The organism is Pelomonas aquatica (genome assembly GCF_026712205.1).
GTDB classification, from domain to species: domain Bacteria; phylum Pseudomonadota; class Gammaproteobacteria; order Burkholderiales; family Burkholderiaceae_C; genus Pelomonas; species Pelomonas aquatica.
In genome coordinates, this window is record NZ_JAPPUW010000010.1 from 1 (window position 1) to 56,658 (window position 56,658).

The 56,658-nt window shown below is 65.8% G+C and carries 53 protein-coding genes and 1 pseudogene (1 of these 54 only partly in view); 21 read left to right on the plus strand and 33 right to left on the minus strand.

Going from position 1 to position 56,658, the window contains the following annotated elements; genetic code table 11:
* Positions 1–2,485: hypothetical protein (locus tag NYP07_RS12140; protein ID WP_268150766.1), on the minus strand; the 2,485-nt coding region annotated here is incomplete at its 3' end.
* Between the two features lie 138 nt (positions 2,486–2,623).
* Here NYP07_RS12140 and NYP07_RS12145 point away from each other — a divergent pair.
* The 4 genes from NYP07_RS12145 (at position 2,624) to NYP07_RS12160 (ending at position 5,486) form a co-directional block, all read left to right on the plus strand.
* Positions 2,624–2,944, plus strand: a complete 321-nt coding sequence (locus tag NYP07_RS12145; RefSeq protein WP_268150768.1) for a DUF6471 domain-containing protein — start codon at positions 2,624–2,626, stop codon at positions 2,942–2,944.
* Positions 2,945–3,044: 100 nt separating this feature from the next.
* The gene (locus NYP07_RS12150) at positions 3,045–3,707 is read left to right on the plus strand and encodes a hypothetical protein (protein ID WP_268150770.1); all 663 of its coding nucleotides are present in this window, start codon (positions 3,045–3,047) and stop codon (positions 3,705–3,707) included.
* Between the two features lie 238 nt (positions 3,708–3,945).
* A complete protein-coding gene (locus NYP07_RS12155) occupies positions 3,946–4,956 on the plus strand; it encodes a TniQ family protein (protein ID WP_268150772.1) in 1,011 nt (336 codons plus the stop codon).
* 176 nt (positions 4,957–5,132) lie between these two features.
* Positions 5,133–5,486: a hypothetical protein gene (locus tag NYP07_RS12160; protein ID WP_268150774.1), complete on the plus strand. Its 354-nt coding sequence runs from the start codon at positions 5,133–5,135 to the stop codon at positions 5,484–5,486.
* Positions 5,487–5,749: 263 nt separating this feature from the next.
* Here NYP07_RS12160 and NYP07_RS12165 read toward each other — a convergent pair whose 3' ends face one another.
* The 8 genes from NYP07_RS12165 to NYP07_RS12200 all read right to left on the minus strand — a co-directional run bounded on the left by NYP07_RS12165 (position 5,750) and on the right by NYP07_RS12200 (position 14,221).
* Positions 5,750–6,082 carry a DMT family transporter gene (locus tag NYP07_RS12165; RefSeq protein ID WP_268150776.1) on the minus strand — a complete coding sequence of 111 codons (333 nt, stop codon included), beginning with the start codon at positions 6,080–6,082 and terminating at the stop codon, positions 5,750–5,752.
* A 209-nt stretch (positions 6,083–6,291) separates the two neighbouring features.
* A complete protein-coding gene (locus tag NYP07_RS12170) occupies positions 6,292–7,311 on the minus strand; it encodes a cyclase family protein (RefSeq protein WP_268150778.1) in 1,020 nt (339 codons plus the stop codon).
* Between the two features lie 113 nt (positions 7,312–7,424).
* Positions 7,425–7,832, minus strand: coding sequence for a TfoX/Sxy family protein (locus NYP07_RS12175; protein WP_268150779.1), 408 nt, complete (start codon positions 7,830–7,832; stop codon positions 7,425–7,427).
* Positions 7,825–9,576 carry a cytochrome c biogenesis protein DipZ gene (locus NYP07_RS12180; protein WP_268150781.1) on the minus strand — a complete coding sequence of 584 codons (1,752 nt, stop codon included), beginning with the start codon at positions 9,574–9,576 and terminating at the stop codon, positions 7,825–7,827. Before NYP07_RS12180 ends, NYP07_RS12175 begins: the two co-directional genes overlap by 8 nt.
* A 52-nt stretch (positions 9,577–9,628) precedes the next feature.
* Positions 9,629–10,423, minus strand: coding sequence for a MipA/OmpV family protein (locus tag NYP07_RS12185; RefSeq protein WP_268150783.1), 795 nt, complete (start codon positions 10,421–10,423; stop codon positions 9,629–9,631).
* Positions 10,424–10,545: 122 nt separating this feature from the next.
* Entirely contained in the window at positions 10,546–12,402 is a 1,857-nt protein-coding gene (locus NYP07_RS12190) for an AMP-binding protein (RefSeq protein WP_268150785.1), read from the minus strand.
* Complete coding sequence (locus tag NYP07_RS12195) at positions 12,399–13,718, minus strand: serine hydrolase domain-containing protein (protein WP_268150787.1); 1,320 nt, start codon at positions 13,716–13,718, stop codon at positions 12,399–12,401. The genes NYP07_RS12190 and NYP07_RS12195 overlap by 4 nt, the downstream gene beginning before the upstream one ends.
* Entirely contained in the window at positions 13,715–14,221 is a 507-nt protein-coding gene (locus NYP07_RS12200; RefSeq protein WP_268150789.1) for a DUF2147 domain-containing protein, read from the minus strand. The genes NYP07_RS12195 and NYP07_RS12200 overlap by 4 nt, the downstream gene beginning before the upstream one ends.
* 173 nt (positions 14,222–14,394) lie before the next feature.
* Here NYP07_RS12200 and NYP07_RS12205 point away from each other — a divergent pair, with 173 nt between their 5' ends.
* From NYP07_RS12205 to NYP07_RS12215, 3 genes are read left to right on the plus strand one after another with little or no spacing between them, the layout of a single operon-like run.
* On the plus strand, positions 14,395–15,144 hold the full coding sequence (locus tag NYP07_RS12205) for a response regulator (RefSeq protein WP_268150791.1): 750 nt from the start codon (positions 14,395–14,397) through the stop codon (positions 15,142–15,144).
* Between the two features lie 29 nt (positions 15,145–15,173).
* Positions 15,174–16,433, plus strand: a complete 1,260-nt coding sequence (locus NYP07_RS12210; protein ID WP_268150793.1) for an ATP-binding protein — start codon at positions 15,174–15,176, stop codon at positions 16,431–16,433.
* 12 nt (positions 16,434–16,445) lie between these two features.
* Positions 16,446–16,733, plus strand: coding sequence for a hypothetical protein (locus tag NYP07_RS12215; RefSeq protein WP_268150795.1), 288 nt, complete (start codon positions 16,446–16,448; stop codon positions 16,731–16,733).
* Positions 16,734–16,876: 143 nt separating this feature from the next.
* Here NYP07_RS12215 and NYP07_RS12220 read toward each other — a convergent pair whose 3' ends face one another.
* From NYP07_RS12220 to folE, 6 genes are all read right to left on the minus strand, one after another.
* Positions 16,877–17,080 carry a hypothetical protein gene (locus NYP07_RS12220; protein ID WP_268150797.1) on the minus strand — a complete coding sequence of 68 codons (204 nt, stop codon included), beginning with the start codon at positions 17,078–17,080 and terminating at the stop codon, positions 16,877–16,879.
* A gap of 9 nt (positions 17,081–17,089) precedes the next feature.
* Positions 17,090–17,836 (minus strand): RNA polymerase sigma factor, encoded by a 747-nt coding sequence (locus NYP07_RS12225; RefSeq protein WP_268150799.1) that lies wholly within the window; start codon positions 17,834–17,836, stop codon positions 17,090–17,092.
* A gap of 4 nt (positions 17,837–17,840) precedes the next feature.
* Positions 17,841–18,155: a cupredoxin domain-containing protein gene (locus NYP07_RS12230; protein WP_268150801.1), complete on the minus strand. Its 315-nt coding sequence runs from the start codon at positions 18,153–18,155 to the stop codon at positions 17,841–17,843.
* Positions 18,152–18,682, minus strand: a complete 531-nt coding sequence (locus tag NYP07_RS12235) for a DUF4142 domain-containing protein (protein WP_268150803.1) — start codon at positions 18,680–18,682, stop codon at positions 18,152–18,154. The genes NYP07_RS12230 and NYP07_RS12235 overlap by 4 nt, the downstream gene beginning before the upstream one ends.
* Before the next feature lie 71 nt (positions 18,683–18,753).
* Positions 18,754–19,971 (minus strand): c-type cytochrome, encoded by a 1,218-nt coding sequence (locus tag NYP07_RS12240; RefSeq protein ID WP_268150805.1) that lies wholly within the window; start codon positions 19,969–19,971, stop codon positions 18,754–18,756.
* A 58-nt stretch (positions 19,972–20,029) separates the two neighbouring features.
* A complete protein-coding gene (gene folE / locus NYP07_RS12245; protein ID WP_378990826.1) occupies positions 20,030–20,761 on the minus strand; it encodes a GTP cyclohydrolase I in 732 nt (243 codons plus the stop codon).
* A 618-nt stretch (positions 20,762–21,379) separates the two neighbouring features.
* Between folE and NYP07_RS12250 the strand changes: the two genes are divergently transcribed.
* Positions 21,380–21,577, plus strand: coding sequence for an MCP four helix bundle domain-containing protein (locus NYP07_RS12250; protein ID WP_268150808.1), 198 nt, complete (start codon positions 21,380–21,382; stop codon positions 21,575–21,577).
* Between the two features lie 38 nt (positions 21,578–21,615).
* Positions 21,616–22,754, plus strand: a protein-coding gene (locus NYP07_RS12255; protein ID WP_378990825.1) for an IS3 family transposase whose coding sequence is annotated in 2 segments (ribosomal slippage) — positions 21,616–21,856 and positions 21,856–22,754 — 1,140 coding nt in all. Because the reading frame shifts where the segments join, the coding sequence is not laid out codon by codon here.
* A gap of 1,032 nt (positions 22,755–23,786) precedes the next feature.
* On the opposite strand, the gene NYP07_RS12260 is transcribed toward NYP07_RS12255, so the two are convergent.
* The 11 genes from NYP07_RS12260 to NYP07_RS12310 form a co-directional block, all read right to left on the minus strand.
* A complete protein-coding gene (locus NYP07_RS12260; protein ID WP_268150811.1) occupies positions 23,787–24,827 on the minus strand; it encodes a hypothetical protein in 1,041 nt (346 codons plus the stop codon).
* A 458-nt stretch (positions 24,828–25,285) separates the two neighbouring features.
* Complete coding sequence (locus NYP07_RS12265) at positions 25,286–25,498, minus strand: anti-sigma factor family protein (RefSeq protein ID WP_268150813.1); 213 nt, start codon at positions 25,496–25,498, stop codon at positions 25,286–25,288.
* An 894-nt stretch (positions 25,499–26,392) separates the two neighbouring features.
* Complete coding sequence (locus NYP07_RS12270) at positions 26,393–27,319, minus strand: carbohydrate kinase family protein (protein WP_268150815.1); 927 nt, start codon at positions 27,317–27,319, stop codon at positions 26,393–26,395.
* Positions 27,320–27,341: 22 nt separating this feature from the next.
* On the minus strand, positions 27,342–29,438 hold the full coding sequence (locus tag NYP07_RS12275; protein ID WP_338091311.1) for a glycoside hydrolase family 32 protein: 2,097 nt from the start codon (positions 29,436–29,438) through the stop codon (positions 27,342–27,344).
* The gene (locus tag NYP07_RS12280; RefSeq protein WP_268150818.1) at positions 29,432–30,487 is read right to left on the minus strand and encodes an ABC transporter ATP-binding protein; all 1,056 of its coding nucleotides are present in this window, start codon (positions 30,485–30,487) and stop codon (positions 29,432–29,434) included. The genes NYP07_RS12275 and NYP07_RS12280 overlap by 7 nt, the downstream gene beginning before the upstream one ends.
* 79 nt (positions 30,488–30,566) lie before the next feature.
* Positions 30,567–31,451, minus strand: a complete 885-nt coding sequence (locus tag NYP07_RS12285) for a carbohydrate ABC transporter permease (RefSeq protein WP_268150820.1) — start codon at positions 31,449–31,451, stop codon at positions 30,567–30,569.
* Positions 31,448–32,506, minus strand: coding sequence for a carbohydrate ABC transporter permease (locus NYP07_RS12290; protein ID WP_268150822.1), 1,059 nt, complete (start codon positions 32,504–32,506; stop codon positions 31,448–31,450). Before NYP07_RS12290 ends, NYP07_RS12285 begins: the two co-directional genes overlap by 4 nt.
* Entirely contained in the window at positions 32,496–33,734 is a 1,239-nt protein-coding gene (locus NYP07_RS12295; protein WP_268150824.1) for a sugar ABC transporter substrate-binding protein, read from the minus strand. Before NYP07_RS12295 ends, NYP07_RS12290 begins: the two co-directional genes overlap by 11 nt.
* Positions 33,731–34,759: a LacI family DNA-binding transcriptional regulator gene (locus tag NYP07_RS12300; protein WP_268150826.1), complete on the minus strand. Its 1,029-nt coding sequence runs from the start codon at positions 34,757–34,759 to the stop codon at positions 33,731–33,733. The genes NYP07_RS12295 and NYP07_RS12300 overlap by 4 nt, the downstream gene beginning before the upstream one ends.
* Positions 34,760–34,933: 174 nt before the next feature.
* Entirely contained in the window at positions 34,934–37,069 is a 2,136-nt protein-coding gene (locus NYP07_RS12305; RefSeq protein ID WP_268150828.1) for a hypothetical protein, read from the minus strand.
* 15 nt (positions 37,070–37,084) lie between these two features.
* A complete protein-coding gene (locus tag NYP07_RS12310) occupies positions 37,085–39,751 on the minus strand; it encodes a TonB-dependent receptor (RefSeq protein ID WP_268150830.1) in 2,667 nt (888 codons plus the stop codon).
* Positions 39,752–39,835: 84 nt separating this feature from the next.
* On the opposite strand from NYP07_RS12310, the gene NYP07_RS12315 reads away from it, so the two are divergent.
* Entirely contained in the window at positions 39,836–40,927 is a 1,092-nt protein-coding gene (locus NYP07_RS12315; protein WP_268150832.1) for an IS630 family transposase, read from the plus strand.
* Here NYP07_RS12315 and NYP07_RS12320 read toward each other — a convergent pair.
* Together NYP07_RS12320 and NYP07_RS12325 are read right to left on the minus strand one after the other, a co-directional pair.
* The gene (locus tag NYP07_RS12320) at positions 40,924–41,826 is read right to left on the minus strand and encodes a pirin family protein (protein ID WP_268150834.1); all 903 of its coding nucleotides are present in this window, start codon (positions 41,824–41,826) and stop codon (positions 40,924–40,926) included. The two genes, NYP07_RS12315 and NYP07_RS12320, sit on opposite strands and share 4 nt — an antisense overlap.
* Positions 41,823–42,377, minus strand: coding sequence for an NADPH-dependent FMN reductase (locus NYP07_RS12325; protein ID WP_268150836.1), 555 nt, complete (start codon positions 42,375–42,377; stop codon positions 41,823–41,825). Before NYP07_RS12325 ends, NYP07_RS12320 begins: the two co-directional genes overlap by 4 nt.
* 94 nt (positions 42,378–42,471) lie before the next feature.
* Between NYP07_RS12325 and NYP07_RS12330 the strand changes: the two genes are divergently transcribed.
* The 3 genes from NYP07_RS12330 to NYP07_RS12340 are packed head-to-tail and all read left to right on the plus strand — an operon-like array spanning position 42,472 to position 43,542.
* A complete protein-coding gene (locus NYP07_RS12330) occupies positions 42,472–42,675 on the plus strand; it encodes a heavy-metal-associated domain-containing protein (protein WP_268150838.1) in 204 nt (67 codons plus the stop codon).
* Between the two features lie 34 nt (positions 42,676–42,709).
* Positions 42,710–43,129 carry an HD-GYP domain-containing protein gene (locus NYP07_RS12335; RefSeq protein WP_268150840.1) on the plus strand — a complete coding sequence of 140 codons (420 nt, stop codon included), beginning with the start codon at positions 42,710–42,712 and terminating at the stop codon, positions 43,127–43,129.
* 38 nt (positions 43,130–43,167) lie between these two features.
* Entirely contained in the window at positions 43,168–43,542 is a 375-nt protein-coding gene (locus NYP07_RS12340; RefSeq protein ID WP_268150842.1) for a hypothetical protein, read from the plus strand.
* A gap of 16 nt (positions 43,543–43,558) precedes the next feature.
* On the opposite strand, the gene NYP07_RS12345 is transcribed toward NYP07_RS12340, so the two are convergent.
* The 4 genes and pseudogenes from NYP07_RS12345 to NYP07_RS12360 all read right to left on the minus strand — a co-directional run bounded on the left by NYP07_RS12345 (position 43,559) and on the right by NYP07_RS12360 (position 50,209).
* Positions 43,559–45,796 (minus strand): xanthine dehydrogenase family protein molybdopterin-binding subunit, encoded by a 2,238-nt coding sequence (locus NYP07_RS12345; protein WP_378990270.1) that lies wholly within the window; start codon positions 45,794–45,796, stop codon positions 43,559–43,561.
* Positions 45,745–46,188 (minus strand): annotated as a pseudogene (locus NYP07_RS12350) ((2Fe-2S)-binding protein); the annotation flags it as partial. The gene NYP07_RS12345 and the pseudogene NYP07_RS12350, both read right to left, overlap by 52 nt.
* Positions 46,189–46,238: 50 nt before the next feature.
* A complete protein-coding gene (locus tag NYP07_RS12355; protein ID WP_268150844.1) occupies positions 46,239–48,605 on the minus strand; it encodes a hybrid sensor histidine kinase/response regulator in 2,367 nt (788 codons plus the stop codon).
* Entirely contained in the window at positions 48,605–50,209 is a 1,605-nt protein-coding gene (locus NYP07_RS12360) for a FecR family protein (RefSeq protein WP_268150845.1), read from the minus strand. Before NYP07_RS12360 ends, NYP07_RS12355 begins: the two co-directional genes overlap by 1 nt.
* 108 nt (positions 50,210–50,317) lie before the next feature.
* Between NYP07_RS12360 and NYP07_RS12365 the strand changes: the two genes are divergently transcribed.
* Positions 50,318–50,599: a hypothetical protein gene (locus NYP07_RS12365; protein WP_268150847.1), complete on the plus strand. Its 282-nt coding sequence runs from the start codon at positions 50,318–50,320 to the stop codon at positions 50,597–50,599.
* Here NYP07_RS12365 and NYP07_RS12370 read toward each other — a convergent pair.
* Complete coding sequence (locus NYP07_RS12370) at positions 50,589–51,281, minus strand: TetR/AcrR family transcriptional regulator (RefSeq protein ID WP_268150849.1); 693 nt, start codon at positions 51,279–51,281, stop codon at positions 50,589–50,591. The two genes, NYP07_RS12365 and NYP07_RS12370, sit on opposite strands and share 11 nt — an antisense overlap.
* 152 nt (positions 51,282–51,433) lie before the next feature.
* On the opposite strand from NYP07_RS12370, the gene NYP07_RS12375 reads away from it, so the two are divergent.
* The 7 genes in view from NYP07_RS12375 to bioA are tightly spaced (at most 32 nt apart) and all read left to right on the plus strand, a layout consistent with a single transcriptional unit that may run on beyond the window.
* Positions 51,434–53,041 carry a carboxyl transferase domain-containing protein gene (locus tag NYP07_RS12375; RefSeq protein WP_268150851.1) on the plus strand — a complete coding sequence of 536 codons (1,608 nt, stop codon included), beginning with the start codon at positions 51,434–51,436 and terminating at the stop codon, positions 53,039–53,041.
* Complete coding sequence (locus NYP07_RS12380) at positions 53,041–53,574, plus strand: GNAT family N-acetyltransferase (RefSeq protein ID WP_268150853.1); 534 nt, start codon at positions 53,041–53,043, stop codon at positions 53,572–53,574. The genes NYP07_RS12375 and NYP07_RS12380 overlap by 1 nt, the downstream gene beginning before the upstream one ends.
* 32 nt (positions 53,575–53,606) lie before the next feature.
* The gene (locus tag NYP07_RS12385) at positions 53,607–53,930 is read left to right on the plus strand and encodes a type II toxin-antitoxin system VapB family antitoxin (protein ID WP_268150855.1); all 324 of its coding nucleotides are present in this window, start codon (positions 53,607–53,609) and stop codon (positions 53,928–53,930) included.
* Complete coding sequence (gene vapC / locus NYP07_RS12390; protein ID WP_268150857.1) at positions 53,927–54,334, plus strand: type II toxin-antitoxin system VapC family toxin; 408 nt, start codon at positions 53,927–53,929, stop codon at positions 54,332–54,334. Before NYP07_RS12385 ends, vapC begins: the two co-directional genes overlap by 4 nt.
* Position 54,335: 1 nt before the next feature.
* Positions 54,336–55,115 (plus strand): enoyl-CoA hydratase/isomerase family protein, encoded by a 780-nt coding sequence (locus NYP07_RS12395; RefSeq protein WP_268150860.1) that lies wholly within the window; start codon positions 54,336–54,338, stop codon positions 55,113–55,115.
* Between the two features lies 1 nt (position 55,116).
* Positions 55,117–55,728: a DUF4126 domain-containing protein gene (locus tag NYP07_RS12400; RefSeq protein WP_268150862.1), complete on the plus strand. Its 612-nt coding sequence runs from the start codon at positions 55,117–55,119 to the stop codon at positions 55,726–55,728.
* Positions 55,725–56,658 carry the 5' portion of an adenosylmethionine--8-amino-7-oxononanoate transaminase gene (bioA, locus tag NYP07_RS12405; RefSeq protein WP_268150864.1) on the plus strand. It continues 347 nt past the right edge of the window, so 934 of the gene's 1,281 nt are visible here — the first part of the coding sequence; it begins with the start codon at positions 55,725–55,727; its stop codon lies off the right edge, out of view. The genes NYP07_RS12400 and bioA overlap by 4 nt, the downstream gene beginning before the upstream one ends.

A 56,658-nucleotide genomic window follows, 5' to 3' on the forward strand; every position in this document is an offset into this window, starting at 1 on the left:
AAGCGCCGCCTTCCTTGAGAGTCAGCTTCTCCGCGCGAGCATTGCTACCGGCCTTCTTGAGCTTCTCCCTCAACGTGATCTGGATCTCTCGGGCGGTCCGGCCGTCAAGGTCTCGCGAGTTCGTGCCAACGGCTGCGTACCACCGGCCCTTCACCTCCACGTACACCACTCGTGCCGCAAAGGGCTCGATCCGCACGCGGACCTTGAACCCTTTTCGGTGACCTCGCAGCATCGCGTGCCGGTACCACATGTTGTCGACCCAGACCCCGCGGCGAGGGCAAACCTTGTGAAAGACGCGCTGGGCGAACGGACTCGTCGCCAGCATGAGGTTTTCGTCGTAGCGCTGATAGAGGTGTGCACGTTCGCCGGTCACAGTCAGTTGCTGCCGTTCGAAATCGGCCGGGGACACGCCAAGGACTGGATGGGTGCGCGTCTCGCGCTCCACGAACAGGTAGTCCTCAATGATGTTGTAGGCGCTGAGCAGCGTGTGCTCGGCATGGTTGAAACCGTTGACGGACTTGGTGACCAGCCGCGGATCCTTCATCGCGATGGTGTTCCCCGTCATCTCTGACACCACTTCTTTCTCTACCGCACCGATGAGGCTTTCGATGGGAGCGCCGCCGCGTGGCTCGGCTGGACTACGGAACCTCAGGTGGATGCCGTAGAGCTGGCAGAAGCTCTTGAGGTTGTTTCCTCGGAATTCCTTCGCGTTGTCCAAGGAAAGCACCTTGGGGAGCCGGTGGTTGCGGCGGACGTAGTCCCTAAGGATCAGAAGCACGGTGGTCGTCGAGGGCGGGTCGTACGACAAGATCAACGCACGCGCCTGCGTCGTAAAGCCGTCTGCAGCGATGGAGAGCGTGGGCTTCTGAAGTGGCATCCCCTCTGGACACGTCGTGGCCAGGTTCAGGACAGTGTGGTCGATGTAGCAGACCTCGTGCGGCGTGCGGCCATGTACCGGATACGGGTCGTAGACCGTCGAGACGATCGGCCCCTTTTGGTACGCGACGCGCTTTCCCTCGCGGGATCGGACGCATTTAAGCTCGTCGACGCGACGGCTGAACGTCGTGAACGACACCCTGTTGAGCTTGGGTTGGTCAGGCGAGACTTCGTCTGTCCTGCCGCACAGCCCCTGGTAGTGAATAAATGCCGCGCGCTTGGTGCAGGCCTCACCGCGGTTGTACTTCTCCTCGATGGCGATCTTGATCACCTCTTCCTCGCGTTCGCTGTAGCGCGGAGCGCGATTCCCTCGCCCGGCCACGTCGTCGACGAGCGCGAGCACCTGGGCAAGATGGCCCGTGACGCCTCTGATCTGACTTGCGAAGCGGCTCAGGCTGCGTCTTGAGTATTGGGTGGTGTCGTTGTTATTGACCGCCTCCAGACGCTTGAAGGCAGCGTCGAGTTGAGCCTTCGAGCAATGGGCCAGTTCTCGCGGGCCCTCGCTGGCCATCAGACCGTCAACCTTCAGCATCTGCGCGTCGAAGAGCCCTTGGAGGACCTTCAGGTCGAACGCCTTGAAGTTGCCGTTCTTGTCACGCATCTGGACGTCGCGTTCGCTACACAAGATGACGTGGTACTCGTTGCCGCCATGTTCAACCCGCGCACCAGGGCGTAGGAACATCGATCCTGGAATCGGCTGAACAGGTTCGAGTTCCTTCAGCTCCTGCAGGCGGTACACCTCGCGGACCTCTCGACTGGCGTACAGATGAAGCGTCTGCACGTGCTCGACGCGATCGGTGTGAAGGTCGACATAGACGTCTTGATGCGCGATGGCGTAGAGCAACTGGTCCGCCGCGAAGCCATCGTTGATCGCTTGCAGGTATCCGAGGCGCTTGACGTCGGTGAGCCGGTTTTGCAGCCGCTTGAGGGTGGGCAGGTCTTCCTCGATCGGCTCCCTCGACATGAAGTCTTCGAGGTACCTCAGGTTGTTCACGAGGACGCTGTTGATGGCGCGGTTGGCGACGACGCTGAACTCGATGCCCATGCCGGCGAAGTGCTCCTCTGCCGCTCGGTAATGCCAGCAATCGTTCTCGTTGTCGAACCAGAACTGGTAGGGATTCTTGACATGCAGATCGTGGAGCGCGCGCTCGTCCCGCACCTCGATAGCAATGATCTTGTCCACACGGACAACCAAGAAGTCGAGGTGGTACCCGGTGACGCCTGTACGTCGCCCCTGCTCGTCCTTGATGGACAACGTTTCCTTGGGCGCCTGGCACAGCCACATCACGACCTCAGGATCGCTCTCGAGAAGATAGGCCTGGGGGAACTCTCCGCTGCGGCTCTCCAACTCGAGACAGCGGTCGTTCTTGCGGCTCATGAACTTGATCATGACGTTGCCGCGGCGGTTGCTGACGGGCCGGGACGGTGCCTCGGCGATTGCATTTCGAACGAAGATGCGGCCGGACTGCGGTGTGTTGAGCCGCACGAACAAGTTTTCGAGGTGGGACTCCTGGGTTTGGTTGGGAGTCCATCGGTCGTTGCTTGACATGAAAATTCCTTATCTACAGACGTGAGGGATCGAGGCATCCGCATGCCGCGGGCGCCTGATCAACTTCGTAATTTGGTTAAATAAACTGAATGCGGTTTATTTGTTCGGCTGTGCAGTTTTTCTCACTAGCCTGAGTCGATGACGCGTGATCGACCTGAAGAGGCGGACCTGCCGACGGCTACTGGACGCGACGCGGAACCTTTCGCCGACGAGGCCAAACGGATCCTGAAGGCGGAAATGGTCCGGCGCGGCTTCAGCTTCAAGCGACTGGCCACCGTGCTGGCAGCGCTCGAGGAAGGCCCGACGGAATCCACACAGACCCTGATCAACAAGGTGAACAGGGGCAGGTTTTCCTTTGCCTTTTTTATTCGTGTCTGTCGTGCCATGGGTATCAGCGCGGTTGAAATTGCACCCTTGAAGGTGAATTCGTCGAGTTCTTCTGCGCGGTATGAAGCCTAGTTCCGGTCCCGTTTTTCGTGTGCGCGCAGACAACGTGGCGGCACTTGCCAAATTGCCCCGTTCATAAGAACGGAGGATCTCGGGTGTCACGCTTCATCGCTTGGACAGCAGCCCGGATGTCGAGCCTCACGACGGCGGTAGCGTGAAATCGGCCAAGCAGCGCAAGGCTGAATTCGAAGAGCGCCATCTGAACCGCGGCGGAAAGGATCCGACCAAGCCTGAGCGATGGGCGGTGATGGTCCATCTCACCGCACAGGCCAAGGAAAACTTGGCGGAGATGCGTCGGCACAACCAGATCCTGAAGACGGGGCCGACGACCAACTCTGCAATCGTGGAGGCATGGCTGCTCTCCGATGCGAACGACGACACCAGGACGGCGCAAGCGTTCAACGCCTCATCTGTTGCTGCTCGCAAGACGCGCTCGGCAAAGCTCCAGGCAGCGGACCTGCTGTTGCGCAGGCTCGAAACCGGTATCGGGACCGGAGAGGTCGGCGTCGAAGAAATCGAGGGGGCGATGTTCAGAGAGCACACCGTCGCTCGGGATCGCTGGGCGGCGAGTCTGGCTCGCGCCGTCACGGCACGGGTCGGAGCCGACGATCTCCAGGATGAGTTGCGCTGGATGTTCCGGGATGCCGTCGATGACTACATCCACGCCCTGCTATTCGATGCATTCAGCGAGCTTGGGAGCGACCACCAACAGGCCGATGACGAAGAGGCCGTGGAGTGGATCCGCCGCCGACTGGGAATCTCGTCCAAGCGATGACAGCAGGACCGGCCTGGTCCTTGCCGCGTGACCGGCGCGCCAGGCTCGAACCCTCTGACGCAGAGCCACCTCCTATTACTGCACCCCGAAAGCGCATTGCGTTTGTTGCACATTGGCATGCAAAGAGCTAACCTGAACGGGTCAATCTGATTCGAAAAGGCGCCGCGTCATGTTTGAGAAAGGGACTAGTTTTCCATCGGGAGAACGCCGCAATTTGGCTGGGCTGAAACCCTGGGCAGTGAAGTCCACGACCCCATCGCCAAGCATTGCAGATGACGACGTCATCCCCCACATCCGCATTGCAGTTGAAGGTCGGGGTGCGAAAGTGGACGCGATTGCGGTCCCACGGTTCGCGACCATTCAATCGATGATCGACAACTCCTACCTCGCCAACGCGCATCGGAAGGTCGCGATGCGGGACACCAAACCTATCGGCAGGCCCCATCACTACGGTGACCATTCAGGCTGGGGCGCCGCCCTCATCGGCGAAGACATCTTCGGAGGGAGCATCTCGGCTGACGAGCTGTTGGACAGCCACAGCCACCTATGGCTGGCAACCTGCATGGATGCGGAAGACGATGCCGTGCGCACACGGACCGCGCAGCGCCACCACGCACTCGGCAGCTACAACGTACGCCACCAATATGTTGCCGAGGACGTATTGGAATCCTCCGAACTTCGTCGCTGTCCGCATTGCGTGGCCAGCGATGTCGAGAAGTACGGCGTGGCGTATTGGCGTATCCATCATCAATGGCCCTTCGCACGACACTGCGCGGAGCACCGCACACCGTTGAAGGCGGCCTGCTCGCACTGCCGCATGTCGCCCTCGCTGAGCCTGCGGGCCAGCCAGGCGCCCACGGACGATTGCGTGCACTGCGGCTCTACCGCCGGTTTCACGGATCTGATCGACGACAAACCGATTGCGGCGGACCCCGACGCGTACTGGTTCATGCTCGACCTCGCATTCCGTGCCCTTCAGAACAAGACGCCGGAGCTGCGCCCAGAACCTCGTGAACGCCTCTACGCGGCGCTGAACAGGGGTCGTTTTGATCAAAGGGATCTCCTCGCCCTGACCTGCTCGGTGTGGCACGCCTCGACGCCCGACGACCTCGCCGAACAACTAGGCGTGAACGTCTTTCCCCACGGACGTCCATACCTGCGAGCGAAAGGCGACGAACAAATCTTGATGAGGTTCGCCGTCGCAAGCACGGCGCTGCGGCTTGCGCGGGCGCTGCACTTGCACGTGTGAGCGCCCCGCTGGCCAGCGCCGCGCGCAGCGTCAGCTGCTGGGCACTGCCACTGGCGGTGTCTGCTGCGCCGGCCACGGGAAAGAGCGCGGCTCAAAGAAGCCGGTCGTTTCACATTGCATTTATTGCACTTTCACCGATAGGGCGGTAGGCTGCCTGATGTCAGCGTGAGTTCCACATGCCCAAGGTCACCAAGGACGATCTACTGCTAGAGAAGGTGAAAGCCCTCGTCGCCCAAGAAAAAAGCTACGAGGCTGCCGCGGCTCGGTTGAATGTGAACACGACGACGCTGTGGCGGTTCGCCAAAAACGGAACCGCTATCGCTCGAACGCGAGTGAGCATGGAGCGCGGGTTGGCAAACCTAGACAGTGAAAGTGAAATGCAGCTACGCGGCGCGGCGCGCAGGCATGAGCAGTTGACACCGCAGATGTTCAGCAGCGCGGACTTGCGGGAGATGCGCGCGCTATGTGATCGCATGGTGGCCTGGATAGACCAAGCTGAATCAGCGTTGGCCAAGTCGACGAGCGACTAGCGAACTAGGCCCCGCCGAAGCCCGCAGGTGCCGCATCTGCGGCAATGAGCAACCGCAATTGCGCTCTAAGCTGGGAGTTCAGCCGTCCAGGCAAGCACACGCCAGGCGTCTACTGAACCCATCTTGACGATGCCTGGCGAGCGGTCCTTGGCTATCCATGCGGCGGTGCCCGACACGCAGGCAGCAGGCCGAAGTTTTCACTCAGCGCACCCTAGGCCAAAGGCCCGACAGGGACGTCGGTGTTGGCACGGCGACGTGACGACCTAGCTTGCGCTCAGGTTCAAGGCGATAACGCCGGCAATGATGAAGCCCAAGCCGGCAAGTCGAAGCAAGCTCGCTGACTCACCAAAACACAGCACGCCCAACAACGCCGTCAGCGCCGTCCCGCTTCCGGCCCACACCGCGTAGGTCAGCCCGACTTCAAGGTGCCGCACCGAAATCGCCATCAACCAGATAGCTGCGGCGTAGCAAAGTCCGGTCGCGACTGAGGGGAGGACGCGAGTGAAACCGTCCGCATAGCGCAGAGCGAGCGTTCCAGCCACCTCAGCGAGAACGCTTGCCGCAAGGACAAGCCAAGGAAACGAAGAATTGCGCATGGAGTACCTCTCGAGCCAAGCGCCTGTACCGAGCGCGGCCGGAGGGTGTGGGAGCGGTACCCCAGGGAAGCTCGAAAGGGTAACAAAATCGGACTACAAGAGCGTGTACCAGCAGCGCGTCGAAGTCTCATGGTGCGTGCAACCAAATACACCTGGACTGTTGCCGTCTCAGCTGCGAACGCAACGCGGACCATCGATGCGGTAGCAGCTCACCGCCAGCACATCCCAACAACGCGGGCTGGGCCTCCCGTGCCGCCCACGTGCTTCAGGACGCCAGCCACAAGCTGGCAACTCTCTCTTCTTTCGATCGCGCTAGCCAGCGCTTCAACGTTTGCGAGGCTCTCCAAAATCAAAATGTCGCGTTGATAGAGCCTGACATGAGCTGGCCACGCGAAAGAATAGTTTTCATCACGACCTTTCGCGCTTTCACCAGAGTCCCCTGTAAAGCTGTCGGAGCCGATCCCAGCAATCTTGATCCCTCGCCTATCGAGAACCTCGACAAGTCGGTCTATGGCCTCCCGTGTAAATCCGGGATGGTTCATGCCGTTGACAAATGCGGACTTGTCCCAATCCTCACCTGACGCCGGAAAGAACTTGGACCACCCCGTGTTCGCGATGAGCCATGCCCCGTCGACCAACTGATCCTGAATCGCCGTAATGTCACTCGCGCGCACGGTTGCGATTGATCCGTCGCTGAAGTCGGTAACGCCCGTGTCAGGACTGGGCATGCCTCCGTTCCTATTCAGTTCAGCACCGACGCGCCGTGAGACGTCGATCAACACGACGGGCCCCGTGAGTTGCCGGACGTTGATCTCGTCAACACTCTTGCGATATGCGTTCGGGATTCCTCCGGGCTCCAAGCTCGCGTCTTCATTGACGTAGTGATTTGGCGCATTGAGGTGAGTGCCGGCGTGCTCTTGGAGGAGCAACGCTGCGGAGTCGAAATGACCTTGATTGGTCTTGAATACCTCCGGAGCAAAGAGGACCGCCTGCGGACCAAAGCCAGCAATCGGGGTGCTGCGCCGAACTGGCCTGTCCAAGTCAGGGAGTAGAGGCTGATCTTCCCGAGGTCTGAAGGTTGGAATTGCGTGTGTCAAATCCAGAACGCGGATCGAATCCTGTCGCGGCTGCAACTGAAGTTCGCGGTGCACATTGGAGCATCCGCCAACCAGGCATAGCAGCACGACCACCAAGACCATCAAAACAGGGGGCGCAAGTTGAGTCTTCATCCAAAACTCCAGAGGTCGATTGGTCCTCGTAGGGCGTTGCAACAACGCTTCGAAAAAGTGTCGATATGGCGTCAAGGCGCCGGTCGCGGGCCGCTCACCACCAGTGCCGTTGATCAGCGCGAGACTTTCTCGCTCTTCACGGGTAAGCAGCGCACATACTGAACGGCGGCGCTGAGAAGCAGATGCCGAATCCGATCGTCACCAAATACACGTTCATCCGCTCGAATCCATCCCGCCAACCGCTTTCCTCGAGAGATCATTTGGTCGACTCCGGGCAACGCAAGAGCCCACGCGTCGTTCCCCTTTCCCAAGCGAACGAGGAGACCATCGTCACGCGCGCCGCAAAGTAGCTTCCCGTTCAGCAGCCAAGCCCAGCCGCCAAACATTGCCTTGTCCGACACACCAGCAACGTCCCTCAGGTCGTCGTAGATGATCGCTTCAAGCCCTCTGTCACGCGCCATGACGATGATTTGCGGTGAGCGATGAATTGATGAACAAGAACGACAACGCAGCTCAACCAAAGGTGAATGCGTAAGCTGTTGCGCCGGTGTCCTGGAACTCGATGCTGAAAGTTCGTTCTTTGACTTGGCCGTTCTGCCTGACGAGCTGGTAGAGGCGCTCTCGCACAACAACGCCCGTGCCGTCGGCCTTCACGTCCGCGCCGTGCGCATCGCCGGGCGCCTTGCCATCGATCAACACCCTGAACCGGATGGGCTTGCCGGATGAGCCCGGCCCCAAGACCAGGTGCAGATCTCGCGACTGGAAACGATAGACAACCCGGCCTGGCGAGGCGTCGAGCGTGGCTCGATCTCGACCGACGTTCCACCGGCCCGAAAGACCCCATTCGTTCAGCATGATCCGTGCCGGAACGGTGTACTCAGTAGCCGTGTCGCGAGCCGCCGCGGGCGCCGATGCAAAATTCACTGAGCGTTCGTAACCCAGATAGGTCTCGGAGGAGCGCATGGCCCCTTCGTCGGCGGCGGCCTGCACTCCTTGACCTTGAGGCTCCGCGAAACCGTCGACAACGCTGGCGCCAGCTTCACGCAATAGTTGCTGGATGACGCGTTCTGACTCAGCGTGCCCCCCTTCACCAAAGTGCCGATGCCGAATGTGTCCCTTCGCGTCGATGAAGTAGTGCGCCGGCCAATACTGATTTCGGTAGGAGCGCCAGATCGAGAATTCGTTGTCCAAGGCTACTGAATACTCGATGCCCAGATCCTTCAGTGCCTTCTGGACGTTGCCCACATCTCGCTCAAAGGCGAACTCGGGTGCGTGCACCCCGATCACGACCAAGCCTTTCGGTCCGTATTTCTGCGACCATGCCTTGACGAAGGGAAGCGTGCGAAGACAGTTGATGCACGAGTAGGTCCAGAAGTCAATCAGGACCACCTTTCCCTTCAGAGAAGCAGGGGACGGTCTTCCGCCGTTCAACCAGTGTGTCGCCCCGTCCAGCGTGGGGGCGACGCCCAGATCCGGCAACTTCAACGCGTCTGCGTTGCTGCCAGTCGGCCGTGCCCCAGCTCTGGCCGGCTCAACCGGATCGCTCGCACTCAAGCTGGCGACGAGGTGCTGCTCGAGCCCGCCCGTGGAGGCCACGGAGAGCTGAGCCAAAGCGCCGGTGTCAAATCCAAGCGCGATGGCGCCCACACCCGCAAGCATGGCGCCCCCAAGCACCCTGCGGATTCCCTCCCCGGCACCAATGGATCGCTTCATGGCCGCGAACACCTTTGCCCCAAGGAGAAGTGCTGCGCCCATGGATGTCGCGGCTCCTGCCGCGTAGGCCAGCAGCAGCAGACTGCTGGAAAGGCTGGCCCCCTGCAGCGCTGCGCCTGTGAGGATGAGTCCCAGGATCGGCCCCGCACAGGGCGCCCACAGCAGTCCCGTCGCGACGCCCAGCATCAACGACGCGCCGATGCGAGGATGCACCTGTCCCGTCGTGGATTCGGACAAGCGCGCACCCAGCGCCACCAGCGGACGAGTGAGCCTGTCAGCAATGCTGGGCCATAGCAAGGTGATGCCGAACAGCGCCAACAACACCAAGGCCGCCCAACGTCCGTACTGGTTCGCGGCGACCACCCACCCACCGCCTACCGCAGCAAGCGATGCCACCAGCGCAAATGTCAAAGCCATTCCGACAAGCAGTGGAAGTCCGCTGCGCAGGAAAGGTGCCTGCGCACGAGAAAACACAAAGGGCAGCACGGGGAGAATGCAAGGGCTGACGATCGTCAACACGCCCCCCAAGTAGGCAAGGAGCAGCAACAACATGAGATTGAGCCTGTTTCGTCAATTGGCAGTGCAGAAGGTCGATACCAGACACCTAGAAGGAGTAGCTGTACCCGACCTTCAGTGTGGTTTCTAGTGATTTCGCCACGATCGGACTGGCAGTGATGCCATTGCCGTAGCGTGTGTTGGATACGTCGACTTGGAACCTATGTCGCAAGTCAATGGCATGCTGGAGACGGACGCCAAATTCAAGCGCGCGTGCAGACTTTCCCGCATAGAAGGGCCTGGTAGAAGTAGCCTCGGCGGCTGTCACCCCATAGAAGTAGTCGACGTACCGTCTATCAAAGCTTGACACCGCGACGTGCGGGACTAACTGCGTCATCGGTGCCATGCGAAAGGCGTGTTCAGCGCCGAACCTGGCCGCGGATCCATGGCTGCCACCAGATGCGCTCTTCAACCAGGTAAGCATGAGGTCTGCAAGTTCGCACTGCAGACTGGAAGCAACTCCAACCATGACAGCGCTCCTTCGATCTGCCATCCCAGCAAGCTGAGGAGAATCGATGCCTTTGTATCCCTCGCCAATCGGAAGCTCAGCATGCAACGAGAGCTTCACGGCCCCGACTGAAGGAGCAGTGACGTCAATCTGATTGCCAGACACGTGCACCACGTCGCCGTCGTATCGCACAAGCGGCAACGCCGTTGATCTTGTGCCGACGCCGTCGTAAATGCTCTTTCTGACGTTTACGGCAACGCCTAGTCCCCAGCGGACTGAGGTCGGTTCCACTGCCGTTTGGTCCGAGGCTCCTTTATCAGCTGCACATGCCGAGGCAGTCGACATCACAAGGAGGGCAAGAGCCAATGGATGAGCTCCGCAGAGCGACTTCTTCATCATTCGATTGGTAGGGATTCTTTGGCGAGCGACGACTGACCATCTCGATCAACACGTCTCTCTTTCGCGTCTCGAAGCGAGGCTAGACGGACCTTGATTCCTGTGAGCGCATCACAGGACACCTAGGAATCCGAAAACTCGAGGCGAACGGTGAACGCGGCGAGTCTTTCCGTTACCGCCGACCGCATCGCAGCGCCGTCTAGCTTCCGCCCATGGATTTCCGTCTCAACTTTGACGACCGCGATCAGCCCGCCTACGGTGTCGTCTCTTACCTCGACAGATGCGATCGGGAGATCGCTCAGTGATTCAGCAAGAGCGCCTTGTGCCGCATCGGCCCTAAGCGCGGGTTTGTATGGTTTTCCAACTGCCGTGAGTGGCAACGAGTCAACCACCCTCACCCAGCGCGGTGAAGCAGGTCGTTCAACAACGTTGGCAGCAGCGAAATCCTGCAGCTCCTCCGCTGTTGCACTCTTCCCAGGCTTGAGCGTCGCGTATGCGACTGGAATCTCTCCGGCATAGGCATCCGGCATCCCGACAGCAGCAGCGTCGGAAACAGCTGGGTGCGTTCTCAGGCAGTTCTCAATGACTGCGGGGTCGATGTTGTGTCCACCGCGGATGATGAGATCCTTCGATCTGCCGGTGATGAAAACGCGGCCATTAGGCTCCACATGGCCAAGGTCACCCGTGACAAGCCATCCGTCGTCAGTGAAGAGCGACTGGTTGTGCTCCTCCTGGAGGTATCCCGGCGTCACCTGGGGCCCGCGCACCACCAGCCCCCCAACCTCACCTGGGGCGCACCTGATCTCACCAGGGCGGCCGGCCACCATACGCCGCGCCTGTACCTCGCAAAAGGGAACCGGCAGACCTGCGGACCCGCGAACTCTGTCAGCCCACACCGGATCAACGCAAATGACGCCGCCGCACTCGGTCATTCCATAGACCTCGCGAAGGGGGCGGCGAGTCACTCGTTCAACGGCATCCGCCACAGCGGGGGGTGTCAGCGCGGCGCCGCATACGCTCGCTCGCAAGGTAGAGAGGTCGGCGGTACCGACTTCCTGAGACAGCGCGGCCGCAAAGGAGGTTGGAACCCCTCCCAACAGAGTCACCCGATGCCGCGCAGCAATCCGCCAGAAGTTGGCGATCACGGAAGGATCCCGGAATCCGAGCGGCGAAGGGATCAAGACTTGGCCCCCGGCGACGAACATCGAGAGACTGCCAAAGATGGTGGCAGCCACATGGAACATCGGCAATCCATTGAGCATGACATCCATGACGTTGGCGCCGATTGCGACCGAGCCGCCGTACGCTGCGGCGAGTTGGTTCCGATGCGTATGGATGGCCAGCTTGGGTGCACCGGTCGTCCCACCCGTATGAAAGTAGGCAGCGGCATCATCCAGGTCAGGAGCCGAAAACTCTACAACTGGCGAAGCGGCGGCGAGTGCGGTTGCAAAGTCGACGTCTGCATAGGGCGCTTCGCCACCACCCAGGCGCATCAGCGTGTGCACTGAAGGTGCCAAGGTGCGCGCGGTTCTGGCCTTGGCCCAGATGTCCACGCCCGCAGTTGGTCCAAAGGCAACGAGCACCTTCGCATTTGCCGCGTTCAAGAGCGCCGCAATCTCCTCCGCCTGCAATAGCGGATTGATAGGCATCGCGACGCCTGCAGACTCCGCCCCCCAGAGCAGATAGTGGGTCTCTGGTACCGCGGGCAAAAGGTAGGCCACGACGTCTCGGCGGCCTACGCCGAGATTGCGTAGGAGATTCGCTGAACGGCCAACGTTCTCGAACAGCTCGGCGTAGGTGACCGCGGTCACCGAATCATCTCCGCCAACACTCGTAAGAAACGTCAGCGCAGTTCGCTCACCGTGAACCGCGGCGCTCGCCTGCAGCGCATGGAAAACGCTACGGGCCGGTGGCCACTCTTCCAGGCTGTGGCCTTTCAGCAGTTCAGGCGGGCCATCTAGCTCGGGCCAATGAATCATGGCGCACTCCGAGCCGAGCGGACGGCGCCCGCGAGAGCCGAGAACGCTTGCCGGTCTTGGACGTGCGTGAACGCGGTGTTGGGGACCGGATGAGATGACAGCTTGACGACGACCAATTCCGCCGCGGGGTTGACATGCACATGCTGGCCGTTCAGGCCCTTCGCCTCAAAGCTTCCGTCTCGATCGTGGGGAATCCACCAGAAGTCGTGATACGAGTAGCCGGCGCGCATGGGTTGCCCAGCCATCTTGAATTTCTCTGGATCGGCGCCCTTTCGCAGTTCCGCCACCACCGCACGGGAGAGGACCTCTCGGCCGTTGTACTGACCTTGTTGCCTGAGCATTTCTCCCAGGCGGGCCAGGTCACGAGCGGTAGCACCGACACCCACGCTGGCGAGTTGCGTGCCGTTGGGGTCAACCCAAACGTATCCATCTTCGCCCGCACCCATCGGCGCCCAGAGGCGTTCCGACAGCAGCTGAGCCAATGACTGGCCAGTCACCCGTTGCAGAAGCCAGCCGATGACCTCGGTATCAACCGTCTTGTATTGAAACCCGACGCCGTGCTCACCAGCCTTCTTTACGCCCGGCAGATAGGCGGTCATGTTGCGAGGTCCCGGGTAGTTTGCCGGGGCCGGAACAAGCCCACCTGCGATCAGATACTGAAAAATGCCCGAGCGCGGATTGCTGAAGTCTTCGTCGTACTGAACGCCGGTCGTCATGTCGAGCGTCTGCTGGACCGTGGCGTCGTCCCAGGCCGAATCCTTGAGCTCGGGAAGGTAGCGTGACACCGGCGCACTCGCGTCGATCCGCCCTTCCTGGATGAGTTGTGCCGCGAGCAGCCCCGTGAGCGACTTGCTCATAGACCACAAGGCGTGGGGCTGCCAGGGCTTCATCCCGGCGTCGTACCGCTCGTAGATGATCTTTCCGCGATGCAAAACCACAAGCGCGTCTGTGTACGTGCTCTTCTGCCAGTCCAGCAAGCTGACCTGCCGGCCCTGGCCGTCGTCGAACCGCAGTTGCTCGAGCTCCCGAGGCGCTTGAGCGAGAGGGCTTGGATTGGCGGGGCCATGCCAGACAGTGGCCGTGGGTCCCAACTCACGCATGTGATGAAAGGCCCACCGCGCGTTCGGGAACTGCAGCACGTTGGCCAGTCGCACCGTCTTCTCCGGCGGTGGCGGAAAGCCTTCCATCAACTTCAGCGCAACGGGATCCGTCGCTTCAGGCGGTGGAAGCTGGGGCCGAGGCTGTGCTTCGCAGCCGGCGGTAAGAAAATAGGCTGTGGCGGCCGCGATGGCCAGCTGAGTCAGACGGAAGTTCATGCGGACTCCTTGGTAGAAGTGGAGCGGGAGGGTTCGGAGGCTGGCGCCTCTTTCGGGGCAGCCTTCGGCGACGCCTTTTCAGCAGGCCGGTGCCAGACTTGCGACTTGCCGAACAGAGGAATGAAGATGTACGGCCGGACCACGAGTTGCTGACCATCCATGGACAGACGAACGCTGTAGGTCTTGGCGTTCTCGCGGTTGTAGATTTCGCCGCCCAGGGTCGCGTTGTCGCTTGAGGGCCTCAGACTCATGAGGATCTTCATGCCCAGCGCAGAGCGCTTGTCGGCGGCGTCCATGTTCTGCCCGGGTGCACTCATGGACTTGTTGCCCAGCACTCGAGTGACGGTGCCGCACCAAGCGTCGGCACAGGGGGCAATCTCCACTTCGAGGTTGCCGGATTCAGTAATCCAGCGCCCCTCGAAACTGGCTTGGGGCTGGGCTTGCAGCGCGCCCGCGATCAGCGCGAGAGTGGCGACTACTGCAGCGGATGGTCTCTTGAACATGCAGGCTCCTTGAATCGGATGACTGCATTGGGCGACGTGCACTTGTCCTGCGCTTGTCCACAAGCGGCCCTTTTGTACGCCCAGGTATCTGGCGGAATCCCAGACAAACTGAGATACAAGACTCAGTAGTGCCCCTTCCCCGGCAGCCGGACCCTGTCCTGTACAACGTCGCCATGGAGAAGCTCGACCACATCCTCATCGTCGACGACGATCCCGATATCCGGGAGATGGTTGTCGATTACCTGCGCCGGCAAGGGCTGAAGGCCAGCGGCGCGGCGAGTGGACGCGAGATGCGCACCGTCCTCGCCAACGAGCGCGTCGATCTGCTAGTTCTCGACTTGATGCTTCCAGGCGAGGACGGAATCACCTTGTGTCGGGAACTGCGTGCCCCGGGGCAGCCGCCACTTCCCATCGTGATGCTGAGTGCCCGTTCGGAAGAGGCGGACCGAATACTTGGCTTGGAATTGGGCGCGGACGACTACCTGTCCAAGCCCTTTGCGGCCCGTGAACTACTGGCTCGCGTCAACTCGGTACTACGTCGCACGCGGATGATGCCTCCGCAGATCGCCGCGGAATTGCCCCGATCGCGCTTGCGGTTCGGCGACTGGATCTTGGATACCGCGGGACGCCATCTCGTGGATCTGAGCGGCACGGTGGTCTTGCTGTCAGGTGCCGAGTACCGGTTGCTGAGGGTGCTGCTTGAGCACCCTCAGCGCATCCTGACGCGCGAGCAGCTGCTCCAGTTGACGCAGGGTCGGGATGCAGATGTATTCGATCGGTCGATAGACCTGTTGGTAAGCCGCGTTCGGCAGAGGCTACGGGACGAGCCGCGCGAGTCCCGCTACATCAAGACCGTCAGAAACGAGGGCTACGTGTTTTGCATGCCGGTCCAACCCGCCCCCTCCGAAGCCGAGGTCCCTTGAGAAGGCCGCGCACGCTATTCGGACGGCTGATGCTGATCCTGGCCATCGGCCTGGTGCTGGCCCAGTCGCTGACGTTCTTGTTCGTCCTGGGCGAGCGCAGTCTCACCATGCGCGGGATGATGGTGGAGTACCTCTCGGCCGACGTGGCGAGTTCGGTGGCCATGCTCGACCGCCTGCCGTCTTCTGAGCGCGGGCTCTGGCTGGAACGACTGAAACGTCCGAACTATCAGCTACGGCTTGGCGACGTCATCCATTCAGAAAGCTTGTTAGCCGTACCCGACGGATTGGCAAAAGCGGTGGCGGGGTCGCTCTCCGAGGCCCTGGCGCAACCTGTCTTGACCTCAGACCAGCGCGATGGCTCTGGCGAACTGAGGTTCCTTCTCCGCTTGCAGGACGGTAGTCCCGTTTCAGTGGTGATTGGCCCGCCGGCACTGCACCTCTCACCCTGGCTGTTGGCAGCATTGGCCGGCCAGTTCGCGCTGTTGGGTACCGGTTGCTGGCTCGTCGTACGCCAGGTGACGCGGCCTCTGTCTCAGCTCGCAGTCGCGGCGAGATCCCTGAAGCCCGGACAGCCGGGCACGACGCTTCCGCCCGACGGACCTCGCGAGGTCCTGGAAGTCACCGAAGCCTTTGACCAGATGCGTCACCGGATCGATGAGCATCTGGAGGAACGCGTGGAGATGCTCGGCGCCATCTCGCACGACCTGCAGACGCCTATCACGCGGATGCGCCTGCGTGCCGAAATGCTGCGCGACGAACCCATGCGAGACAAGCTGCAGGGAGACTTGGCGCAGATGCAGCATCTCGTCGAAATGGGGCTGGCCTACGCACGCACTAGCCAAGCCATTGAAGAGCCGTTGATGCCGACCGACCTGGTTGCACTTCTGGAGAGCATCGTGGCGGACTATCAGGATGCCGGTCAAGACGTGGTGTGGCTCGGTGGCCCGCTCATCACGGCGAGAACCAGGCCGAAGGCGCTCCACCGAATTGTGGTGAATCTCATTGACAACTCTCTAAAGTTCGCCGGAGCGGTGGAGGTCTCGATGGAACAGCAAGACGGCAAGGCAGTGATGCGCGTGATGGACCGAGGTCCTGGGATACCGCCAGAAGATATCGACAAGGTCACGAAGCCGTTCTATCGAGTTGAAGGATCTCGTAGTCGTGAAACTGGCGGCACAGGATTGGGACTTGCGATCGTTCAGCGGCTTCTGGTGCATTGCCAAGGTGACTTGGCACTGTCGCCCCGGGAGGGCGGCGGACTCGTCGCGGCCGTCAGAATTCCTTTGTGACCGCAACCCGAGGTGAAGTTCATCGCATTGAGCGATGAACAGAAGACCGCTTTGATGGGCGAATATGCCTCACCGCAGGTCTCCATCCGAGTCAACGTTGACGATCAGGGCCGGTTGATTGCCCAACTGGCTAGCCAGCCCATCTTCGAGTTGAAGGCCAGCGCGCCTCGGCACGCCCATGTGCCGCAGGCGAACGTCCAACTGAATTTCGGCAGCGATGGCGAGCTTGTGACTTCCGTGACGTTGATTCAGTCCTCTGGGACCATCATGCTTCGTCGCGTTCCGTCACCGAGTCTCTGACGCGATGTCCGTGTGCGCACTTGAGGGCAAGCCCCGCGACGAATGCGATCACAAGGGCGGGGGAGATGGACGCCAGATCGTCGAAGCGAACTGCTGGCGGCCCGGACGCTGGTGAAGGTGCATCGGGCTCGGTGCCGTCACGCTCAGGTGCTGTATTTTCCTGACTTCTCGTCATGAAGCAGCCCAGTCGGGGTTGATGCCGGCAATGCGCCGTTGGCTTGCCGGACGCGGCACACGTCAGCCGGCTGGGCGAGGTCGACGTAGGCGTCCGCGGTGGCGAGGCCAATCGCCAGCAACGCGCCGGCGACTGTCAGGGTGAGCTTCCAGCGCTCAGTCCAGGTGCGCATGGGGGCTCCTCACCGCGTAGGCGCCAGCGCGAAGCGGCGCTCATGGTCAGCTTGATCCCGCAACCTGGCGAGCACCGAAGCCACGATGCGGTCGCAACGCTCGCCGTCGAATGCGAAGACGTCGCGCTGTGCAGAGTCAAGATCCAGCGCAAGCGACTCGCGAAGCAGCCCACGCGCCCGGAAGTAGCGGCTGCGCACGGTCGCTTCAGGAATGCCGAGCGATTGCGCGGTTTCTTCCACGCTGAGTTCCTCGACGGCGCGCAGCACGAAGACGGCTGCGAAGCTCTCAGGCAGGTCGTCCAGCCTGCGCTCGATGAGGGTGCGCAACTGCGCGCGGGACAATGCGTCTTCGGGCTTTTCGGCCGGCGCTGCATCCATGGCGTCAATCTCCGTGTCTACCGGCGCGGCCTCGGCTTCGGGCGCGGTGGGAACGAACCTGGCAATGCCGTCGCGGCGCGCTTGCTTGCGCAGCCGACCCCAGCATTCATTCATCACCAACTGCGACAGCCAGGTTCCCAGCGACGCGTCGCCCCGGAACTTGCCGATCGCGCGGAAGGCCTGCAGGTAGGCATCCTGCAGCGCGTCCTCCGCGTCGCCGTCGTGTTTGAGCGTGACTCGCGCGAGGCGAAATAGGCGCCGGTTGTACTGGCGCATCAGGCGCGCGAAGGCGGCAGAGTCGCCCGCAACCACCTGCAGCGCCAAATCGAGATCTGCCTGGCGACCGCTCGGTTCCGGGAGGGAAGTCGTCGTGTTCATGGCGTCATTGGACGTTGAGGTAGGCCTTCATCATCGGGTGCAGCGCGCAGACGTAGCCCTGCTGCCCGGGCGTCTTCACCCTGAAGCTCCAGGACGCGCCAGGCGCGATGGCTCCCGAGTCGAACGCCCTGCCAGCGGTCGCGGTATGCGGCACCACGTCGCGGTTGACCCACGTGACGCGGTCGCCGCGCTTGACCGTCAAGGTCTCGGGGTTGAAGCGCATGCCCTCGATGATGACCGTATGGGTCTCGCCCCAGGCCGCCGGGCCCGCGGCGAGGAAGGCCCAGGCGACGGCGGCGGCGCGAAGCCGCCGCGTCACTTCAACGCACCCTGGAGGTGACGGGCGTGCTGCAGGTGGGCGTCGATGGCCGGGCGCACCTTCACCAGGAGTGCCTTCAGCTCAGCGTTGCTGGCACTGGGGATGAGCACCTGGTCCAGCGCGTCGAGCACGGCCACGTGGTAGTCGACTTCGTGGTCCACATAGGCCTTGTCGAACGCCGCACCGTCCAGGGTGCGCAGCTTGGCGAGGTTGTCGTCGCCCCCCTTTTGCAGGCTTTGTGCGGTGGGGTTGTCCTGCGGCTTGACCTTCAGCTTGGTGACGAGGTCGACCGCCATCTTGTTGACGCCGCTGTGGTCGGTGACCATCTGCTGCGCGAAGGCCTTGACGGTGGCGGACTTCGTCCTGCCCGCGGCGAGCTTGCCGGCATCGACGTCCACCTGGTTGGCGGTCACGACGATGGCGGCGATTTGCGCGTCGTTGGGCCCTTCGGCTGCGTGGGCCGCGTGGGCGGCGAGGGACAGGGTAGCGGCAGCGGCGAGCGCTGCGAGGGGGAGGCGTCGGGTCATGGTTTGTGCTGGAGGTTGACGTCGGAAGTGCCGACAGGGGATAGATGTCGCGAACCGTGCGGGCGTTCCCGTCAAAGCGATTTCAGGTACTGCGCGAGGTCCTTGATGTCGGACGGTGTGAGGCCGAGGTTGCGCCTGGCGTTGTAGGCAGCACCCACGTCTTCCAGCGTCGCGGCGCTGCCGTCATGGAAGTAGGGTGCGTGCTGCCACGCCCCCTTCAACGGCGTGGTGCGGTACATCCGTGTGGCCGAACGCCCCGCGTGGCTGGGTGTTTCGGGTTCGGCCATGGATGCGTCCGGCCCGTGCAGGCGCGCGTTGGCATCGGTGAAGAGGCTGCCGCTGTGGCAGGCGATGCATTGCGCCTTGCCTTCGAAGAGCAGTTTTCCGCGCCCCGCCGCGATGGCGTCGAAGCTGCCGGCCGGCGCCGCGGGCGCAGCGAGGGAGAGCTGATACGCCTGCAGACCGGCCAGCTTCGGGCTGACCAAGTCCGCGGTGCTGTTGATGGTGGTGGCCGCGGGCATTCGCGGGTCGAAGAAGCTGCCCAGGCCGCCCATCTGGGTGACCGCCACGTAGCGGTTCCAGTAGGCAATGTCGTCGCCGTCGCCAGTGAAGGTGATCTTGTGGATTCCGGCCAGGCCATAGGCCGGCGGGATGACAGCGGGCTTGCTCTTGCCGTCGATGTTGAAGCGGGCGTCGTACTTGCCCCTGCCCCAACTGGCGAACACCGCCTGGGTGTCGGCGTCGAGTGCGGGCGACAGCGAGACGATCTTGCCAACGTCGAGATCGCGATTGGCCCAGCCGTCCAGGCGCTTGCCGATGCCGGGTGCGAACGAGTTGTCCACGGTGGAGTGGCACAGCGCGCAGGTCACGCCCAGGCTGCGCAGCTTGAGCACGGTGCCTTCCTTCTCCACTCGGCCCTTGAGGCCCACCACAGCGTCCAGTTGCAACAGGGCCAGAGTGGTCTGCGGGTCGTCCAGCGGTACTTTGCCGGCGGCGAGCGCCTGCTTGAGCGAATCCGGTAGCGCGTCGGCGTCGACCTTCAGGCCCACGTCGAGTGCCAGGGCTGGGGTAACGGTCGTCGTCACGGCCTCATGCATGCGCAGCTTGTCGGTCCACTTCGCCTCGTCGCCGAAGGTCTCGTAGCGGAAGGTCTGGCGGCCTTCGTCCACCAGCGTGCTGTCGGACGGCGCCTCGGGCGCGGCCTCGCCGCTGATGCCGCCGCTGCTGCCGCCGCAGGCGACCAGCGCCGCGGCGAGCGTGGCTGATGCGCTCCATGCCAGGTATCTCATGGGATCTCCAAGGTTGTGATGCCCGTTGGACGCCACGACCCGCCCCCGCGTTCCCGTCTCAACGACCCGGTACGCGCATCAGACTCAGGAACTCACGGCGCAACGCCGGGTCTCTCAGGAAGGCCCCTCGCATCACGGAGTTGGTCATGCGTGAATCGGCGTCCTTCACGCCGCGCCAGTGCATGCAAAAGTGTGTGGCCTCGACAACCACCGCCAGGCCGTCGGGGCTCACGCGCCGCTCCAGTTCATCCGCCAATTGCGTGATGGCTTCCTCCTGGATCTGCGGGCGGCTCATGACCCAGTCGCAGATGCGCGCGTACTTGGACAGGCCGATGAGGTTGGACGCGGCATTGGGCAGCACGCCGATCCAGGCCTTGCCCACGATGGGGCACAGGTGATGCGAGCAGGCGCTGCGAACGGTGATCGGGCCGATCAGCATCACGTCGTTGAGGCGCGAGACGTTGGGGAACTCCGTCACCGGTGGGGCCGGTTCGTAGCGCCCGCGGAACAGCTCGGTCACGAACATCTTGGCCACGCGACGGGCGGTGTCGGCGGTGTTGTGATCCTTGTCGGTGTCGATCACCAGGGCGTGCAGCACCTCGCGCAGCCGGTGCTCCACATCACCGCGCAATTCATCGAGTTCGCCGTCCCGGATGAACGCGGAGATGTTGTCGTTGGCGTGGTAGCGCTGCTGGGCGTGGATGAGGCGGTGGCGGATTCGATCCGAGACGGACATGCGGGGCAGCGTGTCGGGGAGAAGGGTCGAAGGAGCGTCGGCAAGCATGGCCATCCCATGGTGGAAAACCGCTTGGACGTCATGACACTACGCCGCGTTCCCGATTGGGCGACTCTTTGCTCTGCGCGATGGCGCACCGACACCGCCACTAGAGGAGACGCCGCGCCGACCGCTCACATGAATATGGCAACCAACCTGGACTTCAAACGGCAAGTGCGTGAGGCGTCGTGGTGAATGCTGACGGCATCAAGACATCGAAGTGGTCGGGACGACGAGCGCCACCTCGTCGTTGCAGCAAAGCGGGCCCTGGAGTTCACAGCTTGTTCGCGACGGACGGTAGCGGCTGTCCCGGCACCCGTAGCTCTATGTGTCCCGAGTTCTCCTACACGTTGGACGCCACCCGCTCATATCCTTAGCTCCAATGCACGACGAACGCGCCTGATCGCGCGTGACTCAACCCCTGTCGCCGCTCATGGGGAATCAGTCCGCCGAGATCGGCTGCACGAAATCTCGCGCCGAACGGGCACACTTTCGCGCTCGATTTCACGGCGGCACTTTCAATTGCATCAATTCCATGCCGTTTCAAACGTTGCCAACCTAGACTGCGCGCCGCGCCGTGGCAACCGAGCCAGCGCCGACACCCGTTTGAACTTTCGTCCGCTTGAGGAAGCTATGCGCCGTGAACTGACTGTTGCCCAACGGCTGGCCCTGGGCTTCGGGCTCCTGCTGGTCCTGTTCCTGCTGATCTCGGCGTTCGCCTGGCGGGCGCTGCAGCAGTCCGACGCGGCGATGAAGAGCGTCTACGAGGACCGCACCGTGCCGATGGGGCAGCTCGGCGATGCGCTGCCCCCTGAGATTCGCAGCAGGTAGTTCTAGAGTCCGATCAACCCGAGATGGAGATCGGACCGATGAAGAAGCGATACAGCGAGGAACAGATCATTGGGTTCCTGCGTGAGGCCGATGCTGGCCTGCCGGTCAAGGAGCTGTGCAGGAAGCATGGCTTCAGCGAGCCGAGCTACTACGCCTGGAAGGCCAAGTTCGGCGGCATGAACGTGTCGGACGCACAGCGGTTGAAGACGTTGGAGGCGGAGAACACGAAGCTCAAGAAGCTGCTGTCCAACTCGATGCTTGAGATCGACGCGATGCGCGAGGTGCTCAAGGGAAAGTGATGGCCGTGGCGGCGCGGCGCGAGGTCGTGCGGCAGTTGCAGGAGAAGGGCTTGAGCGAACGCCGAGCCCTCAGGCTGGTGGGCATGAGTGCCAGCACCCTGCGCTACCGGCCCCGCGACGATGGCAACGGCAGGCTGCGCGAGCGATTGACGGAACTCGCCGGCCAGCACCGCCGCCACGGCTATCGCATGCTGCACAGCCGACTGCAGCTCGAAGGCTGGACGATCAACGTCAAGCGGACGTACCGGGTCTACCGCGAGGAAGGGCTGATGGTGCGCAAGCGCCGCCGCAAGAAGCTGCCCGTGCCCGAGCGGCAGCCGTTGGTGCGCCCGACGCAACCCGATGAGGTGTGGAGCATGGATTTTGTGTTCGACGAACTGGCCAACGGCCGCAGGGTCAAGACGCTGACTGTTGTGGACGACTGCAGCAAGGAGGCGGTACAGATCGCCGTGGATACGTCGATCCCCGCGCTGTACGTCACGCGAGTGCTCGACCAGGTCAAAGCCGAGCGAGGCTTGCCCAAAGTGATCCGTACCGACAACGGCCCGGAGTTCGCGGGCCGAACGATGCAGAGCTGGGCCGCCAGGAACGGCGTCGAACTGCGCTTCATCCAGCCCGGCAAGCCGGTGCAGAACGCATACATCGAGAGCTTCAACAGCCGCTTCCGCGACGAGTGCCTGTCGCAGCACTGGTTTGCCAGCCTGAGCCACATGCGCAGCGTCATCGACAACTGGCGCGAGGACTACAACCACAGCCGGCCGCACAGCACCCTCGGGTACGTGCCACCGGCCGTGTTCGCCGCGCGATGCCGCCAGCATGCTGGCGGCATCGCGCCAAACCCAGCATCGACAACTACGATGCAAACCCCAGGGCTCTAGATCGAAGTGCTACGAATCCTGGGGGCAGCGCACTGTCAGTGCGCAGCTGTTGAGGGCGTCGACCGGCTGAAGCGAGTCGTCTATCCCGGGCGGGCACGACTGGGAAGGTGAGGCCCTTTGTATTCAAGGAGAGCCGGAGTAACGGCTGGACGAGATCTCAGCCCCCGAATTCGTAGAGGAGTCCTGACGTTCGCCGAGGGCCGCGGATCCACTCGGCCGCCAAAGGTCTTCTAGCTGCTGGTATCTCCTGGCGATGCCTTGCAAGTACCGTATGAGGATGCGCAGCCAGCTTCGCGTGACGGAGGCGTCCGACCTACGACTCGAAGGGCTCGCCCGGTGTTGGTGCTGCTGCAAGAGGCCCAAGTGCATGTTGGGCGGCTGTAGCTGCAGGGGCTGCACTTTCCAACTTCAATACAGGCCACTTTCCACCCCATGTCACAACTTTCCAACTTCGGGATGAAATCCCATCTGCAATGTTGAAGAAGGCCCGCAACAAAGCCTGCGCCGACGCAACAGTGCGAAGATTCCTCGGGTGGGCTTGAATAGAGGCGCTCATTCGTGCCGTGCTGCGACCAAATCCAGCCGTCGGCTCAGCACTTCCTCGTACTCAGCAGCTGACGCCAGGAGTTGTTCAATCTGCCTGACTGTCGTCCGCATGAGCGTAAGGTCACCCAGGTCCGTGACGTTCCGCTTCGCTGCCACACGAGCCGAGAGGTTGTCCATGACAGCTCGTGCCGTTTCGACAGTTTCCAAGATCTGATGGGGTGCTCGTCTCATGTGTGCCTTCAAGGGTGCCTGCAGGTCAAAGGCAGAGCTTCACTCCCAGGGTGACCGGAAGTCAAATGGCAATCGCGCGGCCCGGCGCTGTGTGCTCAGATATCTTGACCATACTTGTACCGATGCCTCGGAAAAGCGCCCATCGCAAAACTTGTCACCGGAGGGATCTCCGCGGAGTCGGACCGCGACGAGCTGGTCCGCGCCAGCAACGAGATCTACCGGCAACTGTCGCCGAAGACGTCCGGCTGAAGCCGCCTAGGCCTTGCCCGATGCGCTGCGCTTGAACACGCCGGCAGGGCGAGGCACGTCCCAGAAGGTGTTGTTCATGTTGCTCTCGATCTCGTGGAGTTGGGCGGTCGCCGCTTGACCATCCGCTTGACTCATCTTGCCGGCCTCCACCTGAGCCTGGATTTTTGCCAGCTGATCGGTCCGCTCCTCAAAGCGCCGCCGGTTCAGCTTAAGCCCGTCGATGAACATCTTGGCGGTCGCCCGGAGGATCTCCGGGTACTTCTGACAAAACTCGACCGCCGGCCGCAGTGACTCGGTCACGTCAATCCAGTTCGAATTCGCGTCTGCGATCTCATCGAAATGCGCCGGTGCAATGATGCGAACATCAGGAATGCCGGTGTCGGCCACACCGATGTCTCGGTACACCTTCCGTGCCAGCTCAGAGCAATATGCGAACGTTTGGGCTGACTCCTTGGTCGGCAGGATCTTGTAGGGTTGCGCCAAGTAGAAGGCGCATGCCCGAAGGAAGCTGTCGGCATCGTCGGGGCCAACGGCCTTGTGGCGGATGATGCGCCAGCCAGGCGCCGCATCGGCGAGAACCTCCGGAAGGATTCGATTTGACGCACCCACACCGGGGATAGCATCGACGCAGATGTAATCCGCGTGCACGATCGCCACATGGCTGGACCGCGCGTTTTTGTACAGCGTCTTCTGCACCAAGGCGAGCGCCTGGCTTCCCGTCATCAAGATGAGGTCGCCGGGCTGGAACCACCCGTCGAGTGCTTCAAGACCTTGCATGAACTCGTTGTCCTGCCCGCGCATCATCGCGACGTGCAGGTCGGTCTGATGCGTAGGAACGCCGCTCACTTTCGACATGAACTGCAGGATCGCGTCAGGCATGTTGCGCAAGTTGTTGGCCAACTTGGCAGCCCCCTCGTCGGTGGCAATTTGCTGAAAAAGGTCGGCAGCAGCGGTGTTGCGCGCAACCTCTTGAATCGTCGGCGGTTTGGTCATCGATCTGGTCTCCTTGTTTGAGATGGCAGCAAGCTGCTCCGTGACGGCCGTCATCGCTGGCCTAACCTAACCATGTGGGGAGACCCGGCTGGAATTCAACTCCCGCGTGACAAGAGGGCGTCCGCACGCCCGGTTGCGCTGATATAACTCGCCCCCCCCCCCCCGCCGCTCAGGTGTTTTGGCGCCCCCCCCCGGTGGACACGAGTCGCCCGCCGACATACCGGTAGCCCGACGCTGCGAGGTCAGGAATGGCGATGGGCCTCTTGAGCTTGTCCGAAACCATGCGCACCAGCTCCACCTTGCCGATATCCGAACCTGCTCTGAGGCGTAGGCGACGTAGCTGCTGCGGGTCTCGCCGGCTAGGGCGGCCATTCCGGCGCTGGGCTGGCCCACTGCGCCATGCATCTGCCAGCCACTGAAGCCGCCCATGCCCAGCGACAGGAACACGGCTGCGGCGATCTGCCAGTTCCAGGGTTTCGGCCGGCGCTGGCCGCTCACCGTGGCGGACAGGTTCAAGCGCTGCGGGATGGGTTCGCTGGCGACTGCGCCAGGCCGGAACGAAGGAACTGGCGCTGCGCAGCAAGGTCGGCGACGGTGGCCACCGTGTCGGAATTGCGGTTGAGGAAATCCTGAACCTCCTGATGGTGGTCAGGTTCCAGCGCGTTGCCCACGAAGGCGTGCAGATCCTCCTCGACGACGGACGCCGGCGACTGCGACTTGCTCATCAGTTCATCCTCCGCAGCACCGGCTGACCTAAAGTCAACTGGCGATCGTGCAGCCTGGCCCTGTGCGCTCAGATATCTTGGCCCAGCTTGTACCGATGCTTCGCGATAGCGTCCATCGCAAAACTTGTCACCGGAGAACTTGACGCCATCTCCATAGGTCCATGCGACCTGCATACAGCTTGCGCCACGTTTCATGGGCGCCCGAACAAAACGTGCCAGAAAATGGTTTTTGACCCCGTCTGAGCCACCTGGAGCAATGCACAGAGATCGCCATTTATTGGTTGAATCAGGAACGCGATTCGTTGAACTTTCCACCTCGCAAGGAACTTGCCGGAGCCGGGGCCCTCGGACTGAAAGTTGTCCCTCCCCCAAAACGCCTGTTTGCCACAAATTCGCCACAACGCGAAGAAAGGCAAGCATGGCAAACATCCGCAAGAGGGGAGCGGGCTACCAAGCCCAGGTCCGTATTCGAGGCTTTCAGCCTCTCACTCACAGTTTCAAGACCAAGGCCGACGCCGTCCAGTGGGCGAATGAGCGGGAGGCCGAGGTGCGCAGGGGCACCTACGTCGACACGCGCAGTCTGCGCGCCGAGTGGCTTCTGACTGCGGTGGGAAGCAAGGGGGGGCACGGGGGGGAATCCGGCCCGTTCGCTCATCCTGTGCCCGCTGACATTTTTCGGCCAAACATCGCGATTCCCGATGGCGCGGATGCAGTGCTATAGGTCTGCGACCAGAGCTTCGACGCCTGCGACCATTGCTCTGGCGTCTTGGTCCGAGTAGTCGTTCCACTTGCCGTGAGCAGCCTTGTTGCCAATATCGTGGCGGAAATCGTGGAATCGAAGGTCCTCGATGCCGGCTAACGATCCTTCTCAGCGGGTTCCATAGTATCGCTACGTCATACCACTTCTACTCGCCGCGGGAGATCAGCGCCGCGCCGCGTACAGGTGATCGACGCCGCCGTGGATGCAAATTCGAGGGCGAGTCTCAACTGATCGCCGTCAAGCGATCCGACCGCTTCTATCGACAGCAGTGCGTGCTCCGAGAGCCAAGTGAGCAAGGCGGCCTGAAAGGTGTCTCCAGCGCCGACGGTATCGACGACGTCCACCGGACGCGCGTCCACTTCGATCTCGGCAGCGTCGGTGAACCCGGCCACGCCGCTTCCCCCCTTGGTGACGATCACCAGGCGGCAGCCCGACCGCAACCACCCGGCAGCGACCTCGTGGATCGCCACGCCGGGAAAAGCCAGATGCAAGTCTTCAGAGCTCACCTTGATGACGTGAGCCCTGCTCGCCATCCAGGTCGTCATCTCCTTCCACCGCTCGAGGTTCGGCTCGACGTTGAGGCGCAGATTGGGGTCGTAAGCAATCAGGCGCCGTCCTCGCTCGCGCTCGACCAGCAGGCGCTGCGCCGAGGCCACCGGCTCGACGACCGTCGCGTAGGAGCCGAAATGCAGCGCCCGGATGTCGTCGCCCAGGTCGGGAAGGTCATCGGCGGTGACCATGCGGTCCGCGCACCCCGTGCCGTAGAAGGCATAGGAAGCGGAACCGTCTGCCGCCAGCCCGACCAGGCCCAGCGTCGTGGGCGCGTCGACGAGCGGGCAATAACCGATGTCGACATGCTCGGCCGTGAGGGCCTTGCGCAGGCGGTCTCCGAGGAAGCCCTTCGAGAGGCCGCCGAAGAAGGCCACCGGCTGACCCAGCCGCGCCAGGCCTATGGCGACGTTGAAGGGCGATCCGCCCACGCGTGCGTCGAGCACCACGCCCGAGGACGTCTCCTGCTCCGCGAAGACGTCCATCAGCGCTTCACCACAAACCAAGAACATCGTTGAACCCTTTCTGGTGGAGTCAGGCGCCTGCCCGGTACATGGTGCCGCCGACGGCACAGACTTCGAGGAGCCCGATGCGCGGGTCTTCGGCGCCATGGAAGAAGCCCAGGGCCACGTCGGCCGGGTCGCAGTAGACGAGGTCGGAGATGGCGACCAGGCCGTAGTCGGCGAACACCTCCAGCGTGCTGCCGTCGACCCAGATCTCCAGGCTGAGCTCATCGGAGGTCAGCAAGCGCGGCGCCGTGTGCCGTTCGGACTGGCCGGCGAACAGGGGGGAAGCCGTCGTGCGGTCGATGAAGAACGATTCGGACGCCGGGTCGAACCCGACCTTGATCGCGCCGGCCGCACCCTTGAACAGTTCCACGCCGATGGCCGCGCCGACCGCCGCTCGCGACAAGCGCAGCCTCACCCGCAGTTGACGGCCGACTGGCGCGCTGCCGGCCAGTGTTGCGGCCACCTGGCTGGCCGGCGCATCGGCCGCGCGCTGCAGCGGTATCGGATTGACCAGCGCCTTCGCCTCTTCCACGACGGTCTGGCACAGGCGCAGGCCTCGGGGCGTGGCCGCGAGGCTCAGCTCGCGCGGCAACGACTGCTGGCCGCGCCACGGCTGCGTGGGAAGCACCCTCGCGTAGTCCCAGTTGCTCATCCAGCCGAGCCACACCACGCGGCCAGCCGGCATGTTGGCGAACGTGATCGGCGCATAGAAGTCGCGCCCGTGGTCGGCCCAGAGCGTGATCTCGGCATTGCCGGGCTGGCGTATCGGCCGGTCCGTCATGACGATGTGGTCGACGCTGATGTGCCCCCATCCCCCGGTCGCTTCGTCGACGATGCGCAGTTGCGCGCCCAGCCCGATGAGGGTCGCCACGTCCCACGACATCCATTTCAGGATCTCGGTGTCGTCACCTGAGGCCTGTTGAAGCACCTGCCCGCCGATGACCAGCTCGATGCGCGTCGCGTGGCTGCGCCCACCCGCGATCTGGAAGCACAGGGAGGGCTTCGTGATGGTGAACACCGGCGACGTCAACGTCCCCGTGCTGCCGTCGCCCCCATGAAACGACGAAGCGAAGCCGCGGCCCAGGAAGCCGCCCACATGCTGCTGCCCCGCCAGCGAACCGCCGGCAGGTCCGCTGCCGAACGCCGTGCCGCTGACCTGCCACCCTGCTGGGAAGCGATCACCTTCGAAGTCGGCCACCAGGTCGCCTGGCGGCGGCGTGACGGCATCCACGGTGTCGCTGGCATCGGCCTTGAAGCTCGTGCCGTCGAAGTCGCCGACGAAGTACTGGACGCCGCTGCCGCCCCAGATGGAGCCGAGGTTGACCGAGACGACCAGCACCCAGCGCTTCAAGCCGGGTGCGCCCACCACCGGCAGCTCGAACAGCTCCGGCACCTCCCAGATGTTGTTCGCGGCCGAGCCGGCCGGCCCGAAGGTCGACACCTTGCTCCAGTGCTTCAGGTCGGCCGAGGTGTAGAACCAGACCTCCTGGCGCAGGGCCGCCACGACCAGCATCACCCAGCGACGCGTCGGCTCGTGCCAGAACACCTTGGGGTCGCGGAACTCGGTGGATCCGATGTCGATGATCGGGTTGCCGGCGTAGGGCACATAGGTTCGCCCGCGATCGAGGCTGTAGGCGAGGTGCTGCGATTGGATCTTCGTCGTCGGGTCGAAGCCGGTGAAGAAGGCGATCAGCGCCGGGGTGGAAGAACCCGCAGGCGCGAAGCCGCCCGTGTTGTCGTGGTCCACCACGACGCAGCCAGAGAAGGCCATGACGTGCTCGGTCGCGGCAATTGCCACGGGCTGCTCTCGCCAGGAGACCAGGTCGGTGCTGAGGGCGTGGCCCCAGCTGATGTTGCCCCACTGCGCGTCGAAAGGGTTGTACTGGTAGTACAGGTGGTACTCGCCGTCGAGCAGGACCAGCCCGTTCGGGTCGTTCATCCAGTTGCGCTGCGGGCTGTAGTGGAAGCGGGGGCGCCAGGCTTCCGACTCCGAGAGCGGGGGCCGAGGTGTCGGTGCGGGGGGATTCACGATGGGTGGTGTCTCAGGAGAGTGGGTGGACGCGCCGCCGCCACAACCGGCAAGCGCCAAGGTGCCAAGGTAGAAGACGCGCCGGGTCAACACGACGCGAGGCGGGCGCCGGCGGCATCGAAGTAGTGAAGCCGTTCGGGCGCGATCCGCAGCGATCGGCCTTGGCCGAAGGCCGTGGTCCTGTCGGTGGTCAGCACGGTGATTTCATCGGGCATCTCGGGCATGCCCAGGTGCACCAGGGACTCGGCGCCCAGGCGCTCCACCAGCCGCACGGTCGTCGCGTCGCCAGGCACCAGGTCGATGTGTTCAGGACGCGCCCCGACCGTGCCTATACCGGCGGCGGCCAGCTCGGCATGCCCTCGGCCCGTCAGCATCTGCAGCAGCGCGCCGTTGGCGGGGATGACCTCGACCAGGTTCATCCGGTGCGTTCCCATGAAGCCGGCCACGAACAGGTTGGCGGGTGTGTCGAACAGCTCGTCCGGCGTGCCGAACTGTTCCAGCCCCTGGCGGCTGAGGGCCACGATGCGGTCGGCGAGCGTCATCGCCTCGACCTGGTCATGGGTCACGTAGACCGTCGTGATGCCGTGGCGGCGGTGTAGCTGCGCGATCTCCGTGCGCATCTGCCCACGCAGGTTGGCATCGAGGTTGGACAGCGGCTCGTCGAACAGGAAGGCCCTGGGTTCCCGGACGATGGCTCGGCCAATGGCCACGCGCTGGCGCTGGCCACCGGACAGCTGGGTCGGCTTGCGCTGCAGCAGATCCTCCAGCTGCAACTGGCGCGCGGCGCTCATGATCATCTCGTGGCGCCTGGCCTTGGGCGTCTTGAGGATCTTCAAGCCGAAGCCGATGTTGTCGTAGACGGACATGTGGGCGTACAGCGCGTAGTTCTGGAACACCATGGAGACGCCGCGCTCGACCGGCGGCAGCTCGTTGACCCTCGCGCCATCGAAGGTCAGCTCACCGCCGCTGACCGCCTCGAGCCCCGCGATCATCCGCAGCAAGGTCGATTTGCCGCACCCCGATGGGCCCACGAGCACGGTGAACTCGCCCTTGCGAATGTGCAAGTTCAGTCCCTTGAAGACGTAGCGGTCCGAGTGCTCCTCGTAGCGCTTGTCGACCTGGTCAAAAACGATGTTTGGCATGGTGAAACTGGGAACAGTCCGCGGTGGCTACCGATAGACATAGAACGTCAAAAAAAGGACCGGTTGGCGTCGGGGGAGATCAGCCCTTGATACCGGCGCCCACAACTGATCGGATGAAGTGCTTCTGGAACGCCAGGAAGAAGAGCAGCACCGGCAGGGTGATCAGCGAGGCGTAGGCCATGATCTCGCCCCACTGCGTCGTGCGGCCGTAGAACTGCTGCAGCCCCACCATCACGGTGCGCGCCTGTGAGGTGTGAACCGTCATCACCGGCCAGAGGTACTGGTTCCACATGCCCAGGAACAGGATGATCGCGGCCGTCACGATGACGGGCTTGCACACCGGCAGCACCACGCGCAGGTAGATCGTCAGCGCGCCGGCGCCGTCCATGCGCGCCGCCTCCAGCAGCTCGTCGGGCACGTCCTTGAAGAACTGGTAGAACAGGAACACGCAGAACGCGTTCGCCAGGAAGGGCATGAACTGCACGTGCAGGGTGTCCAGCCACCCCACGACGACGGCACCGGTGGCGATGTCGATCCAGGGCAGCTTGGACACGATGAGCAGCAGCGGGATCGCCAGGACCTCGAACGGCACGATGAGCAGGCCGATCACGAGGGCCAGCGCCAGGCCCTGGCCGCGCCACTTCAGCTTGGCCAACGCGAACGCGGCCGCGCTGTTGATGAAGATGCCCGCGACGACGGTGACCAGCGACACCACGCCCGAGTTGAAGAGGTAGGAGCCGATGGAGCCCTTCTCGAACATCGCGCGGTAGTTATCGAGCGTCCAGCTGGCGTCGGGGATCAGCGCGGTCGGGCTGCCCAGGTCGGCGAAGATCGTCTCGCTCGGCTTGAAGCCGGCGGCGAACATGAACAGCATCGGGTAGGCGAACACGACGCCGGCCAGCACCATCAACGCGACATGCAGCAGCCGACCGGCCACCCGCGCCCCTTCGGCGGATCGGCTCATGATCCCAACCTTTCCATGACCTTCTTCTGACCGAAGGAGAACAGCAGCACGAACAGGAAGAAGAACAGCGTCATCGCGGAGCCGTAGGCAATGTCCTGTTCCCTGAAGCCGACGCGGACCGCGTGGAAGATGATGGTGCTGGTCGAGTCGCGCGGCCCGCCGCCCGTGAGGACATCGACCTGCGTGAACAGGCCGAAGGCCATGATGGTGGTCGACAGCATGACGAACACCAGCGTGCGCCTCAGGCCGGGCAGCGTGATGTAGATGAACTTCTGCCAGGCGTTGGCGCCCATGACGCTTGCCGCCTCGTACTGGTCGTTCGAGATGCCCTGCAGGCCGGACAGGAAGATCAGCATCTGGAAGCCGGCCCCCTGCCACGCGGACATGATAGCGATGGACAGCATGGCCAGCCGCGGGTCGCCGAGCCAGTCGGGCTGCGCGGCGTCCTCGCCGAAAAGGGCACGCAGTACCTGGTTCAACAGCCCGGCGTCCGTGTGCAGGATCAGGCCCCAGATCGCCGAGACGACGACCATGGACGTCACGACCGGCGAGAAGAACACCGTCCTCAGACCGACGCGACCGCGGAACTTCTGGTTCACCCACAGCGCCATCGCGAAGGCCAGGCCGCATTGCAGCGGCACGACCAGCAGCGCGAACAGGAAGGTGTTCGCGATGGAGCGCAGGAACTGCGGATCACGGGCGCCGATCAGGTAGTGCGAGCCCGCCAGCCGGATGTCGGTGAGGTACTGGAAGCCTTCGAACGCCGCGGGCTCGGCCCGCTTGAGCTGGCGCCACTGGCGCGAGGGATTCAGCGGCTGCACGTCCGCCTCCGAAGGAGCGTCGACGAGCTTGAAGGAGAACATCCGGGCGTAGTTGTCGAGGCCGACCCACTCCACCTTGTCCGCCTGCAGCAGCTTGACGTTGGTGAAGCTGAAGCACACCGCCATGATGAACGGCAGCACGACGAAGCCGGCGAACAGCAGCATCGCAGGGCCGAGGAGCGTAGCCACCTCGCCCCAGCGGGCGTGGCCGAAGTGTTGGGTATCAGAAGCCATAGTCGCGGTTTCGCTTCAGGTCCTGCTGGATGGCCTCGACGGCGCGATCCAGCGCTTCGGCCGCATCGCCGCCTTCGCGGACTTCCTTCATCGCACGCTCGAAGCTGCTGCTGATGAGGGGATAGGCCGGCGTCTCCGGGCGCAGCACGCCGAACTGGCGCGCGAACTCGAAGTAGTCCCGGCCAAAGCCGCCGACGCGGTACATCGGCGTGGCGTCGGCCGCGGCCTCGCTGGTCGGCATCAAACCGGTCTCGATGGAGAACCGGGCGATCTCGTCCGTGCTGATCAGATGCTCGATGAACTGTCGCGCGCCGTCGGGATGGGGGCAGCTGCTCGAGACCGCCCATTGCCAGGAGCCGGCGCCGATGCGGGGCTTGTCGCCGAAGGCCGGCGGCGGCAGCACGGCCAGGTCGTCGTTGAACCTCCTGCGGTACTCGTTGTCCGCCCAGGAGCCGTTGTAGTTGAAGACGGCGCGGCCGCTGAGGAAGGCCTGCTCATCGACCGGCCGGCGTGACGCCAAGCGCTCATCGAACAGGCTGCGGTAGTAATCCAGCACCGCCAGCGCCTTGTCGCTGTTCAGGACGCCGTCCACCACCTTGAAGTTCCGGCGGTCGATCAGGTCGGCGCCGGCGCTCTGCAGCCAGGGGGAGAAGGCGTACGTCACCCATTCGCCGTTGCGCTGACCGTTGAGATCCAGGGGGTACCTCACGCCTTGCTTCTTGAGGCGGCGCAGGATCTCGCGGAACTCGTCGGCCGAGTAGGGTTGGTCCAGCGTGGCCGCGCGTATCCCGTACTTCACCAGTTCGCTCTTGCGGGCGAACAAGGCCAGCGCGACGTCGAACTGGCCAACCGCGTACAGATTGCCCTTGAGCGTCGAACGGCCGCCGGCGATCAGCTTGTCGGCGCCCGCAGGCCGCAGCTGCCCCTCCAGCGCCTGGATGTGCCCGGCCCACGCGAAGTTGGGGACCGAGGGCTGATCGAGGTCGAGCACGCAGGGCAGCTTCTTCGTCATCGCCGCGGCAACCACGGCCTGCTGGTAGGACCCCTGCGGCAGGGTCTCGACGACCACATGCCAGCGGTTCTGCTTGCGGTTGAAGCGCTCCACGGCGTGGGCGCTGGCGACCATCTCGCTGTCGCCGGTTTCATGGCGCCAGACGTGCAGTTCCAGAGGGACTGCCAGGGCGGCGCCAGCGGCCAGGAACAAGGCCGCCGGGATGGACCACTTCACCGTCGCCCCCCGCTCGCCACGCCCGCCACCGATGCCCGCGTTTGAACATCACAGCGCTCCTTGACCTTGCCGGTCTGCGACGGATCGCAGGCCAGCTGCGCGGCACGCATGCCCATCTGCAGGTACGGCAGCCGCACGCTCGTGAGCGGCGGGTCGGTGGCGTGCACCAGCATCGGGTGATCGTCGAAGCCGAGCACGGACACTTGATCGGGCACGGCGATCTGGCGCTTGTGCAGGCACTGGATGATGCGCGCGGCCATCTTGTCGTTGCCGGCCACCATGGCCGTGGGCTTGTGCACGCGCAGCACCTCGCTGACCAGCGCATCGATTGCGGCGAACTCGTCGTCGGGGCTGCCGCCCTGGGATCCCTGGACGAAGATCGGCTCGGGGGCGCCGTGGTCCTTGGCAGCCTTGAGATAGCCCTTGTGGCGCAGCTGGGTGGCACGCATGTCGGGATACAGCTCGAAGACCACGACCCGCTTGTGCTTGAGCTCATACAGGTGCGCCAGCCCTTCGCGCGCGCCCTGCTCGTCGTCGGGGACGACGGCCGGAAACTCGCCGCGCGGCGCGTAGCAGTTCAGCAGGACCATCCGCAGGTCGTCGGCGCGCTCCAGCAGCGCCGCGTCTATCGGTCGGTGGAAGTGGGTCGCGAAGATCAGCGCATCGACGCGGTGCTCGATCAGCTCGTCGATGAGGGAGGGGATGTCTTCATCCGACCCGCCGCTTTCCGCGATCAGCAGCCGCTTGCCCTGCTGCTTGGCCGCGAGCTGCAGGCCCTTGATCAGCTCGAAGGAGTCCGGGCTGGTGGTGATGCGGTCCGAGACGACGCCGATCAGGTTGGTCTTGACGCCTTTCAACGAGCGCGCGGCGATCGAGGGCCGGTACTTGAGCGCCTGCATGGCACCCACGATCAACGCCGACGTCTTCGTCGAGACGCAGTTGGGATCGTTGAGGTAGCGGGACACCGTCCTCACCGACACATTGGCAGCGGCGGCAACCTCGTATATCGTGGCCGAAGAAGTCATGTCTCCATCATTCTATTGAGAAAATGGCCATCGGTAGCCATTTGTCTATCGATAGTAATTCTTCTACTCTGAGCTGTTGCGCGGGTTTACCCGCAAGCTCAACGAAAAGGCGCCCTTGCGGCGCCTCTGCGATGACTCGCGAGGCAGGCGACACGCCCGCCCCGCCCTCACTCGCTACTTCTTGCGGATCGCGCCCATGTAGACATGGTCGAAGCTGACGAAGCCGCAGCCGCCAGACTCGTTGTCGAAGATCTGGACCTTGGCCTGCTTCCCCGCCTGGGCGGTGAGGTCGATCGTGACCCAGTTGCCGTCGTCCTTGATCGAGGACTGGCCGCATGAGTTGGGCGTGTAGGTGGCCAGGACTGCCCCTGACGCATCCAGCACCTTCAGGCCGACCGTGCCATTGGCGTTGCCACCGGACATCAGGAAGTTCAGGAACGGCCGGCTGGCGTCCACGGTGAACAGCGGCGAGGTCAGGGTGCCGGTCGACGCGTCGCAGCCCTTGTTGTTGCCATTCATCTCGCAAGTGCTGACGGCTCGGGCCCCGACTCGCGCGCCACCAGACACACCCTTCCAGGCGTCGGCATTCGCGGGATTGGCGAAGTCGCCGGTTGCGGTCCACACCTTGGCAGTCGCCACGGCGTCGTCGAAGTCGCCGATGATTTGAGCAAAGGCATCGGCCGTCACCGTGACATTGAATCCCAGCTTGGCTGTGGCCTCAGGCGTCAGAACGACCTTGCCACCGTCCTTGCCCTTGCCTGAGGGGTTCCATGCATTGGCCGACTGGTACCACTGGTCGGTACTGACAAAGCCGCATCCACTGGCCTCCTCGTCAAACAGCTGAGCCTTGATGTAAGCCGAGTTGAGCGCCGTGATGTCGATATGCGTCCAGTCGTCATCGTTTTGAATGAAAGACGGGCCGCAGCTGTCGGGGCTGTAGCTCAGCAACACATTGCCCACGGTGTCAAGGATGCGCATGCCGACCTTCTTTCCCACGCCACCGCCATGCATCAGGAAGTTGAAGTAGGCGTCCGTCACCTTGAACGCCGGCGACGTGAGCGTGCCGGTCGGCGAATCGCACGGCGTGCCAGGTCCGGCGATCTCGCAGGTGCTGATGGCCTTGTCACCCACCCGAGCAGCGGCGGGGTCGGTGCCGGTGGTGCCTTGCCAGCTCGTCGCGGTGGGCGAGGCAAACACACCCGTACCCACCCAGCCCCGCTTGGCGACCATGTCGACCGGGTTCTCGAAGCTGGCGAAGGGGATCATCTTCTGGAACGTCACCGGCCCTTCCACGGTCACCTTCACGGGCGTCAGGGGCTTGGTCAGCACACCCGCATTCGTGCCTCGCGGCTTGTCGGTCTGGTAGAAGTGGTCGAAGGCGACGAAGCCGCAGCCCGTCGTGGCGTTGTCGAAGATCTTGATCTGGACGGTCGAGCCGATCAGCCCGCTGGTGTCGAAGTTGACGTAGTGCTGGTCACCCTTGAGCACAGGATCGCCGCAGCTGTTGGGGTTGTAGGTGCCGAGCACCTGGCTGACCGACGAACCCGGCGGCGTATAGAGCACCTGGGCGCCCACGTCCGGCCCGCCATTGCCACCCGACATCAGGAAAGTGATCGAGTCCTTGGTGATGGTGACGTTGTTGATGGTGATGCTGCCCGTGGGCGCGTCGCATCCGCCACCACCGATCTCGCAGGTCGTCACCGAGGCATCGCCGATTCGTGCGGCGATCGGCGCCAGGGTCGCGTTGTTGTACTCGAGATTGTTCCAGTTCGTGGTGCTGGCGAAAGCCCCGGTCAAGGTGTACTTGACCGTGTCCTTCTGCATCTGGGCCGGGAACTCGAAGCTGGCGATGACGTTCTCATCGACAAACGTCGTGTCGTCGGTGGTCACATGAGCGGACTTGTTGGCAACGTGGCAGGTCGGGCAGGACGTCACCTTGATCGACAGCGCCAGGCTCGAGGGCGTCGAGTAGGTGTCGTCCGCCACCACCGTGACCTGATAGACGTTGTCCTTGTTCGCATCCGCCGGCGCCAGGAAATTGGGGGCAATGGCAAAACGGATCGAACCGTCGCCGCCGATCGAGAGCAGGGCCGCATCCGGTCCGGTGAGGGAGAGCTTGACGCTGTTGCCGTCGGGGCTCGATACCGAGAGCTTCGTCACGTCGCGCGTCAGCTCGGGAACGCTGATCGCGCCTGGATCGACGAAGACCGGGGAGTGCGGTTGCGGCAGCGCGCCGGGGGCGCCGCCATTGCCGCCTCCGCAGGAAGCAAGCACAACGCTCAGGGACAGCAGGCACAGGAGCTTTTTCATCGTTGTTCTCCCGGATCAGAAGAAGTAGGTGTACATGGCACGAACCGTGCGGCCGAACAGGGGCCGGCTCACGCCGCGATTGGTGGCGCCGTTGGGGCCCTTCAGGTCGATGAACACGGGATCGCCCTCCGTGAACGAGAGGCGATTGGTGATGTTCGAGACGTGGAACTGGAATGCGCTGTTCTTGTTGAAGTCCCAGATGAAGCCGCCGTCCAGGTGGTAGTACGCGGGGTACAGCGTGACGTTGACGTCCTGCGACTCGGAGAAGCGGCTGCCGAAGTACGTGTACTTGGCGTAGGGCTTGAGCGGCAGGCCGGTGTAGGGCTTCAGGTCCCAGCTGGCCTGCACATTGGCCATGACCTTGGCGAGGCGGCGCGGGCGCCGGCCGTCTTCGCCGATCTGCTCGAAGGTGTAGCCCGTGACGACATCATTGACGCGGGTCTCCTTGACCGTGCGGTAGTTCGCGTCGACCACCTTGGGATCCTGGATCACGCCGTTGAAGCGGAGCTCCAGCCCCTTGACGTCGCGCGGGCGCCAGGCCGCCTCCAGCTCCAGGCCGATGTTCTGGATGCCGCGGCGGTAGAACTCGCGCACCAGCGGGCAGCTGTTGATGTCCACCACGGTGCCGGCCTGCTTGCACTGCGAGGAGGTGAAGTCGCGGTAGTCGACGTACTGGTCGCGCGGGCTGAACTTGTTGTAGAACAGCGCGACTTGCGTGTCCCAGGTGTCCGCATAGAAGCGCAGGCCGGTCTCGTACTGCATGATCTTTTCGACCTTGCTGCCCGGCGCGTTGGGATCGAACTGCAGCTGGTTGAGCTGCTCGAGGCTCGGCAGCCGGAATGACCGGGACACCAGGCCGTACACCGCCAAGTTGGATCGGATCGAGTAGTTGCCGCCCAGCGACCAGCCCGTGCCGCTGACCCTGGAGTTCAGGTACTGGTTCGCGCCGGGCAGCAGCACCTCGTCATCCGCGATGGTGTCGGCCGTGCTGCCGGGCACCACGCCCGCGGGGGTCAGGTTGGTGGTCTGGTCGCGCACGTTGTAGACGACGTTGGCGCGCTGGGTCTGGTGGCGCACGCCAAAGTCGAGCTTGAGACGGTGATCCAGCGTCTCCCAGTGATCGAGCATGTAGACGGCCTCGCCCTTGACCTTGGCATCCGCCAGGTAGCCGAAGAAGCCCTGCCGCATCACGCCGTTGGACGTGACGGAGGGGCCTACCGGGCGTCCGCCGGCATCGATGGCACGAAGATCGACGAGTTCAGGGTGTTCGCCAATGGTCGACACGAGCAGCGAAGTCTGGAAGTTCTGCTTGTTGGCGTAGTCGGTGAAATAGCCGCCCAGCGTGAGGTGGTGCTCGCCCAGCCACTGCAGCGTCTTGCCCAGCTTCAGGTCGACCGAGGTGCTCTTGGCCACGGTGGTGGTGGTGAAGGGGATCAGGAAGTCGAGGTAGGCGCTGTCGGCGACGCGCGCGCCACCGCTCAGGCCGTAGGCCGCCACGCCGGTGGCCGTCGGATAGAACTTGCCGAAGCGCAGCACGTCGTTGTTGTAGCGGGCGTTGTTGAAGCGCGCCGCCGTGGTCGTGTCGTTGCCGGTGAACAGGCCGTTGAAGCCGCTGCTGCCCGACGAATGGCGCACGCCGCCGTCGAAGGTCCAGCCCGAGTCGAACTCGTGGCTGAGCTTGACCGTGTAGATGTCGAAGTTCGGGTGGATGCCGTTGGCCATGTCCACCTCGCGCTCACCGTACTCGCCGATCATCCGGAAGCGCCGGTTGGACGGCGACGCCACCGTGCCGTGGGCGAAGTCGATGCCGATCGGCCAAACCTGGTCCATGTTGATCCGGACCGGATTCGCCGGCGTGCCGGGCTGCGAGATGGCCGGGATCTGGAAGGGCACGTTCTGGTAGAACGCCGTGCGGTCGTTGATCTTCAGCGCGTGCAGCTGGACCTCGGTGCGGCCGTCGTCCGTCTGGTAGACCAGGTTGCCGCGCAGCTGGCCGCCCTTGTCGGCCGTGTAGCCGGTGTCGCGCAAGCCGCCCGAGGTGCGGTAGAAGCCCCCGACGGCGAAGGTCAGGTTCTTGTTGATCGGCCCCGACAGGAAGAAGTCGTTGCGCAGGAAGTTGTAGTCGGCGACCTCGAGCTTGTAGCCGCCCTCGAGGGTCTGGCCGCCCGTGCGGGTGATGTGGTTGACCGTGGCACCCAGGCCGTTCGAATAGAGGATGCCGCCGGTGCCGCCCTTGACCACCTCGACGCGCTTGGTCATCAGGTCGTCGCGCACCGCGACGTCGTTGTTCATGAAGGGCACTTCCGGCTCCTCGAACCAGGGCAGGCCGTCGATCAGCTGGGGTGCGTAGCGATAGCCGCCCGTGACGGGCAGGCCGCGCACGGTGATGTTGTTGCTGGCCTCGCCGGCGGTGCTGCCTTCGGCAAAGATGCCCGGCACGTTCTGCAGCAGATCGGCCGTGCTGATCGGCGCCAGGCGGCGGATCTCTTCCGCCGACAGCGTGTTGATGGTGTTGGTCGAGTCCTTCTTCAGCGTCTTCTTCACGCTGCCGGTGACGACCACGTCACCCAGACGTTCCGTTGGCTTGGGAACCGTCTCGGGTGCCGGCGCCTCCTGCGCGAAAGCGACCTGAAGGGAAAACGCCAGGGGCAACAGGCGCAGCGCGCCTCGCTTCAATCTCATGTCTCACTCCTAGTGTTTCGTCCCAGAAATAGATGGCATTAATATTGCAAGCCATTGCGGTATCTTGGCGACGGAAATACGGCAATGGCGAGAGGCAGACCGAAGACCGAACTGGTGCTCAGCGACGGCGAGCATGCGGAGTTGACCTCCTTCGCGCGCAGCCGCTCGCTGCCCGCCTCGCTGAGCGCGCGAGCGCGCATCGTGCTGGCCAGCGCGCAGGGCGAGGACAACAGCTCGATCGCCGCGCGGCTGCAAATGAGCAAGGCCACCGTGGGCAAATGGCGTCAGCGCTTCGTCGAGCAGCGCATCGCTGGCCTGTATGACGACTTGCGCCCGGGCCGGCCTCGCTCGATTGACGACGAACGCATCGCGCAGTTGATCAACACGACGCTGCACACCAAGCCCGCGGACGGCTCGACGCACTGGAGCGTTCGCTCCGCGGGGGCCGAGGCGGGCATCTCCAAGAGCACGGTGCAGCGCTACTTCAGCCTGTTCGGCCTGCAACCCCATCGCACCGAGAGCTTCAAGCTCTCCAACGATCCGTTCTTCATCGAGAAGTTGCGCGACGTGGTCGGCCTGTATCTCAACCCGCCGGACAACGCGATCGTGCTCAGCGTGGACGAGAAGAGCCAGTGTCAGGCGTTGGAGCGCACGCAGCCGATGCTGCCGCTGGGCTTGGGCTACGTCGAGGGCGTCACGCACGACTACAAGCGCCACGGCACCACGACGCTGTTCGCCGCGCTGGACGTCCTCACCGGCGAAGTCCTCGCCCGCTGCAAGCCGCGTCACCGGCATCAGGAGTTCCTGTCGTTCCTGCGTGAGATCGACAAGGCGGTGCCGCCCGAGTTGGACGTGCACTGCATCGTCGACAACTACGCCACCCACAGCCACCCCAAGGTCAAGGCCTGGTTGGCCGAGCGGCCGCGCTGGCACCTGCACTTCACCCCCACCTACAGCTCGTGGCTGAACCAGGTCGAGCGCTTCTTCGCGCTCATCACCGACAAGGCGATCCGTCGCGGCTCATTCGACAGCGTCAAGCAACTCGTGCAGCGCATCGACCACTTCGTCGCCTCCCACAACGAGAACTGCCAGCCCTTTCGCTGGACCGCGACCGCCGACTCGATCCTCGAGAAGCTGCATCGACTTTGTTCACGTATTACTGGGACAGAACACTAAGGCTTTCTGAGCGCCGGCACCGGCGGCACCGCGATGCGCGGGCCGCTGTAGCCCCTGACGATGCCGAAGCGCCCGCCGTCCTCGCGGGCCCAGTCCATCGCCCAGGCCTGCATCTCGGCCGGCTCGCGGCCGACGAAGTTCCACCACAGCAGCGGCGGTGCGGCCCAGGGCTCGCCGCCCAGCAGCAGCAGCCGGGCGCCGGCCGCGCAGCGCAGCTCCACCGATTCGCAGCCCGTGCCGACATAGAGCAGCGTGCCCGGCCTGACGGTCTCGACGGCGGCGTGGCCGGCCGGGCTCACGTCCACCTCGCCCTCCAGCAGCATGAAGCCGTGCTCGAAGCGCGAATCCAGCGCCAGCGCCGCGCAGGCCGGCCCGGCGGCGGCCAGGTCCACACCCAGCAGCGGCGTGAAGCTGGGCAGCGGCGAGCGCCGGCCCGCGAACTCGCCCACCAGCACAGTCGCGTCCCAGCCTTCGTCCAGCGTGGCGCGCGGCAGGTCCGGGAAATGCTGGAAGCTGGCGGGCCGATCGCGCTCGGCGTCGGGCAGCGCGATCCACAACTGGGCCAGGTGGATGCGGTCGGACAGCGACTCCTCGCTGTGCGAGATGCCCCGGCCGGCCGTCATCAGGTTGACCTCGCCGGCGCGCAGCACCTGCTCGGAGCCCAGGCTGTCGCGGTGCAGGATCTCGCCCTCGATCATCCAGCTGAAGGTGGACAGGCCCGTGTGCGGGTGGGGGCCCACATTCATGCGCTTTTCGCGCGGCAAGGTCGCAGGGCCGGCATGGTCGGCGAAGCACCAGGCGCCGACGGCGCGCCGGCCCTTGTTCGGCAGCGCGCGCTGGATGGGCAGGCCGCCCACGTCGCCGACGTGGCTCTCGATGCGCTCGACGAACGGGCTCATGATGCTCGCCCACCGACGAAGCTGACGAAGCCCTGCACGAACTGCGCGAGCTGCTCGCGCACCTTGTCGTCGACAAGATGGCCGTCGGCATCGAAGACCGTGCCGGCCCGTGACACCATCAGCCGCCCCGCCATCCAGAAGTCGCAGCCGAAGGCGCGCAGCACGGACAGCAGCGCGTCCTGCGACTGCACGGTGCCGAAGCCGCCGGGCGTCGCGCCGACCATGCCGGTGGGCCTGCCGCCGAGCAGCTTCGCGCCCTCGCCGCTCGGGCGCGACAGCCAGTCCAGCCCGTTCTTCAGCACACCGGGGATGCCGTTGTTGTATTCGGGCGTGCCGATCAGCAGCGCGTCCGCGGCGCGGATGGCCTCGCGCAGCGTCGTGACCGCCGGCGGAATGCCCTGGGCCTCGACATCGCCGTCGTAGAGCGGGATGCCGTGCAGCGTGTGCAGCTCGATGGCCACGCCCGCGGGCGCCATGCCGGCCGCGGCGCGCAGCAGCGCGGTGTTGTAGGAGGCGCGGCGCAGTGCGCCGCTGAGGGCGATGATCTTCATTGGGCCTCTCCTGGCGGTGACGCGGCCATGATGCCAGCAGCCGGCGCGCCGCAGCTAGGATGACGCCGCCGCCGACCCGCCATCGCGCCCCAGCATGCACCACCTCTTCACCCTGCCCGACATGAGCTGCGGCCACTGCGTCGCCGCCATCGCCCAAGCCCTGAAGGCCGCCGACGCGCAGGCCGGCGTCGAGGTCGACCTGCAGGCCCGGACGGCCGCGGTCGACAGTGCCCTGCCCCGCGAGCCCCTGGCCGCCGCGCTGACGGAGGCCGGCTATCCGCCTGCGGCCGAAGGCTGAACGCGCCGAAGTGCCGCCCCGGTTCCCGACCCACATGTCCCGCACCGCCGCCTCCGCAGGCCAGGTCAACCCCCACTACCTCGACCCGGCCTTCCTGCGGCGCGGCGCGCCGCTGCAGGCCGAGCAGTGGCGCCAGATCGTCAGCCATCCGGTCATCGGCCACCACGTGCTGCGCCACCTGGACGGCGGCGGCGCCGAACTGGCCGAGCTGGTGCTGGGCCACCACGAGCGGCTGGACGGCTTCGGCTACCCGCGCGGCCTGCGGGGCGAGCAGTTCACGCCGGCCACGCAGGCGCTGGCCGTCGCCGAATGGCTGACCGGCCTGATGGAGCAGGGCCCGGGCGCCGGCATCCACGCCGGCATCGCGACCAAGCTCATCCCCGGCGAATTCGGCGAACCGGTGCTGGAGCTGCTGCGCGCGGCGCCCGCGCCAGCGGCGCGCCGCCGCGCCTGACCGAGGCGCCCGGCTCGCTGGCCGACGCCCTGCCCCAGGTGCTCTACGTGACGGAGGTGCTGGCGCGCTGGCGTGCCGCGCGCGGCAGCTTCGACGAGCGCCTCGCCCTCGCCAGCCCCGAACTGCGCGACCTCGTCGCGCTGTGCCGGCACCGGCTGCTGCAGCTGCAGGCCTCGTTCACGAGCGCCGGGCTGGACGCCGAGCATCCCGAGAGGCTGGTGCGCGGCCTGGCCGACGACGAAGGCGGCCCGCTGCAGCAGGAGCTGCTGTCGCTGGTGCGCGAGCTCCACTGGCGCATCGGCGAGATGGAGCGCGAGGTGCTGCTGCGCGCCCACCAGATGAGCCGGGACGACCAGGCTCTCGTCCACACGATGCTCGCTGCGCTCAAGAGCGCCGTGCCGGCCGAGCCCTGACCCGGCCGGCGCCCCTTCAGGCGAAGCGGAACGGCAGCTCGCGCTGGCGCTGGCCGGTCAGGCGCGCCACCGCGTTGGCCAGGGCCGGGGCCAGCGCCGGCAGGCCGGGCTCGCCCATGCCCTTGGGCGGGTCGTTGCTGGGCACGATGCTGACCGTCATGACCTTGGGCGCATCGGGCATGCGCGGCATGGCCACGTCGTAGAAGTTGCCCTGCTCGACCACGCCGTCCTTGAGCGTGATGCGGTGCGTCGGCATCGTCGTGCCCAGCGCCATGATGGCGGCGCCCTGCACCTGGGTCTCGATGGCGCGCGGGTTCACGCACAGATTGCAGTGCACGCCGGCATGCACTTCCTCCAGCGCCGGCCGGCGCTCCTTGCCCTTGCCCTTCAGGCTGGCGACGACGACGTAGGCGACGACGGACTCGAAGCTCTCGTGCAGAGCCACGCCCCAGGCCTGGCCGGGCTTGAGCTTGCGCTTGCCATAGCCGCTCTTGTCGACGGCGGCCTGCAGGGCGGCGCGATGGCGCTCGGCCTTGGCATTGCCTTCCATCAGCTTCATGCGGTAGGCCACCGGGTCCTGCTTGGTGGCGAAGGCGATCTCGTCGACCAGGGTCTCCATCACGTAGGCCGTGTGCGTGGAGCCCACCGAGCGCCACCACAGCACCGGCACGTTGACGTCGGGGTGGTGCACGCCGAGGTTCATCGGCAGCTCGTAGGGCTCGCGCATGCCCTCGATGCTGGTCGCGTCCACGCCCTTCTGGTAGCCGAAGCCCTCCAGCGGCGAGCCCTTCAGGATGCTCTGGCTGACGATGCGGTGCTGCCAGCCGAGCACCTTGCCGCTCGCGTCGAAACCGATCTCGGCGCGGTGCACGGTCATGGGCCGGTAGTAGCCGGCCTTCATGTCGTCCTCGCGGCTCCAGATGACCTTGACCGGCATGGGCTTGCCGGCCTGGGCCAGCGCCACGGCGACGGCCGCCGCCTCGCGTGGCCATTCGGTCGCGGGCGTCGCGCGCCGGCCGAAGCCGCCGCCGGCCATCTGCACATGGATCTGCACCTGCTCGGGCTTGAGCCCGACGGCCTGGGCCAGGTTCATCGCATCGATGCCGGGCATCTGCGACGCGTAATGGAAGTCGCAGCGGTCGGCCTTCAGGTCCACCGTGCAGGCCAGCGGCTCCATCTGCGCATGGTTCAGGTAGGGGAAGACGAAGTCGGCCGTGATGGTCTTCGGGGCCTTGGCCCAGCCGCTCACGTCGGCCTGCAGCTCGGGCCTGGGCGCCGGCGTGCCGGGCGTCTTGGCCAGGGCCAGGTACTGGGCGGTCAGCGCCGCCGTGTCGGGCTTGGGCGTGCCGGCCAGGTCCCAATCGATCTTCAGCGCGTCGCGGCCCTTCTTCGCGGCCCAGTAGCCGCTGGCGACGACGGCGACGCCCTGGCCGCCGCGGTCCAGTGTGACCGGCAGCACGGCCTTGACGCCCTTGACCTTCAGCGCCTCGCTGCTGTCCAGCCTGGCGACCTTGCCGTTGAACACCGGCGGGCGCTGGATGACGGCCACCGCCATGCCGGGCAGCTGCACGTCCATGCCATAGGCCTGGGTGCCGGTGGACTTGGCCCGGCTGACGGTCAGCGTCGTCGGCTGGCCGATGCGCTTGAAGGCCTTGGGGTCCTTCAGCGTGACGGCCTCGGGCACGGGCAGCTTCATCGCCGCGTCGAAGAACTCGCCGTAGCCGGCGCTCTTGCCGCCACCGCTGATCACCCCGTTCTGAGCCGTCAGCGACGCCGCCGGCACGCCCCAGGCCTGGGCGGCGGCCGCCAGCAGCATGGCCCTGGTGCGCGCGCCCAGCTCGCGGTATTGCTGGTAGCTGTTCTTGACCGAGTTGGAGCCGCCGGTCAGGTGGATGCCGAACAGCGGGTCGACATACTCACCCTTCTGGTCGCCGAAGCCGGTGCGGACCTGGGCCCAGTCGGCGTCCAGTTCCTCGGCACAGATCATGGCCAGGCCGGTCTCGATGCCCTGGCCCATGTCCATGCGGTTGCACAGGATGGTGGTCGTGCCGTCCCTGGCGATGCTGACGAAGGCCAGCGGCTGTTCGGTGGGCTTGGAGCCGGGCTTGGCCTTGGCGTCCTGGGCCACGGCCAAGCCCGGCAGCAGGGCCAGGCCGACGGCGCCGCCGACGGTGGTGGTGACGAAGCTGCGGCGGGAAAGACCGCGGCCGCATGGATGGCGGCGCGGATGCGCGTGTAGGTGCCGCAGCGGCAGAGGTTGCCGGCCATGGCTTCGTCGATCTGCGCGTCGGTCGGCTTGCCGTGGGTCTTGAGCAGGGCGGTCGCGCTCATGACCTGGCCGCTCTGGCAGTAGCCGCACTGCGCCACGTCGTGCTCGACCCAGGCGGCCTGCACGGCCTGCCCGATCCTGTCGCCGGCCAGGCCTTCGATGGTCGTGACCTGGGCGCCGGCCACCGACGACACCGGCGTCATGCAGGAGCGCACCGGGGAGCCCGCCACGTGCATCGTGCAGGCGCCGCACTGGGCCGCGCCGCAGCCGAACTTGGCCCCGGTCAGCCGCAGTTCCTCGCGCACGGCCCACAGCAGGGGCATGTCGGGCTCGACGTCGAGCGACGCGGCGCGACCGTTGACGGTCAGGTTGATCATGGAAAGCCTCCGGGGGTGGGAAGCTGCGGACTCCAGCCAGAAGCGCCGGCTCAGGCTTTGGCGTATTTGGCGAGCGCCTGCAGCAGCGCGGCCAGGCTCAGCGGCTTGGTCAGGTGGGCGTCGCAGCCGGCGGCCAGGGACTGCTGCACGTCGGTGTCGAAGGCATTGGCCGTCAGCGCGACGATGGGCGTGCGCGGCCGGCCCTCGGCGGCCTCGATGGCGCGCCACTGCCGCGTGGCCGAGAGGCCGTCCAGCACCGGCATCAGCATGTCCATCAGCACGAGGTCGAAGCGCCGGCCGCGCAGCGCGGCCAGGGCTTGCTCGCCGTCGCAGACCCGCATGACGCTGTGGCCCAGCGGCGCGAGCATGCCTTCGATGACGAGCACGTTGACGTCGTTGTCCTCGGCCAGCAGCAGCGCGAGCGGCCGGGCCGGCGCGATGCGCTCGGTGCGCAGCCCGATCAGCTCGTCATGCGGCGGCCGCGAGTCCGGCAGATCCAGCCTCGCCTCGAAGCGGCTGCCCTCGCCGGGCCGGCTCTGCACGCTGACGTCGCCGCCCATCAGCCGCGCCAGGCTGCGCGTGATGGACAGGCCCAGGCCCGTGCCGCCGAACTCCTGCGCGATGCTGGCGTCGGCCTGCGCGAAGGGCTGGAAGATGCGCTCCAGCCGCTCCGGCGCAATGCCGATGCCGGTGTCCTGCACGCTCAGGCAGACCAGGCCCGAGGCCTCGCGCGACAGCTCCACCGTCACGCCGCCGGCCTTCGTGAACTTGATGGCGTTGCCGACGAGGTTGTTGACGATCTGGGCCACGCGCTGCGAGTCGCCCAGCACCCAGCCCGTGGCCTCGCTGCGCGCGAACACGCGCAGCCACAGGCCCTGGCTCTGCGCGCGCTCGCGCAGCAGCTCCAGCTGCAGCTCGACGAGGTCGACGAGATTGAAGGGGTGGGAGGCCAGTTCGAGCCTGCCGCTCTCGATGCGGGCGTTGTCCAGCAGGTCGTTGATGAGGGCGAAGACCTGGCGGCCGGCATGGCCCAGCACCTCGACGTAGTGGGCCTGGTCGGGCTTGAGCGGCGAGCGGGCCAGGATGTCGGAGAAGCCCAGCACCGCGTTCATCGGCGTGCGCATCTCGTGGCTGACCTGGGCCAGCAGCTCGGTCTTGGCGCGGCTGCGGGCGTCGGCGAGCTCGCGCTCGCGCGTCAGCTCGCGCTCGCGCAGGCGGGCCCGGCGGCGCTGCTCCAGCTCGGTGGCCAGCAGCACCAGGCCCAGCGCATACAGCGCCGGCGCGGCCGGCGGCATCCAGCCGGCGCGCGTGGCGGCCCAGGCGATGAGGACCACCAGCGCCAGCGCGAGCAGGGCCGCGGGCGCCCGGCGCCTGAAGCCCAGCGGCAGCGCGGCGCAGGCCAGCAGCAATGCACCCAGGCCCCAGGCCAGCGCGCCGCGGTCGCGCAGCACGAGGGCGGGCTCGGCGCCCAGGGCCTCGAACACGGCAGCGTTCAAAGCCATGCCGCTGAGCCGGCCCTGCGGCGTCATGACCTCGTCGGCGAAGAAGGCGCTGCTGCCGACGAAGACGCTGCGCCCGGCCAGCTGGCGGGCCAGCCCGGCGTCGTCCACCTCGCCCAGCGCCGCGCGCATCAGGCGCTGCCAGGAGACGCGCGGCAGCTCGCCGCCGTTCAGCGGCAGGCGCAGGCGCAGCCGGCCCTGCTCGTCCACCGGCCAGCGGCGCGCGCCGGCCACCAGCTCGCCGCCGTCGACGCGCCAGCCGGCCGCGCCGTCGGCGCGCAGCCGCGCGGCCAGGGCCAGGCCGGGCAGGCCATGGCCCTGCACCTGGTGCAGCAGCGGCAGCTCGCGCAGCAGGCCGTCGTCGTCCAGCGCGACGGAGATGACGCCCAGGCTGCCGCGCTGGGTCAGCGCGTCCAGCAGCGGGTCGGCCGGCGCGGTCAGCGCGGCCCAGCGCAGGCCGGCCGGCTCGCCCCCCAGGCGCTGCAGCGCCGCGCCTTCGGACGGCGACGCCCCCGCCAGCTCGACGCCGGCGCGCTGCTGCGCCGCCAGGCCGGCCGCGGCCAGCACGGTCGGCGGACTGCCGGCCAGGGCCTGGGCGAAGCGGACGTCGCCGTCGCGCGGGCCGGCGAAGACGATGTCGATGACGACGAGGCGGGCGCCGGCATGGCGCAGATAGTCCAGCAGCAGCGCATAGGTCTCGCGCGAATAGGGCCACTCGCCCAGCGGCTCGCGCAGAGCGCGCAGCGAGGCGTCGTCGATGTCGACGATGACGCTGCCCGGCTGCGCGGCCGGCGCGGGTGCGGCGGCGCGCACGAGGGCGTCGCCCAAGGCCCGGTCGACCCGCGGCTGCACGCCCATCAGGCTCAACAGCGCCCAGAGCGCCAGCGCGCCGGGCAGGGCCAGCCAGGGCCAGCGCATCAGAGCAGCGGCAGCAGCACGAGAGGCAGCAGCCAGATCCAGCGCGGATAGGGCTGCTCGATCATCTGCGCCTGGCCCCAGGGGCTGGGCGCGCCCGCCGCGTTGAAGGCGCGGGCACGCAGGAAGTATTGGCCGGGCGAGGGCTTGGGCAGCGCGACCTCGGGCTTGTCGGTCGCGAAACGCTGCACGTCGGCGCCGTCGAAGGCGGCCGTCCTGGCCCATTCCAGCTCGTAGCGCACGACGCCCTCGTCGGCCCGCCAGCGCAGCTTGAGCTGGTCGCCGCTGACCTCGGGCTCGGCCGGCGGCGGCGCGGGCGGCGGGGGCTTGAGTTCGAAGCGCTGCGGGTCGCCGAAGGGGCCGGCATGGCCGTTGGCCTCGACGGCGGCGATGCGCCAGTGGTAGACGCCATCCGGCAGCCTGGCCTCGTAGCCGGCGGCGGCGATGGGCGACGGCTGCAAGGCCAGGTCCTTGAAGCCGGCGTCGCGCGCGACCTGCAGGCGCACGCCGGGCGCAGCGGTGTTGCGCGTCCAGGCCAGGGCCATGCCGCCGCTGTAGCTGACGGCGCCCTCGGCCGGCGCCTGGATGAAGGGCGGCTCGGGGCGGGCCTGCAGATGGATGTCGGCATCGGCCGCGGCGCCCTCCTGGCCGCGGGCGTCGATGGCGCGCAGCCGCAGCGTGTAGTCGCCGTCGGGCAGCTCGCGCGCCTCGGGCCAGGCGGCCACGGGCTCGGCCACGCGGGCGTCCAGCAGCAGGCGCTCGAAATCGCCCCTGGCATAGAGCTGCGCCCGCCAGGCCACCGCGCCGGCTGGCGACGCGGCCCAGCCCAGGCGCAGCGGCAGACGCTCGGCCGTGCGCGGCAGGCTGGCCAGGTCGGGCGCCGGCAGCAGCAGCGCCACGCTGCGCGCCTTGCCCTCGGCCAGCAGGCCCTGGCCGCCGGCGACGTTCGGGCCGAGGCCGTCGGCATGCACCGCGCCGGACAGCACCTGCATGCGGCTCTGCGCGCCGGCCGCCTGCACGCGGAACTCGGTGCCGCGCACGCCGAGGTTCACATGCGGCGTGCGCAGCTCGTACAGCGGCGCGTGCTGGGCATTGGGCACGACGCGGTTGTCCGCGCCGCCCTGGTTCAGGTTCAGGCGCACGGCCGGGATGGCGTCGCGGCCGAGCACGAGGAGCTGTTCCAGCGTGACTTCGCTGTCCGGCGGGACCAGCAGGCGCGAGCCGTCGGCGAAGCGCAGGCTGGCGCTGGCCTGGGCCCCGGTGCGGATGCGGTCGCCGCTCTGCAGCGTCGCGCCGGTGGCCAGCGCTTCGTCGGCCCCACCGGCCGCATTGCGCTGGCGCCGCACGTCGCCCTTCACGAACACGGCCTCGGCCACGGCGGCCTCGCGCTTCAGCCAGGCCACGGGCATGCGCAGCGTCGAGCCGGGCTTGAGGCGCAGCGGGTCGGGCACGCGGTTGAGCTTTTGCAGCTCGCGCCAGCCGTGGGGCGGCGCCAGCCAGGCCTCGGTCAGCGTGATCAGCGTGTCGCCGGCCGCGATGCGGTAGCGCCAGTCGATGTCGGCGCCGTCGGGCTCGGCACGCAATGCGCCGCCCCCAGCGAACAACATCACCGCAAGCCAGACTCTCAGCCCGCACATCGCTGCCTCCCGTGCTCTCTTCGGAGCACCCATCCTAGCGATAGCCGGAGAATGCCCCATCGAATTCAGGAGGGCGTGATGCCAGCAATTTCGCGCTTTACCGGCTGGCTGCGCCGCCAACCGCTGGCCTGCTTCGGCCTGATGGTGCTGGGCTTCATCGCCTTCGGGCTGCTGACGCTGGACCTGCTGCGCGTTGTCGGCGCCAACGCCGGCCTGCTGTGGAACAACGGCTGGCAGGGGCTGGAAGACGGCGGCCTGCGCCAGCTGCTGGAGCTGCTGGCCACCACGGCCGCGGCCATGGCGGCCTGGCTGTTGTTCAAGGTCTGCGAGACCCTGCTCGTGCAGACCTTCACTCGCTAGCCAGCGCCTCCTGCAGCCGCGTGCGCAGCTGGCGCAGCCGCTGCAGCTCATGGTCGGGCGCCTGCAGGGCCGGCCACAGCAGCGCGACGAGGTCGCGCGCGCTGGCCTCCACGTCGATCTGCCGGCCGGTGATGACGACCTCCCACAGCATCTGCTCGATCGGCCCGAAGACGAGGGAGCGCAGCAGCCGCAGCGGAATGTCGCGCCTGACCTCGCCGGCCTCCTGGCCGCGCGCCAGCAGGTCCATCAGCGGCGCCGTGTAGCGCCGCTGCAGTTCCACCAGCGCTTCGCCCAGCCCCTGGCCCTTGGCCCGGCCTTCGGACAGCACCAGCGCGCAGATGCCCGTGCCCTGCACGAGGAAGACCTGCAGATTCGTCAGCACGAGGAATTCCAGTTGCTCGCGCACCGGCGCCTGGCGCGGCAGGCCGGCTTCCATGGCGGCGATGTTCTCGTCGTACCAGTCCTGGATGACCCGCATGCACAGCTCGCGCTTGCCGCGGAAATAGGTGAAGACCGTGGCCTCGGAGATGCCCAGGCGCTGCGCGATCTCGGTCGTCGTCGCGTTCTCGTAGCCACGCTCGGCGAACACCTCGCGGCCGACGCGCAGGATGTCGCGCACGCGCTGCTCGGCCTTGGGGCCGGCCGGCGCGCGGCGCTGCACGGGAGCGGGGGCGGTCTTCATAGCGGCCGGATTCTGCTCAATTATTGAGTAACACTCAAGTCGACATTGCATCCGCGCCGCCACTGGATTATTCTGGCGCCCCTCATGCGGCTCACGAGGCCGTCGAACCATCAAATTGAGCCCTGCTTAAGCACGGCTTGCCGGGAGACACCATGCCGGTCCTGACCACCCAGCTCAACCCCCGCTCGGCCGATTTCAAGGCCAATGCCGAGGCCATGCGCGGCCACCTCGACGACCTGAACGCCAAGCTGGCCCAGATCGCGCTGGGTGGCGGCGAGGCCGCGCGCGCCAAGCACACGGCCCGCGGCAAGCTGCTGCCGCGCGACCGCGTCGAGATGCTGCTGGACCCCGGCACGCCCTTCCTCGAACTGGCGCCTCTGGCCGGCCTGAACCTGTACGACAACGCGGCGCCCGGCGGCGGCGTCGTGGCCGGCATCGGCCGCGTGGCGGGCGTGGAGTGCATGGTGGTCTGCAACGACGCCACCGTGAAGGGCGGCACCTACTACCCCATCACCGTCAAGAAGCATCTGCGGGCCCAGGAGATCGCCGCGCAGAACCGCCTGCCCTGCATCTACCTCGTGGACAGCGGCGGCGCCAACCTGCCGAACCAGGACGAGGTCTTCCCCGACCGCGACCACTTCGGCCGCATCTTCTTCAACCAGGCCAACCTCAGCGCCGAAGGCATCCCGCAGATCGCCGTCGTCATGGGCTCGTGCACCGCAGGCGGCGCCTATGTGCCGGCGATGAGCGACGAGACCATCATCGTGAAGAACCAGGGCACCATCTTCCTGGGCGGCCCGCCGCTGGTGAAGGCGGCCACCGGCGAGGTCGTCACGGCCGAAGACCTGGGCGGCGGTGACGTGCACACGCGCCTGTCCGGCGTGGCCGACCACCTCGCCAACAACGACACCCACGCGCTGGCCATCGCCCGCAACTCGGTCGCGCGGCTGAACTGGAGCAAGGCAAACCCGCTGGCCATGCAGGAACCCAAGGCGCCGGCCCATGACCCGGCCGAGCTGCATGGCGTGATCCCGACCGACACGCGCAAGCCCTTCGACGTGCGCGAGGTCATCGCCCGCATCGTCGACGACTCGGAGTTCGACGAGTTCAAGGCCCGCTACGGCACGACGCTGGTCTGCGGCTTCGCCCACATCGAGGGCATGCCGGTGGGCATCGTCGCCAACAACGGCATCCTGTTCGCCGAGAGCGCGAACAAGGGCGCGCACTTCATCGAGCTGTGCTGCCAGCGCAAGATCCCGCTGGTCTTCCTGCAGAACATCACCGGCTTCATGGTTGGCCGCAAGTACGAGAACGAGGGCATCGCCCGCGCCGGCGCCAAGATGGTGACGGCCGTGGCCTGCGCCCAGGTGCCCAAGTTCACGGTCATCATCGGCGGCAGCTTCGGCGCCGGCAACTACGGCATGTGCGGCCGCGCCTACAGCCCGCGCTTCCTGTGGATGTGGCCCAACGCGCGCATCTCGGTGATGGGCGGCGAGCAGGCGGCCAGCGTGCTCTCCACCATCCGCCGCGACGGCATCGAGGCCAAGGGCGGCAACTGGAGCGTCGCCGAGGAGGAAGCCTTCAAGGCGCCCATCCGCCAGCAGTACGAGGACCAGGGCCACCCCTATTACGCGTCGGCCCGGCTGTGGGACGACGGCGTCATCGACCCGGCCGACACCCGCCGTGTTTTGGCGCTGGGCTTGAGCGCGTCGCTGAACGCGCCCATCCCGGAGACGAAGTTCGGCGTGTTCCGGATGTGATGGAAATTCGCCCACTCCAACCGAGCGATTCGCTCGAAGAGCTGACCCTGCTGCACGCCGCCTACGCCAGCCTCGCCGCCCAGGGCTGGAACTTCACGGCCGTGAACCAGAGCGTGGACGTCACGCGCGAGCGCCTGGCCGGCGCCCAGGGCTTCGTTGCCGAACTGGACGGCCGCATGGTGGGCACCGTCGCCATCCGCGGCCCCAAGCCCGCCGGCGAGGCCTATATCGCCGACCCGCCACCGCCGCTGTACACGACGCCGGGCACGGCCATCCTGTCGCAGCTCGCCGTGCACCCCGACTGCCGCGGCCAGGGCCTGGGTGAGCGGCTGATGGACACAGCCGAGGCTTGGGCGCGCGAGCAGGGTTTCGAACGCATCGCCCTCGACACGGCCGAGCCGGCCGAGGCACTGCGCCGCCGCTACGAGCGCCGCGGCTATGCCGCCGTGGGTGGCGTGCGATGGCAGGGCAAGACCTATGCGTCCGTGCTGATGACCAAGCCCCTGGCATGCCAGGCGAGCCATCAGACATAAAATGTGTAATCAATGCTGATATTGAACACATCATGCGCACCAACATCGACATCGACGACGATCTCATGACTGCAGCGCTGGCAGCTGGCCCGTACCGGACCAAGCGCGAAGCAGTCGAAGCGGGGCTGAAGCTGCTGCAACGGCAGGCGGCGGCACGCAAGCTGCTTGAACTCGAAGGCAAGGTGGCTTGGGGTTGGGGCGACGAGGAGCGGCTGCTCAATGAGCCCAACTGGCAGCAGCCGGAGCCAGCCACAGTACGAGCACGCCCCGCACAACCCAGCAAGGCCAAGCCAGCCAAGCTCCAGCGAACCAAGCCGGCTCGCCGAGCCGCCGTCGCCCGCAAGGTGGAGACGTGATCGTCGTCGACAGCAGTGTCTGGGTGGACTTCTTCAACGGAGCGGAATCCATGGAACGCGACACCCTCCGAGAGCTGATACGCCGAGCGCCCTCGCAGGTCGTCGTACCCGAACTGGTGCTCTACGAGGTGCTCTGCGGCTTCCGCGACGAGCGCCAGAAGCGCAAGGCGAAAGAAGCCTTCGAGGCCCTGGAATGCGTCCAGTCGCTGAGCCTTCAAGGCGCGGAACGCGCCGCACAGCGCTACCAGGATCTGCGCAGCAAAGGCATCACGATCCGCAGCCACATCGACGTGCTGCTGGCCTCGTATTGCATCGACCACGATCTCGTGCTGCTGCAACGCGACCGGGACTTCCATCCGTTTGCCCAGCATTTCGGCCTGCGCCTGCTGCAACCTCTGCATTGACATGACCGCCCTGCATATCCAGACCAACGGCCCCGTCGCCCGCGTCACGCTGAACCGCCCCGAGGTGCGCAACGCCTTCAACGAGGGCTTGATCGCCGAGCTGACCGCGGCCTTCACCGAGCTGGGCCAGCGCAGCGACCTGCGCGCCATCGTCCTCGCCGCCGAGGGCAAGGCCTTCTGCGCCGGCGCCGACCTGAACTGGATGAAGGCCATGGCTGGCTATTCCTGGGACGAGAACCATGTCGACGCCACAAGGCTGGCCGACATGCTGTGGGCCCTCTACAGCTGCCCGGTGCCGGTCGTCGCGCGCGTGCAGGGCGACGTCTATGCCGGCGGCGTGGGCCTGGTGGCCTGCGCCGACATCGTCGTCGCGGTGGATGCGGCGGGTTTCTGCCTCAGCGAAGCCAAGCTCGGCCTGCTGCCGGCCACCATCGGCCCCTATGTCGTCAAGGCGCTGAGCGAGCAGGCCTCGCGGCGCTACTTCGTGACGGCCGAACGCTTCACGGCCGCCGAGGCGAAGCGCCTGGGCCTGGTGCACGAGGTCGTCGCCGCCGACGCGCTGGACGCCAAGGTCGACGAGCTGGTCGCTGCGATCACCGCCAACGGCCCCGCCGCCGTGCGTGCCTGCAAGCAGCTCGTGAAGGACGTGGCCGGCCGCGAGATCACGCCCGCGCTGCGCGACGACACCGCGCGGCGCATCGCCGACATCCGCGCCAGCACCGAGGGGTGCGAGGGCGTGCGAAGCTTCCTCAACAAGAGCAAGCCGTCCTGGCTCGCCTGACATGAACCTCGACACCCCCCACCTGCTCGCGCTGGCCGCCGCCCTCGGCTGGGCCAGCGGCCTGCGGCTGTACCTGACGGTGCTGCTCGTCGGCATCACCGGGCACTGGGGCTGGATCGCGCTGCCGCCGGGGCTGCAGGTGCTGGCCTCGCCGCTGGTCATGGGCTGCGCCGCCGCGCTGGCGCTGGTCGAGTTCCTGGCCGACAAGGTGCCGCTGGTCGACAGCGCCTGGGATGCGCTGCACACACTGATCCGCATTCCCGCCGGTGCGGCCCTCGTGGCCGGCCTCGTCGGCGGCTGGGCCGGCGACCACGGCGAGGCCTGGACCGCCGTCGCCGCGCTGATCGGCGGCGGCCTCGCGGCCACCGCGCATGCGGCCAAGGCCAGCACGCGCGCGGCGGCCAACACCTCGCCCGAGCCCTTCTCCAACCTCGGCCTGTCGCTGGCCGGCGACGTGGCCGTGCCGACGATGCTGTGGCTGGCCTGGGCCCACCCCTTCGTCTTCTTCCCGCTGCTGGCCCTGACGCTCGCCGTCATGACCACGCTGATCTGGTACTGCTTCAAGTTCCTGCGCGCGCTGCTCCAGCGCGTGCGCCGTCCGAGACCCGCATGACTTCCCTCCAAGACCGCAGCCGCGCGGCCGTCTGGCATCCCTGCACGCAGATGGCCCGCCTCGCCGACGTGCCGCCCCTGCCCATCGCGCGCGGTGACGGCCCCTGGCTGTTCGACACCGACGGCAATCGCTACTTCGACGCCAACTCGTCCTGGTGGGTCAACCTGTTCGGCCACAGCGACCGGCCGCTGCACGACGCCATCAAGGCCCAGCTCGACACGCTGCCCCATGTGATGCTGGCCGGCTGCACACACGAGCCCGCCGTGCGCCTGGCCGAGCGGCTGTCGGCGCGCACGCAAGGCCGGCTGGGCCATGTGTTCTTCGGCAGCGATGGCGCGAGCGCCGTCGAGATCGCGCTGAAGCAGAGCTTCCATGCCTGGAAGAACCGTGGCCGCGCCGACAAGCGCGAGTTCGTGTGCCTGAAGAACAGCTATCACGGCGAGACGCTGGGTGCGCTCAGCGTGACCGACGTGCAGGTCTTCCGCGACGCCTACGACCCGCTGCTGATGCGGGCCCACATCGTCGCGTCGCCGGATTCGCGCCTCGGCAACGAGGCCGAGGCGCTGGCCGCGATGCGCACGCTGCTGGCCGAGCGCCACGCCTCCATCGCCTGCGTCATCGTCGAGCCGCTGGTGCAGGGCGCGGCCGGCATGGTCATGCATTCGCCCGGCTATCTGAAGGGCCTGCGCGAGCTGACGCGCGAGTTCGGCGTGCACCTGATCGCCGACGAGATCGCCGTGGGCTGCGGCCGCACCGGCAGCTTCTTCGCGTGGGAGCAAAACCAAGCCGACTGGCCCGACTTCCTGCTGCTGAGCAAGGGCATCACCGGCGGCACGATGGCGCTGTCGCTGGTGCTGACGACGGACGAGGTGTTCTCGGCCTTCTGGAGCGAGGACGTCACGCGCGGCTTCCTGCACTCCCACTCCTACA

Coding starts and splice junctions, on each gene's coding strand:
- NYP07_RS12145 (WP_268150768.1), top strand. CDS start 2,624: ATGACGCGTGATCGACCTGAAGAGGCGGACCTGCCGACGGCTACTGGA.
- NYP07_RS12160 (WP_268150774.1), top strand. CDS start 5,133: ATGCCCAAGGTCACCAAGGACGATCTACTGCTAGAGAAGGTGAAAGCC.
- NYP07_RS12165 (WP_268150776.1), bottom strand. CDS start 6,082: ATGCGCAATTCTTCGTTTCCTTGGCTTGTCCTTGCGGCAAGCGTTCTC.
- NYP07_RS12170 (WP_268150778.1), bottom strand. CDS start 7,311: ATGAAGACTCAACTTGCGCCCCCTGTTTTGATGGTCTTGGTGGTCGTG.
- NYP07_RS12180 (WP_268150781.1), bottom strand. CDS start 9,576: ATGTTGTTGCTGCTCCTTGCCTACTTGGGGGGCGTGTTGACGATCGTC.
- NYP07_RS12185 (WP_268150783.1), bottom strand. CDS start 10,423: ATGAAGAAGTCGCTCTGCGGAGCTCATCCATTGGCTCTTGCCCTCCTT.
- NYP07_RS12190 (WP_268150785.1), bottom strand. CDS start 12,402: ATGATTCATTGGCCCGAGCTAGATGGCCCGCCTGAACTGCTGAAAGGC.
- NYP07_RS12195 (WP_268150787.1), bottom strand. CDS start 13,718: ATGAACTTCCGTCTGACTCAGCTGGCCATCGCGGCCGCCACAGCCTAT.
- NYP07_RS12200 (WP_268150789.1), bottom strand. CDS start 14,221: ATGTTCAAGAGACCATCCGCTGCAGTAGTCGCCACTCTCGCGCTGATC.
- NYP07_RS12205 (WP_268150791.1), top strand. CDS start 14,395: ATGGAGAAGCTCGACCACATCCTCATCGTCGACGACGATCCCGATATC.
- NYP07_RS12210 (WP_268150793.1), top strand. CDS start 15,174: ATGCTGATCCTGGCCATCGGCCTGGTGCTGGCCCAGTCGCTGACGTTC.
- NYP07_RS12220 (WP_268150797.1), bottom strand. CDS start 17,080: ATGCGCACCTGGACTGAGCGCTGGAAGCTCACCCTGACAGTCGCCGGC.
- NYP07_RS12225 (WP_268150799.1), bottom strand. CDS start 17,836: ATGAACACGACGACTTCCCTCCCGGAACCGAGCGGTCGCCAGGCAGAT.
- NYP07_RS12235 (WP_268150803.1), bottom strand. CDS start 18,682: ATGACCCGACGCCTCCCCCTCGCAGCGCTCGCCGCTGCCGCTACCCTG.
- NYP07_RS12240 (WP_268150805.1), bottom strand. CDS start 19,971: ATGAGATACCTGGCATGGAGCGCATCAGCCACGCTCGCCGCGGCGCTG.
- folE (WP_378990826.1), bottom strand. CDS start 20,761: ATGGCCATGCTTGCCGACGCTCCTTCGACCCTTCTCCCCGACACGCTG.
- NYP07_RS12250 (WP_268150808.1), top strand. CDS start 21,380: ATGCGCCGTGAACTGACTGTTGCCCAACGGCTGGCCCTGGGCTTCGGG.
- NYP07_RS12260 (WP_268150811.1), bottom strand. CDS start 24,827: ATGACGGCCGTCACGGAGCAGCTTGCTGCCATCTCAAACAAGGAGACC.
- NYP07_RS12265 (WP_268150813.1), bottom strand. CDS start 25,498: ATGAGCAAGTCGCAGTCGCCGGCGTCCGTCGTCGAGGAGGATCTGCAC.
- NYP07_RS12270 (WP_268150815.1), bottom strand. CDS start 27,319: ATGTTCTTGGTTTGTGGTGAAGCGCTGATGGACGTCTTCGCGGAGCAG.
- NYP07_RS12280 (WP_268150818.1), bottom strand. CDS start 30,487: ATGCCAAACATCGTTTTTGACCAGGTCGACAAGCGCTACGAGGAGCAC.
- NYP07_RS12285 (WP_268150820.1), bottom strand. CDS start 31,451: ATGAGCCGATCCGCCGAAGGGGCGCGGGTGGCCGGTCGGCTGCTGCAT.
- NYP07_RS12290 (WP_268150822.1), bottom strand. CDS start 32,506: ATGGCTTCTGATACCCAACACTTCGGCCACGCCCGCTGGGGCGAGGTG.
- NYP07_RS12300 (WP_268150826.1), bottom strand. CDS start 34,759: ATGACTTCTTCGGCCACGATATACGAGGTTGCCGCCGCTGCCAATGTG.
- NYP07_RS12305 (WP_268150828.1), bottom strand. CDS start 37,069: ATGAAAAAGCTCCTGTGCCTGCTGTCCCTGAGCGTTGTGCTTGCTTCC.
- NYP07_RS12310 (WP_268150830.1), bottom strand. CDS start 39,751: ATGAGATTGAAGCGAGGCGCGCTGCGCCTGTTGCCCCTGGCGTTTTCC.
- NYP07_RS12315 (WP_268150832.1), top strand. CDS start 39,836: ATGGCGAGAGGCAGACCGAAGACCGAACTGGTGCTCAGCGACGGCGAG.
- NYP07_RS12320 (WP_268150834.1), bottom strand. CDS start 41,826: ATGAGCCCGTTCGTCGAGCGCATCGAGAGCCACGTCGGCGACGTGGGC.
- NYP07_RS12325 (WP_268150836.1), bottom strand. CDS start 42,377: ATGAAGATCATCGCCCTCAGCGGCGCACTGCGCCGCGCCTCCTACAAC.
- NYP07_RS12330 (WP_268150838.1), top strand. CDS start 42,472: ATGCACCACCTCTTCACCCTGCCCGACATGAGCTGCGGCCACTGCGTC.
- NYP07_RS12335 (WP_268150840.1), top strand. CDS start 42,710: ATGTCCCGCACCGCCGCCTCCGCAGGCCAGGTCAACCCCCACTACCTC.
- NYP07_RS12355 (WP_268150844.1), bottom strand. CDS start 48,605: ATGCGCTGGCCCTGGCTGGCCCTGCCCGGCGCGCTGGCGCTCTGGGCG.
- NYP07_RS12360 (WP_268150845.1), bottom strand. CDS start 50,209: ATGTTGTTCGCTGGGGGCGGCGCATTGCGTGCCGAGCCCGACGGCGCC.
- NYP07_RS12365 (WP_268150847.1), top strand. CDS start 50,318: ATGCCAGCAATTTCGCGCTTTACCGGCTGGCTGCGCCGCCAACCGCTG.
- NYP07_RS12370 (WP_268150849.1), bottom strand. CDS start 51,281: ATGAAGACCGCCCCCGCTCCCGTGCAGCGCCGCGCGCCGGCCGGCCCC.
- NYP07_RS12375 (WP_268150851.1), top strand. CDS start 51,434: ATGCCGGTCCTGACCACCCAGCTCAACCCCCGCTCGGCCGATTTCAAG.
- NYP07_RS12380 (WP_268150853.1), top strand. CDS start 53,041: ATGGAAATTCGCCCACTCCAACCGAGCGATTCGCTCGAAGAGCTGACC.
- NYP07_RS12385 (WP_268150855.1), top strand. CDS start 53,607: ATGCGCACCAACATCGACATCGACGACGATCTCATGACTGCAGCGCTG.
- NYP07_RS12395 (WP_268150860.1), top strand. CDS start 54,336: ATGACCGCCCTGCATATCCAGACCAACGGCCCCGTCGCCCGCGTCACG.
- NYP07_RS12400 (WP_268150862.1), top strand. CDS start 55,117: ATGAACCTCGACACCCCCCACCTGCTCGCGCTGGCCGCCGCCCTCGGC.